Raw genomic sequence first — 56910 nt, 5'->3', positions numbered from 1 at the left:
CCGCCCCGCAGGGACAAACCACCCCACAGGATCAAGCCGTTCCGTCAGAGCCCACCGCCCCGCAGGAGCAGTCGGCCCGGCAGGAGCAGGCCGCCCACGAGGAGCCGCCCGCCTCGCGAGAGTCGGCCGCCCCGCAGGGACAAACCACCCCGCAGGATCAAGCCGCTCCGCCAGAGTCCACCGCCCCGCAGGAGCCGCCCGCCCCGCAGGAGTCGGCCGCCCCGCAGGAGCCGCCCGCCCCGCAGGAGCCGCCCGCCCCGCAGGAGTCGGCCGCCTCGCGGGAGTCGGCCGCCCCGCAGGGGCTGGCCGCCCCGCAGGAGCAAGCCGTCTTCGCCGGGGTCGCGCCGGGAGACCGGGAGCGGCTGCTGAGCGGTGCGCACCACGATCCGCACGGGGTGCTCGGCGCACACCCCGTGCCCGGTGGCGTGGCCTTCCGCGCGCTGCGCCCGTACGCCCTCGCCGTGTCCGTCGTCACCGGCGAGCTGCGGGCGGACCTGGCGGACGACGGCGACGGCTTCTTCTCGGGAGTGCTGCCACTGGTCGAGGTCCCGCGGGACTACCGGCTGGTGGTGACGTACGAGGGGGCGGTGCAGGAGACCGAGGACGCGTACCGCTTCCTGCCCGCGATCGGCGAGTTGGACCTGCACCTGCTGGGCGAGGGCCGGCACGAGCAGCTCTGGAAGGCACTCGGCGCGGAGCCGATGGTGCACCAGGGCGTGACCGGCACCCGGTTCACGGTGTGGGCGCCGAACGCGCGCGGTGTGCGCGTGGCCGGCACCTTCAACTACTGGGACCCCACCGCGTTCCCGATGCGCTCGCTCGGCTCGTCCGGCGTGTGGGAGCTGTTCGTGCCCGCGATCGGCGAGGGCGAGCTGTACAAGTTCGAGATCACCCGGGCCGACGGTTCGAAGACCCTGCGGGCCGACCCGATGGCCCGGCGCACCGAGGTGCCGCCCAAGACCTCCTCGGTCGTCACGGCCTCCCACCACGAGTGGCAGGACGAGGCGTGGATGGCCCAGCGCGCACAGCGGCCCGCGCACGAGGCACCCCTTTCCATCTACGAGATCCATCTCGCGTCCTGGCGACCGGGCCTGACGTATCGTCAGCTGGCCGAGCAGCTGCCCGCCTACGTCGCCGACCTGGGCTTCACCCACGTCGAGCTGATGCCGGTGGCCGAGCACCCCTTCGGCGGCTCCTGGGGCTACCAGGTCACCGGTTTCTACGCCCCGACGGCCCGGCTCGGCACTCCCGACGACTTCAAGTACCTGGTCGACGCCCTGCACCGGGCGGGCATCGGCGTGCTGATGGACTGGGTGCCCGCGCACTTCCCGCGCGACGACTGGGCGCTGGCCGAGTTCGACGGACGCCCGCTGTACGAGCACGCGGACCCCCTGCGGGCGGCCCACCCCGACTGGGGAACGCTGGAGTTCGACTACGGGCGCCGCGAGGTACGCAACTTCCTGGTCGCCAACGCCGTGTACTGGTGCGAGGAGTTCCACATCGACGGCCTGCGCGTGGACGCCGTCGCCTCCATGCTCTACCTCGACTACTCCCGCGAGCCCGGCCAGTGGACACCGAACGAGCACGGCGGCCGGGAGAACCTGGACGCGGTCGCCTTCCTCCAGGAGATGAACGCCACCGTGTACCGGCGCAACCCGGGCGTCGTCACCATCGCGGAGGAGTCGACGGCCTGGGACGGCGTGACCCGGGCCACCCACCTCACCGGGCCCGGTGGCCTCGGCGGCCTGGGCTTCGGGCTGAAGTGGAACATGGGCTGGATGCACGACTCGCTCGACTACGTGCAGCACGAGCCGGTCCATCGCAAGTACCACCACCACGAGATGACCTTCTCGATGGTGTACGCGTACAGCGAGAACTACGTGCTGCCCATCTCCCACGACGAAGTCGTCCACGGCAAGCGGTCACTGGTGTCGAAGATGCCCGGCGACTGGTGGCAGCAGCGGGCCACCGACCGCGCGTACCTCGGCTTCATGTGGGCCCACCCCGGTAAGCAGCTCCTGTTCATGGGGCAGGAGTTCGCGCAGGGTGCCGAGTGGTCGGAGGCCCACGGGCCCGACTGGTGGCTGCTCGACCCCGCCTACGGCGCGGAGGCCGACCACCGCGGTGTCCGCGACCTCGTCCGCGATCTCAACACCGTCTACCGGGCCGAGCCCGCCCTGTGGGAGCGGGACACCGATCCCTCCGGGTTCGCCTGGATCGCCGGGGACGCGGCCGAGGACAACGTGTTCGCGTTCCTGCGCCATGCCGCCGACGGCACGCCGCTGCTCGCCGTGTCCCACTTCGCGCCGGTGGTGCGGCACGACTTCCGGATCGGAGTCCCGGACGACGTGCCCGCCTGGCACGAGGTCCTCAACACCGACCTCGCCCGCTACGGCGGCAGCGACGTCACGAATCCCGGCCCGGTGAAGCCGGAGCCGCGGGCAGCGCACGGGCGCCCGGCCAGCATCCGGCTGAGCCTGCCGCCCCTGTCGACGGTCTGGCTCCGTCCGGCGTGACCCGGCGACGCCGGTGGGGCTGAGGGGATTCAGCCCCACCGGCGTTCGCGGGGCGGGTCCGGGGCCAGCGCTCGCGAGTCGCGACGGCTACGACGTCAGCCGGTCGCCAGGGGGGCCGGGAGGTCGCCCGTGTGCAGCACGCCGAGTGTCTGCGTGGCGCGGGTCAGGGCGACGTACAGGTCGCTCGTCCCGTACCGGCCGGGCTCGACCACCAGGACGGAGTCGAACTCGAGCCCCTTGGCCTGCCGGGGGTCGAGCAGCACGACGGTGCGGGTCAGATCCGGCTCCGCGCCCGCCGTCACCCCGTCGAGCCGCGCGGCCAGCGCCCGGTGCAGGTCGCGGGGCGCGATCACCGCGAGGCGCCCCTCGTCGGGGGTGAGTTCGGCGACGGCCTCGGCGACGGCGCCGGGCAGGTCGCCGGTGGCGCGCACCCAGGGCCGTACCCCCGTGGACCGCACCGAACTCGGCGGCTCGAAGTCCGGGTCCGCGGCCCGCAGCACGGCTGCCGCGAGGTCCATGATCTCGGACGGGGTGCGGTAGTTGACGGCGAGGCGGGTGTGCTCCCAGCGGTCCCCGACGTACGGGGAGAGGATGTCCGACCAGGAGCCGACGCCGCCCGCCTCGGAGGTCTGCGCGGGGTCGCCGACCAGCGTCATCGAGCGGGTCGGGCTGCGCCGCATCAGCAGCCGCCAGGCCATCGGCGACAGCTCCTGCGCCTCGTCGACGATGATGTGCCCGAACGCCCAGGTGCGGTCCGCGGCGGCCCGCTCGGCGGCGCTGCGGTGGTCGTCCTCCTCGTGCCGCTCGGCGAACCGCTCCGCGTCGATGATGTTGTGCGCGGACAGGACCTCGGAGTCCTCCTCGTCCTTGTCCTCGAACTCGTACGTCCGCGAGGCGTACGAGACGTCTAGCACCCCCTGGGCGTAGGCGACCTGGGCGTTGCGCTCCCGCTCGGCGAGGGCGCGCGCCACCCGGCCGTCCTCGCCGAGGAGTTCCGCCGCCTCGTCCAGGAGCGGGACGTCCGCGGTGGTCCACGCCCGGGTGACCGGCCGGCGGATCGCCGCCGCGTCCTCGTCCGTGACGTATCCCTCCGGGGCCGCCAGGAAGTCCGCCACCAGCCCCCGCGGGGTCAGCCGAGGCCACAGCTGGTCGACGGCGGACCAGACTTCGGGGTTCTCGGCGAGTTCGTCGCGGATCTGCGTGATGTCGCTCGCGTCGAGCAGGTTCGAACCGTCGAAGGGGTCGGTGCCGATGCGCTCGGCGAGCATGTCCGTGAGGGTGTTGAGGATGTGCCCCTCGAAGTGCTCGCGGGCCACGTTGTGCGGCAGCTTCGCCTCGCGGGTGCGCTCGCGGGCCACCTGCACGAGGCCCTCGTCGAGCATCAGTATGTCCCGGTCGTGCTCGATGGCGATGACCGGGTCGGGCAGCGCCTGCCGGTCGCGTACGACCGCGGCGAGGACGTCGGCCATCTCCGCGCGGCCCTTCACGGCGGCCGCCTCGGGGGTGTCGGCGGCGGTCGCCTTCACCCCGGGGAACAGCTCGCCGACGGTCGCGAGCAGTACGCCCGTCTCGCCGAGCGAGGGCAGCACCTCGCCGATGTAGCCGAGAAAGGCCGGGTTCGGGCCGACGATCAGGACGGCCCGCTTGGCGAGCAGTTCCCGGTGTTCGTAGAGGAGATAGGCGGCCCGGTGCAGCGCGACGGCCGTCTTCCCGGTGCCGGGGCCGCCCTCGACGACCATGACACCCCGGTGCGGGGCGCGGATGATGCGGTCCTGCTCGGCCTGGATGGTCTGCACGATGTCACTCATCCGGCCGGTGCGGGCCGAGTTGAGGGCGGCGAGCAGGACGGCGTCGCCCGCCGGGTCCTCGTGGCCGGTGCGTTCCCGGTCGCCGAGGTCGAGGAGTTCGTCGTGCAGCGCGGTGACCCGGCGGCCGTCGGTGGTGATGTGCCGGCGGCGGCGCAGGTCCATCGGGGTGTGGCCGGTGGCGAGGTAGAAGGGGCGGGCGACGGGGGCCCGCCAGTCGACCAGGATCGGGGTGAGGTCGGCGTCGTCGGCGCGGATGCCGATGCGTCCGATGTGGTGACTGACCCCGCTGGTGAGGTCGATGCGGCCGAAGCAGAGCGAGCCGTCCACGGCGTTCAGGGCGGCGAGCAGCCCGGAGCGCTCGGCGACGAGGACATCCCGTTCGAGCCGGGCCTGCATCGGTGTGCTGCCCTGGCCGAGCGCGTCGGTGACGGACTCCTCGGTGGCGCCGCGCAGGGTGTCCACGCGCGTGTACAGGCCGTCGATGAATTCCTGCTCGTGCCGCAATTCATCGTCTGGAAATTCGGTGTTTGACAATTCCGCTCCCGGCCGGATATACTGTGCTCGTTGCCCTGATTCGCGATCCGCATTACCGAAGTCGCGAATCATCGAATATACGCAAAGAAATCCCCCGAGCGCAATTGCTCGAGGGATTTTTTCCGTTCTCGGGACGTGCCTGGGACCGTTCCCGGGGCACCACTTCGGGCAGTCCCCTGCGCGCGCCCGGGTCAGAGCACGTCGGACAGTTCCTCGCGCAGCCGCCTCTTGGCCCGGGCGCCGACCATGGACCGCACCGGCTCACCGGCCCGGAAGACCATGAAGGTGGGCATCGAGAGCACCCCGTAGGCGAGAGCGGTCCGCGGGTTGGTGTCCACGTCGAGCTGGACGACCTTGAGGCGCCCGTCCTCCTCCGCGGCCAGGGCGCTCAGCACCGGCCCCATCTGCCGGCACGGCGGGCACCAGTCGGCGGTGAACTCCACCAGCACGGGCAGCTCCGCCCCGATCACCTCCGCCTCGAAGTCCGCGTCCGTCACTTCGGCCACTCCTGCCGCCTTGATCACTGCGTCCGTCCTCCCAGTTCGCACACGGGTTCCGGGCCGCCCGGAACCTCCGCGTCGGCGGCCAGCTCGTCGCGCGCCCGCTCGGCCTTCGCCAGCTGGACGCCCACGTGTTCGCGCACCGCCTGCAACTCACCGATCAGCGCGTCGAGTTCGCCGAGCTTGCGGCGGTACACCGCGAGCGAGGCCGGGCAGGAGTCACCCTCGGGATGTCCGGCCCGCAGACACTCCACGAAGGGCCGGGTCTCCTCCAGGTCGAACCCGAAGTCCTGCAAGGTCCTGATCTGCCGCAGCAGCCGCAGGTCGTCCTCGTCGTAGGTCCGGTATCCGTTCTCGCCCCGCCGCGCGGGCAGCAGCCCGCGTGTCTCGTAGTAGCGCAGGGTCCGCGTGGTCGTCCCGGCCCGCGCCGCCAGCTCGCCGATTCGCATGACCCCGACGGTACGGCTTGACGCCGACGTCAAGGCAAGCGGTTCAACAGGGCCGGAGCGGGAGCAGCGGTCTGCGTTCCACTGGGCGGTCTCCGGGTCGGAGCGGTCGGACCAGGCGCGCAGCCCTGGTCCGGGGCACACGAAAGGCCCGGGGCCCGGGGAGCCCCCCGGGCCCCGGACCTCCGGGCCCGCCCTCGGTGAGGTCAGCGCGTCCCGCTAGGCCCGCCGGACGGGCCGGCCACGGACGCGGACTCCACCTCGGAGGACGCGGCTTCGGCCTCGACCACGACTTCGGCGTCGGAGCTGGAGTCGGATTCGGAGTCGGCGGCCGTGCCCTTCGTGGAACCGGCCTTCGTGGAACCGGCCTTCGGGGTCCCGCTCTCCGGGGTCCCGGTTTCCGGGTCGGCCGTGCGTGCCCTGCGCGGCAGCAGGAACGCCACCAGGACCGTGCCGACGCCGAGGACCACCGCACCGACGAGGCTGGTGTGCGCGACCGCGTCCGAGAAGGACGAGCCGACCGCGTCCGCCATGTGGCGGGCGCCCTCGGCGAGCTGGTCGGCCTGGGCCTTCAACTGGGAGGCCTGCTCGGCGTTCTGCGCCTGGGCGGCCTGCTCGCCGGCCTGCCGGGCCTTCTCGCCGATGCCCTGGGCGACCGCGTAGCCCGCGCCCACCGAGTCCTGCGCCGTGGACAGGGCACCCGCGGGAAGTCCGCTGCCGGCGGTCGCGTCGGACAGCTGCGAGGAGTACGAACTCGCCAGCACGGAACCGAGGATGGCGATGCCCAGCGAGCCGCCGAGCTCCAGCGAGGTGTCGTTCACCGCGCCGCCGACGCCCAGTTCCGACTCGGGGAACGCGCCCATGATGGCGTCCGTGCAGGGCGACAGGGCGAGTCCGATGGCGAGGCCCAGGATGACCAGGGGCAGGACGAAGTCACCGTACGACGACGTGGCGTCGATCCGGGTGAGCAGCGCGAGCGCTGCCGTGCCGGCGACCATGCCCGCGGTGACCGTGATCTTCATGCCGACGCGCGGGGTGAGGTAGCCGGTGAGGGCCGAGCCGACGAAGACGGCCCCGGCGAGCGGCAGCATGCGCACCCCGGTGTCCAGGGCGTCGTAGCCGAGGACGAACTGGAGGTGCTGGGTGAGGAAGTAGAAGGCGCCGAAGACGGCCAGGAAGAAGAGCGCGACCGCGAGGTTGGAACCGGCGAATCCGCGGTGTGCGAAGCGGCGTACGTCGACGACCGGGTGCGGGTGGCGCAGCTCCCACAGGACGAAGGCGGCCAGTCCGAGACCGGCGACGACCGCGGCGGTGACGGCCTTGACGCCCCAGCCGAAGTGCGGCCCCTCGATGATCATGTAGACGAGGGCGCCGATCCACAGCACGGACAGCAGGCCGCCGACGTAGTCGATGCGGTCGTGGTGGGCGGCCGCGGACGGCGGCACGAGGACGAGGGCGCCGACGATGGCCAGGGCGGCGACGGGCACGTTGATCAGGAAGGTGGAGGACCAGCCGTGGCGCTCCAGGAGAGCGCCCGCGACCAGCGGCCCGGCCGCGATGGCCAGTCCGGCGGTGGCGGTCCACAGGGTGATCGCCTTGGCCCGCTCGGCACGCGGGAAGGTCGCGGCGAGGAGGGAGAGCGTGGCCGGCATGATCAGCGCGGCGCCCACGCCCATCACGGCGCGGGCCGCGATGACGCCCGTGGAGCTGTCGACGAGCGAGCCGGCGACCGCGCCGCCGCCGAAGACGACGAGCCCGAGGACCAGTGCGCCCCGGCGGCTGTACTTGTCGCCGATCGCGCCGAGCAGCAGCATCAGCGCGGCGTACGGGACGGTGTAGCCGTCGATGACCCACTGCAGGTCGGCGCTGGACAGGCCCAGGTCCTGGGTCATGTCCGGGGCCGCGACCGTGAGGGCGGTGTTCGCCATCACGATGATCAGCAGGCTCAGGCAGAGCACCAGCAGGGCCCACCAGCGCCGGGCGTAGGGCCGGTCCATCCTCTCGACCGGTTCGTTCATGACGAGACGCATGGGTTCGCTTCGCCCTTCCTCTGTCGGCTCGCACGGTGCCGGACGATCGGTCCGCACCGCAGGTGGTCTGTGCGACGGCCGTCTCACCCGGCCACTTGCACAGCGACGTGCAATTGCACGACACTGTGCAACGTACGTCATTGCACACAGCTGTGCAAATGGAGGAGATGGAAGCCCTGCGGACGCAGCGCGTGCCGCCAGGGTCTGCCCGGACGTTCCCGCCTGCCCCGCGAGCCCGCACGGCGGGCGACGACGGCAGTGGCCGGACGGGCACCGGGAAAGGACGTGCAGAATGTCAGCCATGACCACGGGTAACGCCAGCCGCGCCGATGCGAACCGCCGCAGGATCCTCGATGTCGCGCTCGCCGAGCTGCTGCGCGACCCCGACGCCTCCATGGACCAGATCGCGCGTGCCGCGGGGGTCGTCCGGCGCACGGTGTACGGGCACTTCCCGAGCCGCGAGGCACTGATCGGCACGCTGTTCGAGGGCGCGGCGCAGGCGGTGGAGGCGGCGCACGCCGCGGGCCGCGAGGGCGTCGAGGACCCCGCGGAGTCGCTGGTGCGCTCGACGCTGGCGGTCTGGGAGATCGCCGACCGCTACCGGCTGCTGGTCGCGCTCGCCCAGCGCAGCGTCACGGTCCAGGGCATACGTGACCGCCTCACGCCCGTCCGGGAGTCCTGCGCACAACTGCTCCGGCGCGGTCTCGAGGCGGGCGTGTTCACGTCCCCGCTGCCGCCGGACGCGCTGGCCTACGTGCACGAGCAGATGCTGTTCGCCCTGATGGAAGCGGTGAACGACGGCCTGCTGGCAGCGGAGGAGGCGGGCCGCTCCGCCGCGGTCACGATGCTGACCGCGGCGGGCGTACCCGCCTCGCGTGCCACCGCCCTGGTGGCGGATGTCGAGCGCCTGAGCGCCTGAGCGCCTGAACGGCGGCTGACCGACATCCGTGCACCGAGCGGCCGGGCCTACGGGGGGCGACCCGGCCGCTCGGCGTCCTGCCGGGCCCCGCGTGGGCGCCTCACGGCGCCCCGGGGCCCGGTTTCGCCGGGCCCCATCAGGGCGGGGCCCGGCGAAGCGTTATGCCTTGACCAGCTGCTTCTCGCCGCCCTGCTCCGGGAGGCCGGCCGCCGGGGTGTCCTCGTCGTGGTCCAGCAGCGTCTCCTCGTCGAAGGGCAGCTGTCCCGCGAGCACCTGGTCCACGCGGCCCCGGTCGATCTCCTTGGTCCAGGTGCCGATCAGCACGGTGGCGACCGCGTTGCCAGCGAAGTTCGTGAGGGCGCGGGCCTCGCTCATGAAGCGGTCGATGCCGACGATCAGGCCGACGCCGTCGACCAGTGCGGGCTTGTGCGACTGGAGACCGCCGGCCAGCGTGGCGAGGCCGGCCCCGCTGACGCCCGCCGCACCCTTCGAGGCGACCAGCAGGAAGAGCAGGAGCGGGATCTGCTCCCCGACCGACATCGGCTTGCCGAGCGCGTCGGCGATGTAGAGCGACGCCATCGTCATGTAGATCATGGTGCCGTCGAGGTTGAAGGAGTAGCCGGTCGGGACGGTGATGCCGACCACCGGCTTGCTCACGCCCAGGTGCTCCATCTTCGCGATGAGCCGCGGCAGCGCGGACTCGGAGGACGAGGTGGACAGGATCAGCAGGAACTCGCGGCCCAGGTACTTGAAGAGCGTGAGGATGTTGAGTCCCGCGACGATCCGCAGCAGCGCGCCGAGCACGATGAAGACGAAGAGGAAGCAGGTGACGTAGAAGCCCAGCATCAGCACGGCGAGGCTCTTGAGGGCGTCCAGTCCGGCGGAACCGGTGACCGCGGCGATCGCGCCGAAGGCGCCGAGGGGCGCGGCCCACATCACCATGGCGAGGATGCGGAAGACGAGCCGCTGGATGTGCTCGATGCCGCGGAGCACCGGCCGGCCGGCCGGGCCCATGGCCTGCAGCGCGAACCCGGCGAGCAGGGCGACGAGGAGGGTCTGCAGGACCTGGCCCTCGGTGAACGCGGAAACCATCGTGGTAGGGATGATGGAGAGGACGAACTCGACCGGCGGCAGCGCTTCCGCGGACACCTGTCCCTGGCCGGCCTCCTTCACCGACTGGGTCACCGCGAGACCCGTGCCCGGCTCCAGGATGTTGCCGACCACCAGGCCGATGGCGAGGGCGACCAGCGACATGACCAGGAAGTAGCCGAGCGCGATACCGCCGACGGCGCCGACCTTGGCGGCCTTGCGCACCGAGCCGATGCCCAGCACGATCGTGCAGAAGATGATCGGCGAGATCATCATCTTGATCAGGTTCACGAAGCCGGTGCCGATGGGCTTCAGCTCCACCGCGAAGTCGGGGGCGAGCAGGCCCACGGCGATGCCGAGGATCACCGCCGCGATCACGGCGATGTACAGATAGTGCGTGCGGTCCCGCTTGGCGGCGGGTGCGGCAGGTGCCGTTGCGGGTGTGCTGGTCACGGCTGCCCTCCTTGACGACGTCGTCGGCATCATCCGGCGTGCGGCTCACGTCCGGGCGGAACCGGGAGCGGGGGGCTCCCGGACGGGTGCCCGGGAGCGGGGGAGCTCCCGGGCAGGCGCCGGAAGTGGGGACTCCCGGACGGTGCCAGGAGCGCAGGGCTCCCGAGCGGGTGTCCGGGAGCGGGGGGCTCCCGGACAGGCGCCGGAAACGGGGGGCTCCCGGACAGGTGCCCGGGAGCGGGGACTCCCGAGCGGGTGCCGGAAGTGGGGGCTTCCGGACAGGTGCCCGGGAGCGGGGACTCCCGGACAGGCGCCGGGAATTCCGTCCCGGGCGGGCCGGGAAACCGCCCCGGCGCGGCCGGGGAAGTGGCTCCCGGATGCGGTGACTATCTCCCGGCCTGTGAGGGCGGTCACCCTTCCGTTCATTTAGTTCACGCTTACCGGGCGAGGCAGACTGACGGCATGCGCCTCCCCCGCGTCCCGACCCCCCGCAGCCTGGCCGGCCAGCTGTTCGCCATGCAGGCCGTGCTGATCGCGGTCCTGGTCGCCGGATACGCGCTCTTCACGTACATCAGCGACCGCAGCCAGGCCGAGGAGGCCGCGGGCCGCCAGGCCATGGCGGTCGCCCGCTCGGTTGCGGACACCCCGTCGGTCCGCTCGGCCATCCGCACCCCGGACCCGACCCGGACCCTCCAGCCGTACGCGACCCGGGTGCAGCGGCACACCGGCGTCGACTTCGTGACGATCATGGATCCGCGGGGCATCCGCTGGACCCACCCGGACCGGAAGCTGATAGGCAAGCACTTCCTCGGCCACACGGCCCGCGCCCTGGCGGGCGAGTCGTTCACGGAGACGTACACCGGCACCCTCGGCCCGTCCGTTCGCGCGGTCACGCCAGTCACCGACGGAGGCCGCGTCGTCGGCCTGGTCAGCGCCGGCATCAAGGTCGAGGCGATCACGGCCCGGGTCCAGGACCAGGTCACGGCGCTGCTCGGGACCGCGGCCGGGGCCCTCGCCCTCGGCGCCGTCGGCACGTACGTGATCAACGCCCGGCTGCGCCGCCACACCCACGGCATGAACGCCGCCGAGCTCAGCCGCATGCACGACTACCACCAGGCCGCCCTGCACGCCGTACGCGAGGGCCTGCTGATGCTGGACGGGCAGTACCGGGTGGCGCTGATCAACGACGGGGGCCGGGAACTGCTGGGGGTCGGCGGCGAGGTCGTCGGCCAGTCGGTCGCCCGCCTCGGCCTGCCGTCGCCGCTGACCGGCGCCCTGCTGTCCTCCGAGCCCCGGATGGACGAGGTGCACCTGACCGCCACCCGGGTGCTGGTGCTGAACACCTCGCCGGTGTCGGGCGGCGAGCGCCGGGGCACCGTGGTGACCCTGCGCGACGTCACCGAACTGCAGTCCCTGATGGGCGAGCTGGACTCCGAGCGCGGATTCACCCAGGCGCTGCGCTCCCAGGCGCACGAGGCGGCGAACCGGCTCCACACGGTGGTCTCCCTGATCGAGCTGGGGCGCGCCGGGGAGGCCGTCGGCTTCGCCACGGCGGAGCTGGAACTGGCGCAAGCGCTGACCGACCGGGTGGTGGCGGCGGTCAGCGAGCCGGTGCTGGCAGCGCTGCTCCTGGGCAAGGCGGCGCAGGCCAACGAGCGGGGCGTCGAGCTGGTGGTGTCCGAGGAGAGCGGCCTCGACGACGGACTGCTGCCGCCCTCGCTCCCGGCCCGGGACCTCGTGACGATCCTGGGGAACCTGATCGACAACGCCGTGGACGCGGCCCAGGGGACGGTGGGCGCCAGGGTGACCGTGACGGCCCGCACGGACGAGGACGGCCTGGTCCTGCGGGTCGCCGACACGGGGGAGGGAGTGGCTCCCGCGCACGCGGAGGCCGTCTTCCAGCGGGGCTGGTCGACGAAACCGGCGGGGCCCGGCGGGCGGGGGCTGGGGCTCGCCCTCGTACGCCAGGCGGTGAGCCGTCACGGGGGTGCGCTCAGCGTGACGGAGGCGGCCGGAGGCGGGGCGGAGTTCGAAGTGCGGATGCCGTTGCCCACGGTGGCCTCCACCCCGAACCCCGCGGACCCCTCCACACCGGACCCCCCGAACCCCGCGGACCCTTCCACACCGGACCCCACGAACCCGACCGGGAACGGGCCCGCCGTCCCACCCATGCCGGACCCCGCCAACCCGCCCACGCCGGACTCCGCGGCCCCGCCCGCCCCGGACCCCACGAACCCGGTCGCCCCGGATCCACCGAACCGGGCCGCCCCGGACCCCGCCGACCCGCCCACAGAGGGGCACGCCACCCCCGTCCGCCCCGGTGACCGCGTGCCCGGGGCCGCCGGCACCGCCCTGCCTGGAGGCGACGCATGACCGAGCCGATCCGTGTACTCGTCGTGGAGGACGACCCGGTCGCCGCCGACGCGCACGTCATGTACGTCGGCCGCGTGCCCGGTTTCACGGCGGTCGGCAAGGCCCACACCGGCGCGGAGGCACGGCGCGCGCTGGACCGTACGCCGGTGGACCTGCTGCTGCTCGACCTGCACCTGCCGGACGGGCACGGGCTGCAGCTCGCCCGCTCCCTGCGGGCCGCCGGCTATCACGCGGACGTGATAGCCGTGACGTCCGCGCGGGATCTGGCCGTGGTGCGGGAGGGGGTCTCCCTCGGGGTGGTCCAGTACGTGCTGAAGCCGTTCACCTTCGGGACCCTGCGGGACCGGCTCGTGCGGTACGCGGAGTTCCGCGCGGCGGCGGGCGAGGCCAGCGGGCAGGACGAGGTGGACCGGGCGCTGGCGGCCCTGCGCGCGCCGGGTCCCGCGGCGCTGCCGAAGGGACTCAGCGCACCCACGCTGGAGCGGGTGACGCTCACGCTGCGGGATTCCGGCGAGGGCCTGACCGCGGCGGGTGCCGCCGAGGCGGTGGGCATCTCCCGGATCACGGCACGCCGTTACCTTGAGCATCTGGTCGACGCGGGCTGGGCGGTGCGCCGTCCGCTCTACGGGCAGGTCGGACGACCGGAGCTGGTGTACCGGTGGGTGGAGGACCGGCCGAAGTAGCGACGTACGGACGCGTGACGACCGCGCCCGCCCCATGCACGGACGCGACGAGCCGCCCGCCTCCCCTCGCGCGGGCCTGATCGTCCCCCTCCCCGCGCCGTCGCCAACCATCGTGCTGTGCAAGGTCATTGACCTGACTAGACCATTCCTCTTACGTTCACGGGGCAGACAGACTCGGCCGACGAAGGCCCGTAGGAGGTCGTGCCCGTGCGCCCCACCGCCGCCCGCCCCCGCAGCACCGCCCCGCCGCTCCTCGCGGCCCTGCTCACGCTCCCCGCCGCCCTGGCCCTGACCGCCTGCGGCGGCGGGTCCGGCAGCGATCCGGACACGGTGAAGGTGTCCTTCAAGCAGTCCACGGACAACTCGGTCAAGGTGATGGACACCTATCTGGCGGACATCAAGAGGCAGTTCGAGAAGGCGAACCCGGGCAAGAAGGTCGAGCTCGTCCCGATCAAGGCGCCGGACTCCGAGTACTACACGAAGCTCCAGCAGATGCTGCGGTCGCCGAAGACCGCTCCCGACCTGGTCTACGAGGACACCTTCCTCATCAACTCCGACATCACCAGCGGGTACTTGAAGCCGCTCGACGGCTACCTCGCCAAGTGGGACGACTGGGACCGGTTCGTCGGCACGGCCAAGGCGGCGGCGAAGGCGCAGGACGGAAAGACGTACGGCGTCCCGGACGGCACGGACACCCGAGGGCTCTGGTTCGACAAGGGGATCTTCGCGAAGGCGGGACTGCCCGCCGACTGGCGGCCGAAGACGTGGGAGGACGTCCTCACCGCCGCGCGCACGATCAGGAAGAAGGTGCCGGGCGTCACCCCGCTCAACGTCTACACGGGCAAGCCCGCGGGCGAGGCCGCCACCATGCAGGGCTTCGAGATGCTGCTGTACGGGACGGGCGACGGGACGTCGGACCCCCTGTACGACGAGGCGTCCAAGAAGTGGATCACCGGGAGCCGGGGGTTCAGGGACGCCCTCACCTTCGTGGAGACGGTCTACCGGGAGAAGCTCGGCCCGGACGTCTCCGACGCCCTCGACCCGAACTTCGCCACCAGGGTCCGCGGCGAACTCCTCCCGAAGGGGAAGCTCGGCATCGACCTGGACGGCAGCTGGCTGCCGCAGGACTGGGGCAGGGGCGCCGGGCACGAGTGGCCCGAGTGGTCGCGCAAGCTCGGCCTCGCCCCGATGCCGACGCAGGCCGGCCAGGCTCCCGGCAGGGTGAGCATGTCGGGCGGCTGGACGTGGTCGATCCCGGCGAAGGCGGCCAACCCCGACCTGGCGTTCGAGTTCATCGAGACGATGCAGACCAAGGCGAACGCCCAGAAGTGGTACGTCGCCAACTCCGGGATCGCGGTGCGCGAGGACGTCGCCTCCGACCCCGCGTACGTGAAGGCGCAGCCCGGCATCGAGTTCTTCACGGACCTGGTCGCGAGCACGCACTACCGGCCCGCCTACCCGGCGTACCCGAAGGTCTCCACCGCGATCCAGGAGGCCATGGAGCGGGTGACGACGGGCGACAGCTCGGTCGAGGAGGCGGCGAGCGGCTACGACGAGGAACTGAAGTCCGCCACCGACGGACAAGTGACGTCGAAGTGAGCGTCGGCACCCGGGCGGACCGGCACCCGGGTCCGGGCGGGCGAGGCACGCCGGTGCCGGTCCCGCCGGCCGGCCCGGGGGCCGCGCTCCCGCGGCGGGGCGGCCCGGGCCGCTCCCTGGTGCGGGTGCTCCCCCTCGGCCCCGCCGTTGTCCTCCTGCTCCTGTTCCTCGCCGGACCGATCGGTTACTGCGGCTACATCGCCTTCACCGATCTCCAGCTCACCGGCCAGGCGCACTCGTCCTTCACCGGCTTCGACAACTTCCGTACCGCGTTCCGGGACGAGGCGTTCCTGAACGCGGTTTGGCTCACCCTCGTCTTCACGGTGCTCTCCTCGCTCGTCGGCCAGAACACCCTGGGCCTGGCCCTCGCCGCGCTGATGCGGCGCGCGTCGAAGCCGGTGCGCACGCTGGTCGGCGGCATCGTCATCACGGCGTGGGTGCTGCCGGAGGTGGTGGCGGGTTTCCTGCTCTACGCCTTCTTCCGCCGCGAGGGCACGCTGAACGCGCTCCTGGACTGGCTCCGCCTGCCGTCCCAGAACTGGCTGTTCACGCTGCCGATCCTCGCGGTGTCCTTCGCGAACGTGTGGCGGGGCACGGCGTTCTCCATGCTGGTGTACTCGGCGGCGCTGAACGAGATCCCGAAGGAGATCACGGAGGCCGCGGAGGTGGACGGCGCGGGCGGCTGGCGCCGCATGTGGCACATCACGCTCCCGCTGATCCGCCGCTCCATCGGCACGAACCTGATGCTGAACACGCTGCAGACGCTGTCGGTGTTCGGGCTGATCTGGGTCATGACGCGGGGCGGCCCCGGCGGCCGGAGCCAGACGCTCCCCCTGTTCATGTACGAACAGGCCTTCCAGAAGAGCATGATCGGCTACGGAACGGCGGTGGCCCTGCTGCTCCTGGTGGTCGGTTCCCTCTTCTCACTGGTGTACCTGCGCCTGCTGCGGACGGAGGTCTGAGATGGCGTCACCGGCCGGGGTCGTCAAGCGGGGCGCCGGGTCCCGTCGCGGGGGCCGGCGACTGGCGGCGGACGCCGGCCTGCTCGCCGTGGCGGCCGCGTTCGCGCTGCCGCTGGCCTGGGTGGTCCTGTCCTCGCTGGACGCGCACGCGGACCTGCGGGTGAAGGCGCCGGACGGGGTCACCCTCGCCAACTTCGACGCGGTCCTGACGCGGGACATCATCTTCACCCCCCTGCTCAACAGTCTGATCCTGTGCGGCGGCGGCACGCTGCTGACGGTGGTGTGCGCGGCACTGGCCGCCTATCCGCTGTCGCGGTTCCCCTCCCGCCTCAACCGCCCGCTCCTGCTGACCGTCCTGTTCGCGACGAGCCTGCCGATCACGGCGATCATGGTCCCGGTCTACGCGCTGTTCGTCCGGGTGAACCTCATCGACACGGCGCAGGGCACGATCTTCTTCTTCGCCGCCTCCCAACTCCCCTTCGCCATCTGGCTGATGAAGAACTTCATGGACGGCGTGCCGAAGGAGCTCGAGGAGGCGGCCTGGACGGACGGGGCGTCGTCCTTCCAGTCGCTGCTGAGGATCGTGCTCCCGCTGATGGGGCCGGGCGTCGCGGTGGTGACGGTCTTCTCGTTCGTGATGATGTGGGGGAACTTCTTCGTCCCCTTCATGCTGCTGCTCACCCCGGACCAGATGCCCGCCTCCGTGAGCATCAACGAGTTCTTCGGGAACCGCGGAATGGTGGTGTACGGGCAGCTGGCGGCGTTCTCCGTGATCTACTCGACGCCCGTGCTGCTGCTGTACGTGCTGGTCGCGCGACGGCTGGGCGCCGGGTTCGCGCTGGGCGGAGCCGTGAAGGGGTGAGCCTTTCCCGCCCCGGGCCACCGGCGCGCGGCCACCCGTGTCCGCCTCCACGACCACCCGAAGACACCCGGAGACACCCGGAGACACCCGGCGATCTCCGGCCACGGCGCCCCGGCGGCCGAAACCGTATGTTCCTACAATGCGTGTTTGTGGCCGAACAGACCGTAGTCATCGCAGCCACACGCCCATAGCTTGTGCCCGTGCACCAGCCGCCGGCCCCCCAGCCCACCCCGCCCTTCAACGCCCTCGCCGCCCGCCGTCTGCGCGCCGGGCTCGGCATGGGACCCGAACACGTCGCGTACGGACTGCGCGCCTCGTACGGGCTGCCCTATGTCACGCCCGATCTCGTCGTCGCCTGGGAGCGGGGCATCGCCGCGCCGAGCAGTCCCGAACTCACCGCGCTCGCCGCCGTGCTGTGGTGTTCACCGGGTGAACTCATCGGCAGACCGCGGACCTTGCGCGAGCACCGCGTCGCGCGCGGCCTCGCCCCCGAGGACGTCGCCCGCACCGTGGGCCTGGAACTCCTCGCGTACCAGCGGATGGAGGAGACCGACGAGTGGCGGGGCAACGAGCGGCAGTCCACCGCGCTCGCCGAGCTGCTCGACCTCTCGCTGCCCGACTTCGTCACGGTGACCGGACGCGACGGGAAGCTCGGGGAGCTGCTGCGCGGCGCGGTGACGACGCGCTGGCAGGCGTACGTGCGCCCGGTGGGCAAGACGGTGCCCCTGGACCGGCGGCTGCTGGAGGACGCCCTCCGGGAGCTGCACACGGAGTACCAGGGGCAGATGGCGGCCACGCTGAGCTGGGCCGGCGGCTCGGCGGCGGGCGACTCCAGCGACGCCGGCCGGGACTTCATGGACCGGATCGTCGACCACTTCTGGTCGACGGTCCAGCGCAGCACCTACTGAGGACGGGAAACACGCGACCGTGCTTCCCGGGCCTCCGCGAAGGTCTAGAAGACCGACTCCGCCTCGTCGATCCGGTCCTTGGGGACGGTCTTCAGCTCGACGACCGCCTCCGCGAGCGGCACCATCTCGACCTCCGTGCCGCGCAGCGCGGTCATGCGGCCGAAGTCGCCGCGGTGCGCGGCCTCGACCGCGTGCCAGCCGAAGCGGGTGGCCAGCACCCGGTCGTACGCGGTCGGCGTGCCGCCGCGCTGGATGTGGCCGAGGATGACCGGCTTGGCCTCCTTGCCGAGCCGGCGCTCCAGCTCGTACGCGAGAGCCGTGCCGATGCCCTGGAAGCGCTCGTGGCCGAACTGGTCGATCGCGCCGTGCCCGTAGTCCATGGTGCCCTCGGCGGGGTGGGCGCCCTCGGCGACGCAGATGACGGCGAACTTCTTGCCGCGCGCGAAGCGCTCCTCGACCATCGCGACGAGGTCGGACGGGTCGAAGGGCCGCTCGGGCAGGCAGATGCCGTGGGCACCGGCGGCCATGCCGGACTCCAGGGCGATCCAGCCGGCGTGCCGGCCCATGACCTCGACGACCATGACGCGCTGGTGCGACTCGGCGGTGGTCTTGAGGCGGTCCATCGCCTCGGTGGCGACGCCGACCGCGGTGTCGAAGCCGAAGGTGCGGTCCGTCGAGGAGATGTCGTTGTCGATCGTCTTCGGCACGCCGACGACCGGCAGGCCCGCGTCCGACAGCATCCGGGCAGCGGTCAGGGTGCCCTCGCCGCCGATCGGGATGAGCACGTCGATGCCGAACTCGCGGGCCATGTCCTGCGCGTTCTCGCAGGCCTCGCGGAGCCGGTCGCGCTGGAGCCGGGACGAGCCGAGGATGGTGCCGCCGCGGGCGAGGATGCCGCTGACCGCGTTGAGGTCGAGGGTGCGGTAGCGGCCGTCGAGCAGGCCGGCGTAGCCGTCCTCGAAGCCGATGACCTCGTCCCCGAAATTGGTGACCGCTCGGTGCACGACCGACCGGATCACTGCGTTCAGCCCCGGGCAGTCGCCGCCTGCGGTGAGAACTCCGATGCGCATCGTGCTGTGTCTCCTGCTCGCTGTTGGTACGTGTGAGCCAGACCGATTGTTTCACGCTCCACGGGCGGCCGCCGCTCCCGTCCGCCGGGCACGCACCGCCCCCGCGCCCCGCCGCGCGACCCCCGCGGAACCCTTGTCCCGCCTCACCAGGACGTTCGGCCTGGCGGGCGCCCTAGCCAGCCGCGGAGGTATTGTCAAGAGGGTTCTGCTCACCATAGCGGGTATTTTTTCCCGAGCCACGAGAAGCACCAAGCCGGCCCAGTGATGAAACGGAGAGCACGCGTGACGCGCAGCGTGTACGTGACCGGGATCGACCGCGGCGACGGCCGCCAGGTCGTCGAGCTGGGAGTCATGGAACTCCTGACCCGCCAGGTGGACCGGGTGGGGGTGTTCCGTCCGCTCGTCCACGACGGTCCGGACCGGCTCTTCGAGCTGCTGCGCGCCCGCTACCGGCTCACGCAGGACCCGGCGACGGTGTACGGCATGGACTACTACGAGGCGTCCGCGCTCCAGGCCGAGCAGGGCACCGACGAACTGGTGTCGACGCTGGTGGACCGCTTCCACCTGGTCGCGCGCGACTACGACGTGGTCCTCGTCCTCGGCACCGACTTCGCGGACACCCAGTTCCCCGACGAGCTGGCGGTCAACGCCCGGCTGGCCAACGAGTTCGGCGCCTCCGTGATACCGGTCGTGGGCGGCCGCGGGCAGCCGGCCGAGTCGGTGCTCGCCGAGACCCGCAACGCCTACCGGGCCTACGACGGGCTCGGCTGCGACGTCCTCGCGATGGTCACCAACCGGGTCGCCCCCGCCGACCGCGCGAAGATTCACGAGCGTCTCGGCGACCGGCTGCCCGTGCCCTGTTACGTGCTCCCGGACGAGCCCGCGCTGTCCGCCCCCACGGTCTCCCAGATCACCCAGGCCCTCGGCGGCAAGGTGCTGCTCGGCGACGAGTCGGGGCTGGCGCGCGACGCGCTCGACTTCGTCTTCGGCGGCGCGATGCTGCCGAACTTCCTGAACGCGCTGACGCCCGGCTGCCTGGTGGTGACCCCCGGCGACCGCGCCGACCTGGTGGTGGGCTCGCTCGCCGCACACAGCGCCGGCACGCCCCCGATCGCGGGTGTCCTGCTCACCCTGAACGAACGGCCCAGCGACGAGATCCTCACGCTGGCCGCGCGCCTCGCCCCCGGCACCCCGGTGGTCTCCGTACCCGGCAACAGCTTTCCCACCGCCACCGAACTCTTCGGCCTGGAGGGCAAGCTGAACGCCGCGACCCCGCGCAAGGCGGAGACGGCGCTCGGCCTCTTCGAGCGGCACGTGGACACGAGCGAGCTGCTGAAGCGGGTGTCGGCGCCGAGCAGCACCCGCCTCACCCCGATGATGTTCGAGCACAAGCTCCTGGAGCAGGCCCGCTCCGACCTGCGCCGCGTCGTACTGCCCGAGGGCACCGAGGCCCGCGTCCTGCACGCCGCCGAGGTGCTGCTGCGGCGGGGCGTGTGCGACCTGACGCTGCTCGGCCCGGTCGACCAGATCCGCAAGAAGGCCGCCGACCTCGGTATCGACCTCGGCGGCGTGCAGCTCGTCGACCCGCAGACCTCCGAGCTGCGGGACCGTTTCGCCGAGAAGTACGCCGGCCTGCGCGCCCACAAGGGCGTGACCGTGGAGCTGGCGTACGACGTCGTCGCGGACGTCAACTACTTCGGCACGCTGATGGTCGAGGAGGGGCTGGCCGACGGCATGGTGTCGGGGTCCGTGCACTCCACGGCGGCCACCATCCGCCCGGCCTTCGAGATCATCAAGACCAGGCCGGACGCGAAGATCGTCTCCTCCGTCTTCTTCATGTGCCTCGCCGACAAGGTCCTGGTCTACGGCGACTGCGCGGTGAACCCCGACCCGAACGCGCAGCAGCTCGCCGACATCGCCGTCCAGTCGGCCGCGACCGCCCGGCAGTTCGGCGTCGAGCCCCGGATCGCGATGCTGTCGTACTCGACCGGCACCTCCGGCTCGGGCGCGGACGTCGACAAGGTGCGCGAGGCCACCGAACTGGTCCGCACGCGCCGCCCCGATCTGAGCGTGGAGGGCCCGATCCAGTACGACGCGGCCGTGGAGCCGTCCGTCGCGGCCACCAAGCTGCCGGAGTCGGAGGTCGCCGGGCAGGCGTCCGTGCTGATCTTCCCGGACCTCAACACCGGCAACAACACCTACAAGGCCGTGCAGCGTTCGGCCGGCGCGATCGCCGTCGGCCCGGTGCTGCAGGGTCTGCGCAAGCCGGTCAACGACCTGTCCCGCGGCGCCCTCGTCCAGGACATCGTGAACACCGTCGCCATCACCGCGATCCAGTCCCAGACCCCGAGCGAGAAGGCCACCGCCCAGTGAGCGCCACCCGTGTCCTCGTCCTCAACTCCGGTTCCTCGTCGCTGAAGTACCAGCTGCTGGACATGCGCGACAGGACCCGGCTCGCCATGGGCCTGGTCGAGCGCATCGGCGAGCGCACCGGCCGGCTGAAGCACACCCCGCTCACCGGCGACGGCACCTCCCGGGAGACGACCGGTCCGATGGCCGACCACGAGGCCGCCCTGAAGGCCGTCGCGCAGGAGCTGGCGAGCGACGGACTCGGCCTGGACTCCCCCGAGCTGGCGGCGATCGGCCACCGCGTGGTGCACGGCGGCAAGCTCTTCACCCGCCCCACCCTGATCGACGACTCCGTGCTCGCGGAGATCCGGCGGCTGATCCCGGTCGCCCCGCTGCACAACCCGGCGAACCTGACCGGCATCCTCACCGCCCGGGCGCTGCGCCCGGACCTGCCGCAGGTCGCCGTCTTCGACACCGCGTTCCACACGACGATGCCGGAGGAGGCGGCGCGCTACGCGATCGACGTGCGGACCGCCGACGAGCACCGCATCCGCCGGTACGGCTTCCACGGCACCTCGCACGCCTTCGTGTCGCGCGCCACGGCGCGGCTCCTCGGCAAGGACCCGTCCGAGGTGAACGTCATCGTGCTGCACCTGGGCAACGGGGCGTCGGCGTCCGCGGTGCGGCAGGGCCGGTGCGTGGACACCTCCATGGGGCTGACGCCCTTGGAGGGGCTCGTCATGGGTACGCGCTCCGGTGACCTGGATCCGGCCGTCATCTTCCATTTGGTGCGTGTTGGCGGGATGTCCACGGACGAGATCGACACTCTGCTCAACAAGAAGAGCGGTCTGGTCGGCCTGTGCGGCGACAACGACATGCGGGAGATCCGCCGCCGGGTCGACGAGGGCGACGAGCAGGCGCGGCTCGCCTTCGACATCTACATCCACCGCCTGAAGAAGTACATCGGTGCCTACTACGCGGTGCTCGGCCGGGTGGACGCGGTCGCCTTCACGGCCGGCGTCGGAGAGAACGCGGCGCCGGTGCGCGAGGCCGCGGTCGCGGGCCTCGAGGGGCTGGGCCTGGCGGTCGACGGGGAGCTGAACGCCGTACGGTCCGACGAGCCGCGGCTCATCTCCCCCGGGGACGCGCGGGTCGCGGTGGCCGTCGTACCGACCGACGAGGAACTGGAGATCGCCACGCAGACGTACGCACTCGTGGACGGGTCCGCCGACCGGTCCGAGGGCCTCACCTGAGCGGCCTCCCGCCCCTTTGTATCTTCCGCCAGACGGAATATTCCGTAGCGAAACAAACCGATAGGATCGCCCTATGCGCCGTTCGAAAATCGTCTGTACCCTCGGCCCCGCGGTCGACTCCCACGAGCAGCTCGTCGCGCTGATCAAGGCCGGCATGAACGTTGCCCGTTTCAACTTCAGCCACGGCTCGCACTCCGAGCACCAGGGCCGCTACGAGCGGGTCCGGGCCGCCGCCGCCGAGACGGGCCGCGCCATCGGCGTGCTCGCCGACCTCCAGGGCCCGAAGATCCGCCTGGAGACCTTCGCCGAGGGCCCCGTCGAGCTGGTGCGCGGTGACGAGTTCACCATCACCACCGAGGACGTCCCCGGTGACAAGACGCTCTGCGGCACGACCTACAAGGGTCTGCCCGGCGACGTCTCCAAGGGCGACCAGATCCTGATCAACGACGGCAACGTCGAGCTGCGGGTGGTCGAGGTCGACGGCGCCCGGGTCAAGACGGTCGTCATCGAGGGCGGTGTCATCTCCGACCACAAGGGCATCAACCTGCCCGGCACGGCGGTGAACGTGCCCGCGCTGTCCGAGAAGGACATCGACGACCTGCGCTTCGCCCTGCGGATGGGCTGCGACCTGGTCGCGCTCTCCTTCGTGCGGGACGCCCACGACGTGAACGACGTCCACAAGATCATGGACGAGGAGGGCCGCCGGGTCCCCGTCATCGCCAAGGTGGAGAAGCCGCAGGCGGTGGAGAACATGGAGGCCGTCGTGGCCGCCTTCGACGGTGTCATGGTCGCCCGCGGCGACCTGGCCGTCGAGTACCCGCTGGAGAAGGTCCCGATGGTGCAGAAGCGCCTGGTGGAGCTGTGCCGGCGCAACGCCAAGCCGGTGATCGTCGCGACCCAGATGATGGAGTCGATGATCACCAACTCCCGCCCGACGCGCGCCGAGGCCTCCGACGTCGCCAACGCGATCCTGGACGGCGCGGACGCGGTCATGCTGTCGGCCGAGTCCAGCGTCGGCGCGTATCCCCTCGAGACCGTGAAGACGATGTCGAAGATCGTCATCGCGGCCGAGCAGGAGCTGCTCTCCAAGGGCCTCCAGCCGCTCGTCCCCGGCAAGAAGCCGCGCACGCAGGGCGGTTCGGTGGCGCGCGCCGCCGCCGAGATCGCCGACTTCCTCGGCGGCAAGGGCCTGGTGGCCTTCACCGAGTCCGGAGACACGGCCCGCCGGCTCTCCCGCTACCGCGCCGCGCAGCCCATCCTGGCGTTCACCACGGACGAGGGCACCCGCAACCAGCTGACGCTGAGCTGGGGCGTCGAGTCCCACGTCGTGCCGTTCGTGAACAGCACCGACGAGATGGTCGACCTCGTCGACTCCGAGCTGCGCAAGCTCAACGTCTTCGACGAGGGTGACGTCGTCGTGATGACCGCGGGTTCGCCCCCCGGCGTCCCGGGCACCACGAACATGGTCCGGGTGCACCACCTGGGCGGCACCGGCCGCGGCTGATCCGGTCCCCGTACGCCGCCGAGGGCGCCCCCGTCACGGGGGCGCCCTCGGCGTCTGTGCGAGGCCGCGGGGCGGGCTCGGGGGCCCGTGCGCACGGCGAAGACCGCGACCCGGCCCTCGCATCGGCGAGGAACCGGGTCGCGGCCTGTGTGCGGCTCCCGAGCGGGTCCTGGGCCGGCCTTCCGGGCCGGCGGGTGCGGCGGTCAGCCGGTGGTGTACTGGTGCAGCCCCGGCACGGTCAGGTCTCCGCCGAACTGACCGGCCTGCACGACCTTCACCTTGGTGAAGTAGATCAGCGGGATGTTCAGCGGCGGCGGGTTGTCCGGGTCGAAGGTGACCGGGATCAGACCGAGCAGGTTGCCGGAGATGCTCTCCGTGTACATGACGGTCTTGCCGTTGCGGATGGTGGACGTCGAGCCCTTGGCCGCCTGGACGTGGTACGTCCTGCCGGTCTGCTTGTCGTCGACCGTCTGGTGCAGGTCGCCGATGTCGGTGCCGTCGGAGATCACGTACTTGAGGACCTTCTTGACGGTGCCGTTGGCGGTGCGCACCTTCACGATGCCCTGGTAGTCGGCGCCCTTGAGCAGCAGCGAGCTGGCGTTCAGGTACCACGGGTCGTCGGGCAGGGACACGGTCTTCTCGACCCCGCCCTCCTCGTCGGTGGCCGTCGGGCAGCCCTCGGCGTCCGCGCTCTCGCTCGCGGAGGGGCTCGGGGAGGCGGTGGCCTCGCCGGTGGCCTCGTCGGTGGCCTCCGCCGCCTTCTCCGTGGTGTCCTCGGCCGTCTTCGTCGCCGTGTCGGTGGTGTCCTTCACGGTGTCCTCGGCCGTCCCGGTGGCCTTGTCGGCCGTGTCCTCGACGGGGTCGGACGCCTCCTTGCCGGGGGCGGCCGTGGCGGAGGCGGACGGCGTGGGGGTGGCGCTCGGCTTCTCGTCGGGCGTGAGGACGTCCTTGATGGCGTCGCCGATGCCCAGCGGGTCCAGCGGGTTCTTGCTGCTGCTCTCGGACGGTGCCGGAGTCGGCTTCGGCGTGTCGTCGCCGCCGCTCTGGGACGTCCTGCTCGGGGACGGCGTCGGCGTGGAGTCGGCCTTGTCGTCGGAACCTGAATCCGGCGAAGAGGTCTTGTCCGGGGCCGCCGTGGCCGAGGGAGCGGGCTCCGTCGCGTCGGCGCTCGCCGAGGCGGAAGCGGATGCGGACGGCGACGGGCTGGCCGACGGCTTCTCGGACCCGTCCAGCGCCTCGACGCACTTCTGGTACTCGTCCGCCGTCAGGCTCTTGGAAGACGGGTGGTCCTCGGCCTGCGCGAGCGTCGGCGTCAGTCCCATTCCCATCAGGACGGCCGTCGGCATGGCCGCCAGGGCTATCGCCTTGCCGGCCGGCATGTGGAGCCTGGTGAGCAACGGCTTCCTGGGCGCCGCGTGGCGCGGCCCGGTTCTCACAGGGGACTCGTCCACGGCCGTCCCGTGGGTCAGCTCGTCAGCCGGCACTGTGCCTCCCGTTCGCCCCGTTGACCGGGTTCGTTCCTGACAGATCGTTCGGCTCGTTCGGCTGGACGGGCTTGCTCAGTCCGGGCACGGGCCCGGTGGCCACGCTGTCGGGGGCCTCGCTCGTGCGGGCCGCTTCGGCCGGCTTCCCGACCCGCGCTCCGGGCGCCCAGGAGACCGCCATCGCCCCGCCGATCAGGGCGAGCAGGAAACCGATCAGGAACCCGCCGAGGTTCGACACCGGGATGGACACCAGGGCCAGGAGGATCGCCGCGACACCCGCGAAGGTGCGCACGTGCTTCTGGAACCAGAGGCTGAGCCCCAGCACCACGAGCAGCACGCCGATGATCAGGGACCCCGCGCCCGCTGTGGTGGCCATGGCCAGGGTCAGATGGCCGATCTGCAGATTCGCGTACGGGAAGTAGGCGATGGGCAGCCCGCTGAGCAGGACGAACAGGCCGGCCCAGAACGGCCGCTCACCCCGCCAGGCACGGAATCGCAGCCTCTGCTGGGTGGACTGGCCGGGCGCGGCAGGAGTCTCGGCGCTCATGGAAAACAGCTCCCTGGAACGGCTTTGCTGTGAGAAGTACGCGTACTGCGGAAGGGACGGGGCGGACGGGGCAGCCGGCGGCTCCCCCGTCCGCCCCAGGGAGTGCCTAGTAGCACTCCTTGACGCCCTTGGACAGCGACATCTTCAGGCCGCTGAGCTTGAACGTTCCGGCGGTGGTCGCCCACGCCGTCTGCTTCACGCCGGTCAGCGTGGCCGAGTCGGCCTGCTGCGCGAAACCGTAGGGGTTCGCCTGGTCGCCCTTGGCGATGCCCGGACCCTTGTTGGCGTCCTTGGCGGCAACACCGATGTCGATGTTGCGGAACGTCGCGTCGGCCTGCAGGTCCTCGACGTCGATGTACAGGTTCTCGGCCTGGACCGCGGTGTCGCCACCGCCGGCCTTCAGCATGAGGCTCACGGAACCGAAGATGGGCACGTCCGGGGTGACAACGGACTGGCACATGTTCGTGATCGACGCGGACTTGAACGCCGAGACGGCGACGGGGTGAGCCGTCTTCTTGCCGTCCAGCGTGTAACCCGAGTCAATGGCTCCGTACTGCGAGAAGCCCGTACCGTCGAGCCGGTCCGCCGTCACCTTGAACGACTGACCGGAGACGCTGAACGACGCGGCGAGAGCGCCCTGCGCGAGGGCGACACCTATCGCCGCCGTCGCGGCCACACTGGGCACCATCACGACGGCGAACCGCTTCCATCTGGTTCCGCCACGCACCTGGGACTCCATATTTCCTCCTTCTCGGACGTACATCTCCTGGCCCTGACTGCCCCATGACGGCGGCTCAGCCGGGCAGGGATGGGAGAAGTGCTACGTCCTCGGGAAGGAGAGCGCCCGATCTCGGCAGCGCGAACCGCGCCCGAATCACCGGCGATCACCCCCGAGCGACAACCACTGGTCGCGCCTGACGCACATCACGCACAACCTGCTGGACAGGCTCCGCCGAAGCAGAGACCCCCCTGTCCAAGAACCGGCACCACTGCTGCCGGCCCTACTCGGTGGGGACCCAGAGAACCCGGTTGCCCGATTGGCTGTCGGGGGTACGGAAATGGACCGAGCGTCGCCGATCGTGGTGCATTCTCGCCGTCGGCACAAGGGGGTTCGTTACTCGCTAGTAACGGGCGGATAACCGAACAACGACCCGCCGGTCTCGGACGGCGACGCAGGGTGGCCCGGAGCGCGTGGGCAAAGTACTTGATTCACGGACGGAATCCGACAGATCAACGCCCGTGACTTACTCCAAGTAACAGCGGCCGCGATTACCAAGTTTTGGTAAAACGCGGCCGCACGGTCACTTCGGGAGCGAACTTTTCACCCGGGCATCACACGTCCGAGCGTTTAGGGACTGGTCAGAAGAGGGCCCGCGCCAGTGCCCTGCGCGCCGTGGCCACCCGGGGGTCGTCGGCACCGACGACCTCGAACAGTTCGAGCAGCCGGAGCCGCGCCGCGTCCCGGTCGTCGCCGGCCGTACGCCGTACGGCCTCGATCAACCGCCCGAACGCGTCCTCCACATGACCGCCCACCAGATCCAGGTCCGCGGCGGCGATCTGCGCCGGCACGTCACCCGGCTTCTCGGCCGCGTCCCTGCGCACCTGCTGCGGGTCCGCGTCCTGCACCCGCTGGAGCAGCTCGGCCTGCGCGAGCCCCAGCTTGGCCTCGCTGTTGGCCGGATCGTCGCTCAGCACGTTCTTGTACGCCTGCACGGCTCCGGCCAGATCACCCGCGTCAAGCGCCCGTACGGCGGCTTCGAGCAGCGCGTCGTAGGGGCCGGCCGGGACCTGCGGCGCCGCCGGGGCGGCGGCCGGCCCGGCCTCCGCGTCGACGGTCAGGCCGGTGAGCCCGAAGCGCTCCTCCGCCACCTGGACGAGCTGGTCCAGCGTGCCGCGGATCTGTGTCTCGCTCGCGGCCCCCTGGAAGAGCGGGAGCGCCTGGCCGGCGACCACCGCGAAGACGGCCGGGATCCCCTGGATCCCGAACTGCTGCATCAGCATCTGGTTGGCGTCGACGTCGATCTTGGCCAGCACGAAGCGGCCGGCGTACTCGAGAGCCAGCCGCTCCAGGACCGGGCTCAGCTGCTTGCACGGCTCGCACCACTCGGCCCAGAAGTCGATGACGACCGGTACCTCGGTGGAGCGCTGCAGGACATCGCGCTCGAAACCCGCCTCGTCTACGTCGATGACGAGGCTGGCGGGGGATACGGCCCCGCCGCCGCCCTGCCTGGCCGCTTCGGCGCGCGCCTGCTCCGCCTTCGCCTTGGCCTCCTGGGCCGCCTTCACCGCGGCGAGGTCGACGACTCCGCTCATGGACATGTTCCGTGGCTGCATGAGTACATCCTCCCCCTTCCGCGCGCACGAGTGAAAAGCGTGCCCGAAGCCAGACCCGCGGCATGGTCAAAGCCCGGCCTGTTTGCGTACTGTTCGGCGCCGGGTCCCCACCTGGCGCCTGTGGTTGTCGCTCGCGCGGCACGGCCGCGCACAGCTTTCGCTACGGGTCGTAGCGTAACTCCCCGGAGGCACCGCTGTCCGCCCCGCCCCGGTGATCTCCCTCACGACTTCACACAACAGCCGGATATCGTCCCCTGCATGCCCGGATATGGTCGCTGACATGCACCGTCGCACTCCGGCCTCCCGCACGGGGCGCCCCCGCAGCGCCACCGCGGACGCCGCGATCCTGGACGCGACCCGCGCGGTCCTGGTCGAACTGGGCTGGTCCAAACTCACGTTGGGGGACGTCGCGACCCGTGCCGGGGTGGCCAAGACGACGCTCTACCGCCGCTGGGCGGGCAAGAACGAACTCGTCGTCGACGCCGTGGCCGTCCTCTTCGACGAACTGGAACTTCCCGACCGCGGCAGCCTCGCCGCCGACATCGAGGGCGTCGTCCTTCAGTTCGCGGCGATCCTCGGCCGCCCCGAGACGAAGACGGCCCTGATGGCCGTCGTCGCGGAGTCCACCCGCGACGAACCGCTGCGCGAGCGCATCCGCACGTCGATCGTCGACCGCCAGAAGCGCCTCGTCGTGGAGGGCCGCTCCCGTGCCCAGGAACGCGGCGAACTGCCCCCCGAGGAGGACCCGGAGTCGGCCGCCCGCACGGCGGACCTGATCTTCGACGTGGTCGCGGGAGCGGTGGTGCACCGCACCCTGGTCAGCGCGGAGCCCGCGGACGAGGAGTGGGTCCGCAGCTTCACCCGCGTACTCCTCCTCGGCCTGACGGGCGCGGCGGCCCCGGACTGAACCGGAGGTACGCCGGCCCTTCGGACGCCCGAGGACGAGCACGTCGGCGGGGCCGGGTCCCGGGGGCGGCACCCCCGGGACCCGGCCCCGCCGCACACGGGAGGGCGGCTCAGAACCCCGCCGGTTCCGTGTACACCCCCCACTCCTCACGGAGCACCCCGCAGATCTCCCCGAGCGTCGCCTCGGCCCGGACCGCGTCCAGCATGGGCCCGATCATGTTCGACCCGCTCCGCGCCGCCGCGAGCATCGCGTCCAGCGCCCCCCGGACGGCCGCGTCGTCGCGTGCGTCCTTGCGGGCGGCCAGCGCCCGCACCTGCTCCCGTTCGACCTCGTGGCTGACCCGCAGGATCTCCAGGTCGCCGGTCACGGAACCGTGGTGCACGTTGACGCCCACCACCCGCTTGTCCCCCTTCTCCAGGGACTGCTGGTACTGGAAGGCGGACTCGGCGATCTCGCCGGTAAACCATCCGTCCTCGATGCCCCGCAGGATGCCCGAGGTGATCGGGCCGATCGGGTGCCGCCCGTCGGGGTGCGCCCGCAGGCCCCGCTCCCTGATCTGCTCGAAGATCTTCTCGGCCTCGGCCTCGATCCGGTCGGTGAGCTGCTCGACGTACCAGGAACCGCCCAGCGGGTCGGCGACGTTGGCGACGCCGGTCTCCTCCATCAGCACCTGCTGCGTGCGCAGCGCGATCTCCGCCGCCTGCTCCGAGGGCAGGGCGAGGGTCTCGTCCAGCGCGTTGGTGTGCAGCGAGTTGGTGCCGCCGAGGACCGCGGCCAGCGCCTCCACGGCGGTGCGCACCACGTTGTTGTACGGCTGCTGCGCGGTCAGCGAGACACCGGCCGTCTGCGTGTGGAAGCGCAGCCACTGCGCCTTCTCGGACGCGGCGCCGTACACGTCCCGCATCCAGCGGGCCCAGATGCGCCGCGCCGCGCGGAACTTGGCGATCTCCTCGAAGAAGTCGACGTGCGCGTCGAAGAAGAAGGACAGGCCGGGCGCGAACACGTCCACGTCCAGCCCGCGGCTCAGCCCGAGCTCGACGTAACCGAATCCGTCCGCGAGCGTGTACGCCAGCTCCTGCGCGGCCGTGGAACCGGCCTCCCGGATGTGGTAACCGGAGACGGACAGCGGCTTGTACGCGGGGATCCTCGCCGCGCAGTGCTCCATCAGGTCGCCGATGAGCCGCAGGTGCGGTTCGGGCTGGAAGAGCCACTCCTTCTGCGCGATGTACTCCTTGAAGATGTCCGTCTGGAGGGTGCCGTTCAGCACGGACGGATCCACGCCCTGGCGCTCGGCGGCGACCAGGTACATGCAGAAGACCGGGACGGCCGGCCCGCTGATCGTCATCGACGTCGTGACGTCACCGAGCGGGATGTCCTGGAACAGGACCTCCATGTCGGCCGCCGAGTCGATGGCCACGCCGCAGTGCCCGACCTCGCCCAGCGAGCGCGTGTCGTCGGAGTCGCGCCCCATCAGTGTCGGCATGTCGAAGGCGACGGACAGTCCACCGCCGCCGTTGGCCAGGATCTTCTTGTACCGCTCGTTCGTCTGCTCGGCGTTCCCGAACCCGGCGAACTGCCGGATGGTCCACGTCCGCCCCCGGTAGCCGGTCGCGTGGAGCCCGCGGGTGAACGGGTACTCCCCGGGCCAGCCGATCCGGTCGAAGCCCGCGTAGATGTCGCCGGGCCGCGGCCCGTACACCGGCTCCACGGGATCGCCGGAGAGCGTGGTGAAATCGGCCTCGCGCTTGCGCGAAGCGTCGTACCGGGCCTGCCAGCGTCGGCGGCCCTCCTCGATGGCGTCAGCGTCCATACCTTCGAATTTACTAGGACGTCCTAGTAAATGTCGATGGCTCACCGCCGTACACGCCCGTACGGCGGTGGCGCGCTGTCCGGCCGGGCCCCGGTCCCGGAACCGCGGTCAGGCCTTGGCGACGGCGGGCGAGTCGTCCGCGACCAGGGGCTCGAGCTCCCGGCTGACCTTGCGCTCCACGAAGAACGCGGCCGTCGGGATCGTGCCCGCGACGAGCACCCACAGCTGCTTGCCGACCGGCCACTTCGCCTTGGAGCCCAGGTCGAAGGCGAAGACGAGATAGAGGACGTAGAGCCAGCCGTGCGCGATACCGACCACCTTGGTGAAGTCCTCGGCGCCGTCGATGTGCAGCAGGTACTTGGCGATCACGCCGAGGGTCAGCAGGACCAGCAGCACACCGGTGACGTAGGCCATGACGCGGTAGCGGGTCAGCACGCTCTTTTTCATGCCTACGAGCGTAACCGCCGGTTTCGTACGGTCTTCGCGCGCCCCCGCGGCCGGACGGCGGCCCCTACTCCTCGTCGAAGTCCTGCGCCGCGAGGCGCAGCGGGCGGAGCATCGCGAAGATCTCCGCGCACTCCTCGGCGTCGTACACCCCGAGGCCGAAGTCCATCGCCATCAGGTCGCGGGTGGCGGCGTCGACCACCTCACGGCCCTTGTCCGTGATGGACGCGAGGGTGCCGCGCCCGTCGTTCGGGTTGGGGCGCTTGGCCACCAGGCCCGACCTGACCAGCCGGTCCACGGTGTTCGTGACGGACGTCGGGTGCACCATCAGCCGCTCGCCGATCTTCGACATGGGCAGCTCGCCCTCCTTGGAGAAGGTGAGCAGCACCAGCGCCTCGTACCGCGCGAAGGTCAGCCCGTACGGCTTGACGACCGCGTCGACCTCGGCGAGCAGGATCTGGTGTGCCCGCATGATCGAGGTGATCGCCGCCATGGACGGCACGGCACCCCAGCGCCGCTTCCACAGTTCGTCGGCGCGGGCGATGGGATCGAAGGCGAGAGCGAGGGGCTTCGGCACGGCAAAGACCCTACCGGCCGGTCATATCGTGGTCAGCCCCGTCTCGCCTTTCGGTCCCCGGCCCCACGTCACCCGCGTCCTCGCCGCCCCCGAGAGCCTCTCTGCCCTCCGTGCGCCGGGCCTCGGCGGCCAGCAGGGCGCAGCGCAGGATGCCCAGCGCCCCGGCGCCGTCGACCGTGGCGGCCGTCCCGGCGAACTTGGCGGCGACGCCCGCCAGCGCCATCCCGACGCCCTGGACGGTCATCACCAGCGGCAGGACCAGGGGCCGGGCGAGGCCGGGGTGCAGGGCATAGCCGAGGCAGGGCAGCGGGGAGAGGCAGACGAGCGCAGGGGCGGCACCCGGCACAGCAGGAGCAGCACCCGTACCCGCCGGTCGGCGAGGACCTGCCGGGCGCCGCGCAGGGAGTCCTTGCACCGGGTGCCCGGCGCACGAGGGCAACCGGGCCCGCCCGGGGCCCCGAGTCGCGCGGACTACGCGGACAGGTGGCGTTCGATCGTCTCGACCTTGGACGTCAGCCCGTCCGTCACCGACGGGCGGATGTCGGCCTTCAGGACGAGGGACACCCGGGGCGCCCGGCGCTCGACCGCGGCCACCGCGCGCCTGACGACGTCCATGACCTCGTCCCACTCCCCCTCGACGGAGGTGAACATGGCGTCGGTGCGGTGCGGCAGGCCCGACTCGCGGACCACGCGGACCGCGTCGGCGACGTACTCGCCCACGTCCTCGCCGACGCCCAGCGGCGTCACGGAGAAGGCGACGATCATGACGCCTTCACGACTCCCTCGCGGCGCGCACGGGACGCGATGACCGCGTCCTCGGCCTCGCGCCGCAGCTTGCGCTCGGCGAAGAACCCGCCGGTGGGCAGGACGGAGAGCACGAAGTAGAGCGCGGCGGTCCCCAGCGGCCACTTGGTCCGGTTCCAGGCGTCGGCCCAGAAGATCACGTACAGGATGAAGAGGACACCGTGGACCGCGCCCATGACGGGCACCGCGTTGAAGTCCGTCGTGCGCTTGAGCACCGAGCAGACGAGCAGCAGCAGGAAGGACACGGCCTCGGGGGCCGAGACCAGGCGGAGACGGCGGAGGGCGGTGGCGGTCTTCAGGTCCACGGGTCACCTTCGGGGGAGATTCGCGTCGGCGGGCAGGAGCGCTTTGTGAACGCACGCACAAGCGTCGGTTCATTGTGGCATCCGGGCCCGGATGCCCCGGTCCTGGGGTGACGGCCGCCCCGGTCCGTGGGTGACGGCCGCCCCTTAGGGGTGCGATCAGGGACGTTCTCCACCCGTGGGCCCTGTCGGCGGCCCCGCCGGGCGGCTACCTTCGCACCGTGGCGATGTTCCGACTCCAAGGCAGCAAGGTGCTGGCCGTAGACATGACCGGCGACGCCGTTAAGGCGAAGAACGGCTCGATGGTCGCGTACGACGGGCAGATGGCCTTCAAGAAGCTGAGTGGCGGCGGCGAGGGGATCCGGGGAATGGTGACCCGCCGCCTCACCGGCGAACAGATGATCATGATGGAGGTGAAGGGTCAGGGGACCTGCTGGTTCGCCGACCGGGCTTCCGAGATCAACCTCGTGAACCTCCAGGGGGACAAGCTGTACGTCGAGTCGAGCAACCTGCTCGCGACGGACGCCGGACTGCGGACGGGCACGTCCTTCACCGGTGTCCGCGGCGCCTCGCAGGGCAACGGCCTGTTCACGACGACGGTCGAGGGCCACGGCCAGGCGGCGATCATGTCCGACGGCCCGGCGGTGGTGCTGCGGGTCAGCTCCCAGTACCCGCTCACCGTCGACCCGGGCGCGTACATCGCGCACCAGGGCGATGTGCGGCAGTCCTTCCAGTCCGGTGTGACGTTCCGCACGTTCATGGGCGAGGGCGGCGGCGAGGCCTTCCAGATCCGCTTCGAGGGCGACGGCCTGGTCTACGTACAGCCCAGTGAGCGCAACACGATCGCGGGGGATGTCTGAGATGCCCTTCCGTGAGATCAACTCGAAGATGATCGAGGCGACCGTCCTCCCCGGCCGGCGGCTGTTCAGTCAGCGCGGCGCGATGCTCGCGTACAAGGGGGAGGTCTCCTTCACCCCGAACATGCAGGGCGGCCAGGGCGGTGTGATGTCGATGATCGGCCGCCGCCTGGCGAACGAGGCCACCCCCCTGATGACCGTCGAGGGCTCCGGCACGGTGCTCTTCGGGCACGGCGGCCATCACATCGAGGTCATCACCCTCACGGGTGACACCCTGTTCGTGGAGGCGGACCGGTTGCTCGCCTTCGACGGGACGCTGGAGCAGGGCACGATGTTCATGGGCTCGCAGGGCGGGGTCATGGGCATGGTGCGCGGCCAGGTGACGGGCCAGGGCCTGTTCACCACGACCCTGAAGGGCCACGGCTCGGTCGCGGTCATGGCGCACGGGGGCGTGATCCAGGTCCCGATCACCCCGCAGCGCCCGGTCCACGTCGACCCCCAGGCGTACGTGGCGCACCACGGCGACGTGCGCAACAAGCTGTCCACGGCGCTCGGCTGGCGCGACATGGTGGGCCGCGGCTCGGGCGAGGCGTTCCAGCTGGAGCTGAGCGGCAGTGGTGCGGTGTACGTCCAGGCCTCGGAGGAGAAGCTGTGAGCGCGTACGGAGCCTCGGGCCCGGTGGTCTTCGATCCGGCGACCCTGCCGGTCGACGACAACGTGAACAAGTACACCTTCTGCGTGGAGCTCAAGGGGAGCCAGTGGTTCCTGCAGAAGGGCAAGATGATCGCGTACTACGGATCGATGGAATTCAACGGCATCGGGCACGGCCGGCTGGACCGTCTGGTGCGTACGTCGTTCCATTCGCCACTGCACGCGAGCGACTGGGTGGTGGCCGAGGGTTCGGGCAAGATGCTGCTCGCCGACCGGGCCTTCGACGTGAATTCGTACGACTTGGACGAGGGCAACCTGACCATTCGCTCGGGCAACCTCCTCGCTTTTCAGCCAACTCTCGCGCTGAAGCAGTCCATCGTCCCGGGCTTCCTGACGCTGATCGGAACGGGCAAGTTCGTGGCCGCCTCGAACGGCCCCGTGGTGTTCATGGAACCGCCGATCCGGGTGGACCCGCAGGCCCTCGTCGGATGGGCCGACTGCCCCTCCCCCTGCCACCACTACGACCACGGTTACCTGACAGGTGTCATGGGCGGTCTACGTGCGATGACGGGCATCGGCGGGGCTTCCGGGGAAGAGCACCAGTTCGAGTTCGTCGGGGCGGGTACGGTCCTGCTCCAGTCGTCCGAGGCCCTGATGGCGGAGCAGGCCACCGGAGCGGTTCCGCAGCAGGCCGGGGTACCGGGCGGCGGCGGGGTGCCGGGCCAGCACGGAGGGCAAGCCGGCGCACCGCGTCTTCCCGGACAGCTGGGGGACCTCCAGCGTCGCTTCGGGCTGTGAGCGGTAGTCTGCGGAGTGTGACGTCGAACGCGTGCGCGTAGTCACACCGCCCTCACTAGTTCGCCTTTCAACCTTTTAGGTAGACTTCATTTATGGAGACCGAGACGGCCACGCGCTGGCTGACCGATGCGGAGCAGTGCGCCTGGCGCACCCACCTGGAGGTCAACATGCTGTTGACATACCAGCTCGAAAAGGACCTCCAGCCGTTCGGACTGACGATGAACGACTACGAGATCCTGGTGAATCTCTCCGAGTCGGAGGACGTACGGATGCGGATGAGCGACCTCGCGTCCGCCACCCTCCAGTCCAAGAGTCGCCTCTCTCACCAGATCACCCGCATGGAGAACGCGAACCTGGTTCGTCGTGAGAACTGCGAATCCGACCGAAGAGGACTGTACGCGGTCCTCACCGACCACGGCCTGGAGACGATGCGGAAGGTCGCCCCGCACCATGTGGCGTCCGTGCGCAGGCACTTCATCGACCTGCTCTCCCCGGAGGCCCTGCACAGCCTCCACAAGTCGCTGACCCCGATCGCGGAGCAGCTGCGGGGCCAGCGGGGCCGTCCCTGACCGTCACCCGGTCCCGGCGCCCCGTGCCGACCGGCCCACGGGCAGCCTGAGTTCGAAGAGCGCCCCACCTCCGGGCGCCGCGCGGACGGTGAGCGTGCCGCCGTGCCGCAGCGCGACGTCGCGGGCGATGGCGAGGCCGAGACCGGCCCCGCCGTCGTCCCGGCTGCGGGCGTCGTCGAGCCGGACGAACCGCTCGAAGATCCGCTCCCGCTCCTCCTCCGGCACGCCCGCCCCGTCGTCCTCGACCCCGAGCACGGCCCAGCCGCCCTCCCGGCGCAGGGTGACGGCGACCCGGTCGCGCGCATGGCGTCGCGCGTTGTCCAGCAGGTTGGCCAGCACCCGCGCCAGCTGCCCCCGGGAGCCGGTCACCTCGACCGCCTCGGCGTCCGCGGTGACGCCGGTCCGCTCGGCGGTCTCCTCCCGGACCAGCGCCCCGAGGTCGAACCGGGCCCGCCCCGGCCCCTCCCCCGCGTCGAGCCGCGCCAGCAGCAGCAGATCGGCCGCCAGCCGCTGCAGCCGTACGGTGTCCTCGACGGCTCCTTCGACATCCAGCAGTCCGGGGTGGGCCGCGCCCACCTCCAGCTGGGTGCGCAGCGAGGCGATCGGGCTGCGCAGCTCGTGCGAGGCGTCGGCGACGAACCGGCGCTGCCGCTCCACGGAGGTCTCCAGGGCGGCCAGTGTCTCGTTGGTCGTCCGGGCGAGCCGGGCCACCTCGTCGTGTGTGGCGGGCACGGGCACCCGCCGTGCCAGGTCCTCGGAGGCCGTGATGGCGGCCATCTCCCTGCGGATGCCCTCCACGGGCCGCAGCGCCCGGCGGGTGACCAGCCAGGTCACCCCGGCCACCACGCCCAGCAGCAGCGGGAAGCCGATGAGCATCACGGTCAGCGCGGTGCCCACGGCGCTCTGCTCGGTGGACAGCGGCCGGCCGGCGTACACGGTGAGATCGCCCTTGTCCCGGACGCTCACCTCCACGGCCGCGAAGCGGTAGTCCGCCGTGTCCCCGTCGATCGTGGCGGACCCGTCGCTGTGGCTCACCTCGTCGCCGATCTCGCCGGGTTCGAGCGGGTCGTCGCCGTGGCGGCCGCCCCCGTGGTCGTCGTCCTCGCCGGCCGCCGGGGGCTCGGGCCGCACCGCGCCGACTCCCGTGCCGCTGATCCGCTCCAGGTGCTCGCTCGCCGCGACGAGCCGTCCGGACTCGTCCACCACCTGTACCGGCTGGTCGTCGTCCAGCGACAACTCGTCGTAGGGGGTGCCGGCGGACAGGTCGGCGGCCACCTCCCGCGCGGCCCGCTCCGCCTGGGTGCCGGCCTGCACGATCAGGTTGGACCGCAGCGACAGCAGTACGGCGGTCCCGGCGGCGACCAGCGCGATCGCCACGACGAGGGTCGCGCCGAGGGTGGCCTTGGCCCGTACCGAGCCGAACAGGCGCCTCATCGCGCGTCCAGCCGGTACCCGGCGCCGCGCACGGTTCGGATGAGGTCGGGCCCCAGCTTGCGGCGCAGCGTGCTCACGTACACCTCGACGATGTTCGGGTCACCGTCGTACGCGAAGTCCCAGACGTGCTCCATGATGCCGGCCTTGGACACGACCTCCCCGGCCCGTACGACGAGCTGTTCCAGGACCGCGAACTCCTTGGTGGTGAGGGCGACTTCGTCCTCGCCGAGGAAGACGCGCCGGGCCGCCGTGTCGACCTTCAGGTCGCCGACGACCCGCACGGGCGAGGCCCCGGCCGTGCCGCGCCGGCGCAGCAGCGCCTTCACGCGCGCCACCAGCACCACGTACGAGAACGGTTTGGTCAGGTAGTCGTCGGCGCCGGTGTCGAGCCCCTCCGCCTCGTCGTACTCGCCGTCCTTGGCGGTGAGCATCAGGATCGGCACGTCGTGGCCGGCGGCGCGGAGGGCGGCGCAGACCCGGTACCCGTTCATGCCGGGCAGCATGATGTCGAGGATCACCAGGTCGTACGTCCCCTCACCCGCCCGGTGGAGTCCCGTCGGCCCGTCGTGGACGACGTCCACGGCGAAGCCCTCCGCGGTCAGTCCCCCGGCGAGCGACAGAGCCAGCCGCTTCTCGTCCTCCACGATCAACAGGCGCATACGACCAGCGTCCCAAACCGAAGCTGAAGAGCCCTTCAGGCGCCTTCAGGACGGCTTCAGCGGCCGTCGGGCAGGTTGGTTCCCGTCGCAACACGGCATCGCCGTTGAAACCGGGAGGACATCTCATGAAGCGCAACATCGTCATCGCCGCCGTCACCGCCGCGGCCCTGATCGGAGGCGGCTCCGCGACGGCTCTCGCGGTCGCGGGTGACGACGACGGGCCGGCGCGGCAGCCGAGCGCGCGGGGTGCGGACGACGCCCGGGACGACTCCCGCGACGACGACGCCGCGGAGGAGAAGTCCGAGGCCGCGCGGGCCGAGAAGGCCGAGGTGAGCGCGGCCGGGGCCGTCGACGCCGCGCTGGGTCACACGCCGGGTACCGCGGTCTCCGTGGACCTCGACGACGACGCCGGGAAGGCGGTCTGGGAGGTCGACGTCCTGACCCGGGGCGGCAATTGGCGCAGCGTCGGGATCGACCCCGTCACCGGCGGGGTTCTCGGCTCGCACGCCGGCGACGAGGACGACACCGCCGAGATCCGGGCCGCCCTGAAGGGCACCTCCACCTCCGCGGCCGAGGCGGCCCGCGCCGCCGCCGCGAAGGGGACGGTGACCTCCCTCGACCTCGAGGACGAGGACGGCGGGAGCGGTTTCTGGGACGCGGAGACCCGGTCCCCGGACGGCGTCGAGCACGACTGGCGCGTGGACCCGCGCACGGCGCGGGTGAGCCCGGCCGCCACGTCGGACGACGACTGACCCCGGGGCACCGCCCGGGCAACTCACGTTGTCCACCAGGCATCAGGCATCAGGCAACCGGCATCAGGCGCCTGGCGCCTGGCGCCTGGCGCCGTGGCCGAGATCGATGAGGGACGGCGGACCCCGCGCCTACGGGGTGCGCCCGCGCCTGCCCTCGCGCGCGGCTGCCCGCGCCGCGTTCGGCACGACCCGCATCCGCCCTCCCGCAGGAGGTCCCGACCCGCCGCCACGGGGGGGGTGGAGGCGCGCCCGGTCTCAGCCGGACGTCAGCCCCGCCACCAACTCGTCCGCCGCCCGGTAGGGATCCAGCTCCCCCGCCACGATCCGCTCCGCCAGCGCGCTCAGCCGCCGGTCCCCGTGCAGGTCACCGATCCGCTCCCGCAGCGCCGTGACCGCGATCGTCTCGACCTCGCGAGCGGCCCGCGACAGCCGCCGCTCGCCCAGCACCCCCCGCTCCTCCATCCACGCGCGGTGCTTCTCCAGGGCCTCGACGACCTCGTCGATCCCCTCCCCCCGCGCCGCCACCGTCTTGACGATCGGCGGCCGCCAGTCCCCCGGCCCGCGGGACTCCCCGAGTCCGAGCATGTGGTTCAGCTCGCGGGCCGTGGCGTCGGCGCCGTCCCGGTCGGCCTTGTTCACGACGTAGACGTCACCGATCTCCAGGATCCCGGCCTTCGCCGCCTGGATCCCGTCGCCCATCCCGGGGGCGAGCAGCACCACCGAGGTGTCGGCCTGCGAGGCGATCTCCACCTCGGACTGCCCGACACCGACGGTCTCGACGAGGATGACGTCGCAGCCCGCCGCGTCCAGGACGCGGATCGCCTGGGGGGCCGCCCAGGCGAGGCCGCCCAGGTGCCCGCGGGTGGCCATCGAGCGGATGTAGACCCCGGGATCCGACGCGTGCTCGGACATCCGTACCCGGTCCCCGAGCAGCGCGCCCCCGGAGAACGGCGACGACGGGTCGACGGCGAGCACCCCGACCCGCCGACCGAGCCGCCGGTAGGCGGTCACCAGCGCCGACGTGGAGGTCGACTTGCCGACACCCGGCGACCCGGTCAGCCCCACCACGTACGCGTTCCCGGCGAGCGGGGCCAGCGCCGCCATGACCTCACGGAGCTGCTCGGACGCCCCCTCCACCAGGGAGATCAGCCGGGCCACGGCCCGCGGCCGTCCTTCCCTGGCCTGGGCCACCAGTGAGGAGACGTCCTGCATCACAGCTCCGTTCAGTCGAGTCGGTCGGTAGTGGAGGAACCGCGGAGGAACCCCGCGGAGCCGTCAGGCCCTGGGCACCCGCACGATCAGCGCGTCACCCTGCCCGCCGCCGCCGCACAGCGCGGCCGCGCCCACGCCACCGCCGCGCCGCCTGAGCTCCAGCGCGAGGTGCAGGACGAGCCGGGCGCCGGACATTCCGATCGGGTGACCCAGCGCGATGGCACCGCCGTTGACGTTCACCTTCTCCGAGGAGACGCCGAGGTCCTTCATCGACTGCACGGCCACCGCGGCGAACGCCTCGTTGATCTCGATCAGATCAAGATCCGCGACGTCCAGGCCCTCCTTCTTCAGCGCGTGCCGGATGGCGTTGGACGGCTGCGACTGCAACGAGTTGTCCGGCCCGGCCACGTTGCCGTGCGCGCCGATCTCGGCGATCCACTCCAGGCCCAGCTCCTGCGCCTTGGCCTTGCTCATCACGACCACGGCCGCCGCGCCGTCCGAGATCTGCGAGGAGGTACCGGCCGTGATCGTGCCGTCCTTGGTGAATGCGGGGCGCAGCTTGCCGAGCGAGTCGGCGGTGGTCTCGCCGCGGATGCCCTCGTCCTGGCTGAAGACGACGGGCTCGCCCTTGCGCTGCGGGATCTCGACCGGCGTGATCTCCGCCTCGAAGATGCCGTTCTTCTGGGCGGCGGCGGCCCGCTGGTGGGACAGCGCCGCGATCTCGTCCTGCTCGGGACGGTCGATGCCGAGACGGGTGTTGTGCTTCTCCGTCGACTCGCCCATGGCGATGTTCTCGAAGGCGTCCGTCAGCCCGTCGTACGCCATGGCGTCGAGCATCTGGATCGCACCGTACTTGTAGCCCTCGCGGGACTTCGGGAGCAGGTGCGGGGCGTTCGTCATGGACTCCTGGCCGCCGGCGACCACCACGTCGAATTCGCCGGCGCGAATGAGCTGGTCGGCGAGCGCGATGGCGTCGAGGCCCGACAGACACACCTTGTTGATGGTGAGCGCGGGCACGCTCATCGGGATGCCGGCCTTGACCGCGGCCTGCCGTGCCGGGATCTGCCCCGCCCCGGCCTGCAGGACCTGGCCCATGATGACGTACTGCACCTGGTCGCCGCCGATACCCGCACGGTCGAGGGCGGCCTTGATCGCGAATCCTCCGAGGTCGGCTCCGGAGAAGGACTTCAGCGAGCCGAGCAACCGTCCCATCGGGGTGCGGGCACCCGCGACGATCACGGAGGTCGTGCTGTTCGTTCCAGACATGAGGTGCGATCCCCTTCCAGCTTGCACAGCTGAGGAGTGAACGAGTGGGAGGTCTGGGGGGACTCCCCACAGATGAGGGTGTACTTGAATGTACTGAGCGGTACGCCACCCGTCATCCGGCGGCGAGTGTGATCGCGCGCACGTTGCGTAACCACCCGAGGAGCGCTGCACTGACTCCATGCTGACGCGAATCGACCACATCGGGATCGCCTGTTTCGACCTGGACAGGACCGTCGAGTTCTACCGTGCGACGTACGGCTTCGAGGTCTTCCACTCCGAGGTCAACGAGGAGCAGGGCGTGCGAGAGGCCATGCTCAAGATCAACGAGACGTCCGACGGCGGCGCCTCCTACCTCCAGCTGCTGGAACCCACCCGCGAGGACTCCGCGGTCGGCAAGTGGCTGGCCAAGAACGGCGAGGGGGTGCACCACATCGCCTTCGGCACGGCGGACGTCGACGCCGACGCGGCGGACATCAGGGAGAAGGGCGTACGCGTCCTCTACGACGAGCCCCGGCGCGGCTCGATGGACTCCCGGATCACCTTCCTGCACCCCAAGGATTGTCATGGCGTGCTGACAGAACTGGTCACTTCGGCGGCTGTTGAGTCACCTGAGCACTGACCTCCGTATATCTGGGCCGGTAGGGTTGGGGGCGGCCGCCGCCACATCGGGGCGGCCCGGGGCCTGCCGTTGGGTCGGCCCCGGGGTTCTGTCTGCGACAGGACCGAGGGCCGGGGTCCAGGTTTCGGGGGGCGAGCGTCGGGGCAGCAGCCCGTGCTCCGCCGTTGATCTGACACCATTCCCCGGGGGCCCCGTTCGGCGGACGGACGGTGCTCGTTCGGAAAGACTTGCGACCAGGGGACGGATGGGACCGCGCAGTGCGGGGCTACGAACGCCAGGAGCGAGAGCCGGCGGCTGACGTCGACCACCTCTCTCGGTTCGAGGCCGAGATGGAACGGCTGAAGACCGAGCGGGAGAAGGCCGTCCAGCACGCCGAGGACCTCGGCTATCAGGTCGAGGTGCTGCGCGCCAAGCTGCACGAGGCGCGCCGCACTCTGGCGTCCCGTCCTGCCTACGACGGAGCCGACCTCGGCTATCAGGCCGAACAGCTGCTCCGCAACGCCCAGATCCAGGCCGACCAGCTGCGCGCGGACGCCGAGCGGGAGCTGAGCCAGGCCCGCGCGCAGACGCAGCGCATCCTCCAGGAGCACGCCGAACAGGCCGCCCGGCTCCAGGCGGAGTTGCACCAGGAGGCCGTCACCCGCCGCCAGCAGCTCGACCAGGAGCTGGCGGAGCGCCGGCAGACCGTCGAGTCCCATGTCAACGAGAACGTGGCCTGGGCCGAGCAGCTGCGGGCCCGCACCGAGCAGCAGGCCCGCCGGCTCCTGGAGGAGTCGCGTGCCGAGGCCGACCAGGCGCTGGCCGCGGCCCGCGCGGAGGCCGAGCGGATCGCCGCCGAGGCCCGCCAGCGGCTCACCACCGACGCCGAGACGGCCCGCGCGGAGGCCGAGCAGCTGCTGCGCCGGGCCCGCACGGACGCCGAGCGCCTGCTGAACGCCGCGTCCACGCAGGCCCAGGAGGCCACCCAGCACGCCGAGCAGCTCCGCAGTTCCACCGCGACGGAGTCCGACGCCGCGCGGCGCCAGGCCACCGAGCTGAGCCGGACCGCCGAGCAGCGCATGGCGGAGGCCGAGAAGGCGCTGCGCGAGGCGCGCGCCGAGGCCGACAAGCTGGTCGCCGAGGCGAAGGAGGCCGCCGCCAAGGCCCTGTCCAGCGCGGAGTCGGCGAACGAGCAGCGCACGCGGACGGCGAAGGAGCAGGTCGCCCGGCTGGTCAGTGAGGCCACCAAGGAGGCCGAGACCACCAAGGCGGACGCCGAGCAGCTCGTCGCGGACGCCCGGGCGGCGGCCGAGAAGATCGTCGCGGAGGCCGAGGAGAACGCCCGCACCCTCACCGCCGAGGAGACCGCCTCGCAGCTCGCCCAGGCGGCGCGCACGGCCGAGGAGGTCCTCGACAAGGCGTCGGAGGACGCCAAGAAGACCACCAGGGCGGCGACCGAGGAGGCCGAGCGGATCCGCTCCGAGGCGGAGGCCGAGGCGGACCGGCTGCGGGCCCAGGCGCACGACATCGCCGAGGAGCTCAAGGGCGCGGCGAAGGACGACACCAAGGAGTACCGGGCCAAGACGGTCGAGCTGCAGGAGGAGGCGCGCCGGCTGCGCGGCGAGGCCGAGCAGCTGCGGGCCGACGCGGTCTCCGAGGGCGAGCGGATCCGCGGCGAGGCCCGGCGTGAGGCCGTCCAGCAGATCGAGGAGGCGGCCAAGACCGCCGAGGAGCTGCTGGCGAAGGCGAAGGCGGACGCGGACGAGCTGCGGACGACCGCCACCGCGGACAGCGAGCGGGTGCGCACCGAGGCCATCGAGCGCGCGACGACGCTGCGCCGGCAGGCCGAGGAGACGCTGGAGCGCACGCGCGCCGAGGCGGAGCGGCATCGCGCGGAGGCCGTCGAGCACTCCGAGGGCATCAAGGCGGACGCCGAGCGGGCGGCGCTGGAGCTGCGCGAGGAGACCGAGCGGGCGCTCACGGCCCGGCGGGCCGAGGCCGCGGAGGAACTGAACCGGCTGCGCACGGAGGCCGAGGAGCGTCTCACCGCCGCCGAGCAGGCGCTGACCGACGCCCGTGCGGAGGCCGAGCGGATCCGCCGCGAAGCCGCCGACGAGGCGGAGCGGCTGCGCACGGAGGCCGCCGAGCGGATCCGTACGCTGCAGGGACAGGCCGAGGCGGAGGCGGAGCGACTGCGCACGGAGGCGGCGGCGGACGCGTCCGCGTCGCGGGCCGAGGGCGAGAACATCGCCGTACGGCTGCGTTCGGAGGCGGCGGCGGAGGCCGAGCGGCTGAAGTCGGAGGCCCAGGACACCGCCGACCGGGTGCGGGCGGAGGCGCAGGCCGCGGCGGAGCGGCTGGCGGCCGAGGGCGCGGAGACGCTGGCCGCCGCGCAGGAGGAGGCCGCCCGGCGCCGTCGCGAGGCCGAGGAGCTGCTCGGTGCGGCGCGTCAGGAGGCCGACCAGGAGCGCGAGCGGGCCCGCGAGCAGAGCGAGGAGCTGCTGGCGTCGGCGCGTACCCGGGTGGACGAGGCGCAGGCGGAGGCCGTACGGCTGGTCGAGGAGGCCGACCGGCGTGCGACGGAGATGGTCGCGAGCGCCGAGCAGACCGCTCAGCAGGTGCGCGACGCCGTGGCCGGGCTGCACGAGCAGGCGCAGGAGGAGATCACCGGGCTGCGTTCGGCCGCCGAGCACGCGGCGGACCGTACGCGGACCGAGGCACAGGCGGAGGCGGACCGGGTCCGCGCCGACGCGTACGCCGAGCGGGAACGCGCCGCCGAGGACGCGGCGCGGGTGCGGCGGGAGGCGTCCGAGGAGTCGGAGGCCGCCAAGTCCCTCGCGGAGCGTACGGTCGCGGACGCGATCGCCGAGTCCGAGCGGATGCGTTCGGATGCCGCGGAGCACGCCCAGCGGGCCCGTACGGAGGCGTCCGACACCATCGCGAACGCCGATCAGGACGCGTCGCGCACCCGCGCGGAGGCCAGGGAGGACGCGAACCGGATCCGTTCCGACGCGGCCACCCAGGCGGACACCCTCATCAACGAGGCGCGGTCCGAGGCGGAGCGGCTGGCGAACGAGACGGCCGCGGAGGCCGAGCGGGTCCGTGCGGAGTCCGTCTCGAAGGCCGAGAAGCTCATCTCGGACGCGACGGGCGACGCGGAACGGCTGCGCGCCGAGGCGGCGGAGACGGTCGGTTCCGCGCAGCAGCACGCGGAGCGGATCCGTACGGAGGCGGAGCGGGCCGGGGCCGAGGCGGCCGCGGAGGCCGAGCGGGTCACGACGGCCGCGCGCGAGAAGGCCGAGCAGATGCTGGACGAGGCCCGCCAGGAGGCCAACAAGCGGCGGTCCGAGGCGGCCGAGCAGGTCGACACGCTCATCTCGGAGACGGCAGCCGAGGCGGACAAGCTGCTCTCGGAGGCGCAGCAGGCGGCGCAGAAGACCACGGCGGACGCCGAGGGGCAGGCCGACACGATGGTGGGCGCGGCCCGCAACGAGGCCGAGCGTCTGGTGTCCGGGGCGACCGTGGAGGGCAACACGCTGGTGGAGCGGGCCCGTGCGGACGCCGACGAGCTGCTGGTCGGCGCGCGCCGGGACGCCACGGCGATAAGGGAGCGGGCGGAGGAGCTGCGGGACCGGATCACCTCGGAGATCGAGGAGCTGCACGACCGGGCCCGCCGGGAGTCCGCGGAGGCGATGAAGACGGCGGGCGAGCGCTGCGACGCGCTGGTGAAGGCCGCCGAGGAGCAGCTCGCGGAGGCCGAGGCGAAGGCGAAGAACCTGGTCGCGGAGGCCAACTCCGAGGCGAGCAAGGTGCGGATCGCCGCCGTCAAGAAGGCCGAGGGACTCCTCAAGGAGGCCGAGCAGAAGAAGTCCTCGCTCGTCGCCGAGGCCACGAAGATCAAGGCCGATGCCGAGCAGGAGGCGCGGCGCATGGTCGAGGAGGGCAGGCGCGATCTCGATGTGCTGGTGCGCCGGCGGGAGGACATCAATGTCGAGATCTCCCGTGTCCAGGACGTCCTGGAGGCGTTGGAGTCTTTCGAGGCTCCGGCTGCCGGCAAGGACGGTGGGGTCAAGGCGGGGGCTGCCGTCGGCGGGCCCCGTTCGGGTGGCAAGACGTCAGAGAGCTAGCGGACAGGGCTTGTTCCGTGCTTGGCCAGGACCTTCGGCACAGCCGCTGGCAAGCCCTGCGACGGGCAGCCACCCAAAAGGAGTGTCATTCTCCAGATCAAACACGTATCCGCTCGATGACACACCGCTTTGGCCCCTAGGATTCCCTCTATCACCTCACCGGTCTCATTCGACAGGAACCCCATGAGCGACACTTCCCCCTACGGCTTCGAGCTTGTGCGGCGTGGATACGACCGCGCTCAGGTGGACGAACGCATCTCGAAGCTCGTCTCCGACCGTGACAGCGCTCTGGCCCGTATCACTGCTCTCGAGAAGCGCATCGAGGAACTTCACCTCGAGACGCAGAATGCCCAGGCCCAGGTCAGCGACGCGGAGCCCTCGTACGCGGGTCTCGGCGCGCGCGTCGAGAAGATCCTCCGCCTCGCCGAGGAGGAGGCGAAGGACCTGCGCGAGGAGGCCCGCCGCGCGTCCGAGCAGCACCGTGAGCTCGCCGAGTCGGCGGCCCAGCAGGTGCGCAACGATGCAGAATCGTTCGCCGTGGACCGCAAGGCCAAGGCGGAGGACGAGGGCGTCCGGATCGTCGAGAAGGCCAAGAGCGAGGCCTCCCAGCTGCGTTCCGACGCGCAGAAGGACGCGCAGTCGAAGCGCGAGGAGGCGGACGCCCTCTTCGAGGAGACCCGCGCGAAGGCCGCGCAGGCGGCCGCGGACTTCGAGACCAACCTGGCGAAGCGCCGCGAGCAGTCGGAGCGCGACCTCGCGTCCCGTCAGGCCAAGGCCGAGAAGCGTCTCGCGGAGATCGAGCACCGCGCGGAGCAGCTGCGCCTGGAGGCCGAGAAGCTGCGTACGGACGCCGAGCGCCGGGCCCGTCAGACGGTGGAGACCGCGCAGCGCCAGGCCGAGGACATCGTGGCCGACGCGAACGCCAAGGCGGACCGGATCCGTTCGGAGTCCGAGCGCGAGCTGGCGGCGCTCACCAACCGCCGCGACTCCATCAACGCGCAGCTCACGAACGTCCGCGAGATGCTCGCGACGCTCACGGGTGCCGCGGTGGCCGCGACCGGCACTCCCGCAGAGGACGAGCCGGTCTCGCGTGGGGTTCCCGCGCAGCAGTCCCGCTAGCCGGTAGCGAGGAACAGCGACAGCACGGGCCCGCGCCTCCCCGGAGGAGCGGGCCTTCGTCGTGCGGCCCTTTTTCCTGCGGTGGCAGGCCCCCGGGGGCCGTTCTAACGTGGCCGCATGATCGAGCTCGAGGGGCTGACCAAGCGGTACGGCGAGAAGGTGGCGGTCGACGGTCTCACGTTCGCCGTCCGGCCCGGCATCGTCACCGGTTTCCTCGGCCCCAACGGCGCGGGGAAGTCGACCACGATGCGGATGATGCTCGGGCTCGACCGTCCCACCTCGGGCGACGTACGGATCGACGGCAGGCACTACGACCGGCTGAAGGATCCGCTGACGTACATCGGCGCCCTGCTGGACGCCAAGGCCATGCACGGCGGCCGGACCGCGTTCAACCACCTGCTGTGCCTGGCCCAGAGCAACGGCATTCCGAGGGCGCGGGTGCACGAGGTCCTCGACACGGTGGGGCTCACCTCGGTCGCCCGGAAGAAGGCGAAGGGGTTCTCGCTCGGCATGGGCCAGCGGCTGGGGATCGCGGGCGCGCTGCTGGGCGATCCGCGGATCCTGATGTTCGACGAGCCGGTGAACGGCCTGGACCCCGAGGGCATCCACTGGATCCGCACGCTGATGAAGTCCCTTGCCGCGCAGGGCCGTACGGTCTTCGTCTCGTCCCACCTGATGAGCGAGATGGCGCTCACCGCCGACCACCTCGTCGTCATCGGCCAGGGCCGGCTGCTGGCGGACACGTCGATGGCGGACTTCATCGCGCAGAACTCGCGGTCGTACGTCCGTCTGCGCTCGCCCCAGCACGAGCGGCTGCTGGACGTGCTGCACCGGGCGGGCATCGCGGCCCTTCAGGTGGGCGACGGCACGCTGGAAGTGGACGGCGTGCGCTCGGAGGAGATCGGTGAGCTGGCCGCGCGGCACCAGCTCGTGCTGCACGAGCTGAGCCCCCAACGGGCTTCGCTGGAGGAGGCGTTCATGCAGCTGACCGCGGAGTCGGTGGAGTACCACGCGCACACCGGGCCGCCGCCCGCCGGGACCGGGGCGGCAGCGCCGGCTCCGGCTGCCGGGCAGCGGCGGTGGGGCAACGACCGGCAGGGGGACCGGTCATGACGGCGACGCGGGTCGTCAGGTCCGAGTGGACGAAGATCCGCTCCGTGGCGTCCACGGTCTGGACGCTCGGCCTCGCCGCGGTGGTCACGGTGGCGCTCGGCATCCTGATCTCGCTGCTGTCGAAGAACGAGTTCGACAACATGAGCGAGCGGGACCGGCTGTCCTTCGACCCGACGTTCATCAGCTTCGCCGGGATGAGCCTCGGTCAGCTGGCGATGATCGTGTTCGGCGTACTGGTCGTCTCGAACGAGTACAGCACCGGCATGATCCGCACCTCCCTCGCCGCGGTGCCGCAGCGCGGCACGTTCCTCTTCAGCAAGATCGCCGTGGCGACCGCGCTCGCGCTGCTGGTCGGGCTGCTCACCAGCTTCGTCGCCTTCTTCCTCGGCCAGGCGGCGCTCGGCCCGCACCGGGCGGCGATCGGCGACCCGGGCGTGCTGCGCGCGGTGATCGGCGGCGGGCTCTACATGACGCTCATCGCCGTGTTCTCGATGGGGGTCGCGACGATGCTCCGCAGCCCGATGCTCTCCCTCGGCATCCTGATGCCGTTCTTCTTCCTGATCTCCGCGATCCTCGGCAACGTCTCCGCGACCAAGAAGGTCGGCCGCTTCCTCCCCGACCAGGCGGGCAGCAGGATCATGCGGGTGGTGAACCCGCTGGACGACGACACCCCGTACGGCCCGTGGGGCGGCCTCGGCATCATGGTGCTGTGGGTGGTCGCGGCGCTGGTCGGCGGGTATCTGCTGCTCCGCAGGCGGGACGCCTAGGTGTTCCGGAGCAGGTGGCGCCCGTGAACTCGCGGTGCGACCGGGAGTGGACGGCCTGCTTCCGGATCCCTCCCCACCAGGCAGGACGCGTACCTGACAAAGAAGACCACGCCCCGCTGACCGATCACGCTCGTGACCTGCGTGGTTTTACTTTCTCTTGAGTGGAACCGTCAGCGCCCGGATATCCTCCTAAGCCTTACGGGGGCGTGTGCCCCGTCGTCCTGAACCTTTCGATGGGTGCGGAGCATGATCGAGGCAGTCGGCCTGACGAAGCGCTACGGCGCCAAGACGGCCGTGTACAACCTTTCCTTCCAGGTGCGGCCGGGTGCCGTCACCGGCTTCCTCGGGCCCAACGGCTCGGGCAAGTCGACGACGATGCGCATGATCCTCGGCCTGGACAACCCCACCTCGGGGCAGGTGACGATCGGCGGCTACCCGTACCGCAAACTGCCGAACGCCCCCCGCCAGGTCGGCGCCCTCCTCGACGCCAAGGCCGTGCACGGCGGCCGGCACGCCCGCAACCACCTGCTCTGCCTCGCGCAGCTGTCCGGCATCCCGGCCCGCCGCGTCGACGAGGTCCTCGGCGTGGTCGGCCTCCAGGACGTGGCCAGGAAGCGGTCCAAGGGGTTCTCCCTCGGCATGGGCCAGCGGCTCGGAATCGCCGCCGCGCTCCTCGGCGACCCCCAGGTGCTGCTCTTCGACGAGCCGGTCAACGGCCTCGACCCCGAGGGCATCCTCTGGGTGCGCAACCTGATGAAGTCCCTCGCCTCGGAGGGCCGTACGGTCTTCGTCTCGTCCCACCTGATGAGCGAGATGGCACTCACCGCCGACCACCTCATCGTGATCGGGCGCGGCCAGCTCCTCGCCGACTCCAGCATCCGCGACTTCATCTCGCACAACTCGGCCGACTTCGCCCGGGTCCGCACCCCGGACACCGAGCCCCAGCTGCGCGAGAAGCTGACCGCCGCGCTCACCGAGGCCGGCGGCCAGGTGCTGCCCGAACAGGACGGCGCGCTGCGCGTCATGGGGCTGCCGCTGCCCCGCATCAGCGACCTCGCGCACTCCGCCGACGTACGCCTGTGGGAGCTGTCGCCGCACCAGGCCTCACTGGAGGAGGCGTACATGCGGATGACGCAGGGCGCCGTCGACTACCGCTCGACCATCGATCAGAAGGCGGGGCTCCAGCAGGAGCTGCCGCCGGGTGCCGTGCCCCCCGGCGCCGTGCCGCAGATGCCGGTGCCGGGCCAGGGCCAGCCGGGCTGGTACGCCCCGCCGCCGCCCCAGCACGGCGGACAGCCGTTCGCGATGCCGCAGGGAGCGCCTCCCGCGGGCCCGTACGGCGCCCCCGCGGCCCCCGGCGCGGGCCCGGCCGGTCAGCCGAACCCGTACGCCCAGGCCGCGCCCCAGGCCCCCGGGCAGCCTTCCGCACAGCCCTCCGCGGCGCCCGCCGCGCCCTCTGCCGCTCCCGACCTGAACAAGCGCGACAGCGAGGACCCCCGATGAGCACGCCCCAGCCCCCGATGCCGCAGCAGACTGCGCCCGCCCCCAACTGGCAGGCGGGGCCGGGCGGTTCGTACACCTCGCCGATCCCGGTCACCCGCACCCACCTCGGACACGCGCTCACCTCCGAGTGGACGAAGATCAAGTCGGTGCGCTCCACGATGTGGACGCTCGGCGTGTTCCTGCTCCTGGTCGTCGGCATCGGCTTCCTGGTCGCCGCCCAGACGGAGGACACGGACTACACCGACGTCCCGTACACGATCCCGGCCTTCTTCGGCCTGATCCTCGGCCAGATCTGCCTGATCACGCTGGGCGTCCTGGTCGTCTCCTCCGAGTACGGCACGGGCATGATCCGTACGACCTTCACGGCCTCGCCGCAGCGCCACCGGGTGCTCACCGCCAAGCTGCTGATCTTCTTCGCGGTCGCGTTCGCCGTCTCGGCCTTCGCCATCGGGCTGGTCGGCCTGATCACGTCGGGTCTGCACGGCGGTTCGTCGGACAACGAGTGGGGCGGCACGGTCCTCAAGGGCGCGCTGTACGTCTCGCTGCTCGGGGTGCTGGCGCTCGCCGTCGGTTCGATGCTGCGGCACTCGGCCGGTGCGATCACCACGATGCTGGGTGTCGTGCTGGTGCCCGCGATCATGCCCGCGTTCCTGATGATGTCCGAGAGCATGCGCTCCATCGGCGAGAAGATGATGGACTACAACGCGCCCAACGCCCTCGCCAAGATCTTCGAGCTGGACAGCGAGACCGGCGGCGGCAACGCCCAGCTCGGCCTGCTCGTCGGGGTGACCCTCGCGGCGATCGCCGGCGCCTTCGTCCTGCTGGAACGACGCGACGTCTGAGCCGTCCGGCGCCCGCCCGGCCCGGCGCAGGGGTACGGAGCCTCAGAACCGCGGCGCGTTACGGGACCGCTGCACCCGCGAGGTGCGGCGGTCCCTCGCGTTCCAGCAGGCCTTGTGCCAGTGGCGCCGCTCGTCCACCCCGGAGTGCTCGGGCCAGGCCACCACGTGCGGGACGCCGGAGGGAATCATCTGGTCGCAGCCCGGGCAGCGGTAGAACTTGCCCTGGGCGCCGGCACCCGCCACGTGGCGTACGCTCCATTCCTCACCCCGCCAGCTCTCCGTGGACTGCCAGCCGCCGTAGCGGCCGGACCGCTCGTCCTCGTTCGCGGACCCGCTCGAACCGGACGAGCCGGCGCCCTTCGGACGGTTGCGACGCGGGGACACGGGACACCTCACGGAGCTGGACAGGGAGCAGGAGCCGCGTCCAGCCTACGCGGCTGCCGCCCGGGGCAGGCGTACTTCACCTCCCCCTGCGCCCCCGCTGACCGGCCCATTCTCCGGACAATCCGCAAATCCCCCCGGCAAGCCGTGTCTTCGGCACGTGTCAGGGGGTTATGCCGGTGGGGAAGCTCCGCGTCGGTGCCAAGGAGGCAGGAGTGCGATGCGCGTAGGAAGTTTTGTACTGGCGGCCCAGTTCCCGGGTCAGGGTCCGGGAGAGGCGCTGCACCGCGCGGTGCGATCGGCCGAGGTCGCCGAGGAGGCGGGACTCGACTCGGTATGGCTGGCCGAGCACCACTTCGTGCCGTACGGGACGTGCCCCTCGGCCGTCACCCTCGCCGCGCTGCTGCTCGGCCGGACCCGGCGGATCCGGGTCGGCACGGCGGTGAGCGTGCTGCCCACCGTGCATCCGGTGGCCCTCGGCGAGCAGGCCGCGCTGCTGCACGTGACGTCCGGCGGCCGCTTCTCGCTGGGGGTGGGCCGCGGCGGTCCCTGGGTGGACCTGGAGGTCTTCGGCCCGGGCCTCGACGCGTACGAGAAGGGGTTCCCGGAATCACTCGATCTGCTGGTGCGCTGGCTGCGTGAACCGTCCGTCGCCGGCACCGGGGAGCGCTTCAGCTTCCGCGAGGTCCCCGTCGTACCGAGGCCCTCGGAGAACCTGAGCGGCGCGGCGGGCCCCGAGGTCGTCGTCGCCTGCACCTCCCCGGCGAGTGTCCGGCTCGCCGCGGAGCGCGGACTGCCGATGCTTCTGGGGATGCACGTCGGTGACGAGGAGAAGGCCGAAATGGTCGCGTTGTGGCGGCGGCAGGCACGCGCCGCGGGGCGTCCGGCCGACGAGATCGTCGCCGCCGGCCATGTCTCGGCGGGCGTCTGCCAGATCGCCGACCGCCGCGGGGACGCGGCGGAGACCCTGCTGAAGTCGATGCCGGGCTGGCTGAAGCAGGGGCTCGAAGCCCATGTGACGGTCGACGGGCGCGCCCGCAGCATGCGTGACCCGTGGGAGTACACCGAACTGCTCTGCGGGCTGCACCCGGTGGGGACGCCGAGGCTGTGCGCCGACCGGCTCGCGGCGACGTCGGAGCGCACCGGCATCTCGCGCTTCGCCCTGCTGGTCGAGGGCTCGGGAGACCTGGCGACGACCGAGGAGAACGTACGACGGCTGGGCGCCGAGGTGCTTCCCCACCTCGGCTGAGCGGACCACCCGGTCGTGCGGGGAGCTTGCCGCCCCGGTACAGATGCACCTCCCGCGTACGGAGCGGCAAGCAGTGCGGCCGGCCGCGTCAGCAGTCCCGGAACTCCGGTGACTGGTTCAGCAGCTGGCTGCGGACCGACGTGAAGCGTGCCAGCGTGTCGTCCACCGTGGCGTCCAACGGGAACACCGCGACCCGGTGGCAGTTCTGGAAGGCCAGCCGCACTCCGAAGTGCCGCTGGAGCGCGCCGCGTATCGCGTCACTCGCGAGCGCACGCAGCAGCTGGCCACGTGCCTGCTCGTCCGGCGGCGGCGTCTGGTTGTCGGCGAAGTTGCCTCCGTCCACCTTGAGCTGGGCCACCAGGGAGCTGATCATCTCCCACGCGTAGGGCAGGGAGGTCCGGACGCAGTCGACGAAGTCAGCTTCGTCGACCTCGCCTCGCTCGGCCTTTTCGAGTAGGGCCGGTGAGACGTCGAGCGACATGGGTTCTCCTCTCGCACCCCCGGGAAGCGGGGGTTGACGGACAGGGCGGAAGACCGCGACATCAGACACGCTGCGTACACGCATCGCGACCTCCCGTTTATACGGTAGGCAACGGAGGATGGCGGCACCAGGAGAATGCCCACACAGCGAACAACCCGTAGGCACACAATCGGCCAGTACTGAACACGGGAGTTCCAGGGCAAACAGGCGTGTTCGAAACGTCTCGCGGTGCGCCCGGGGGCAGCGGGACGCGGGCGAATCGCGTGCGACGGTGCCGGTCGAGTAGCGTTGCCGACCATGCGTCTCGTCATCGCCCGGTGTTCCGTCGACTATGCGGGCCGGCTCACCGCCCATCTCCCGTCCGCCCCCCGCCTCATCCTCGTGAAGGCGGACGGCAGCGTCTCCATCCACGCGGACGACCGGGCCTACAAGCCCCTCAACTGGATGTCGCCGCCCTGCACGCTGAAGGAGGGTTCCGGCGACGAGGAAGGCGTGTGGACCGTCATCAACAAGGCGGGCGAGAAGCTCATCATCACGATGGAGGAAGTCCTCCACGACTCCTCGCACGAACTGGGCGTGGATCCCGGCCTGATCAAGGACGGCGTGGAAGCGCACCTCCAGGAGCTGCTGGCGGACCGCATCGAGACGCTCGGCGAGGGGTACACGCTCATCCGCCGTGAGTACATGACGGCCATCGGCCCCGTCGACATCCTCTGCCGCGACGCCGAGGGCCGGACGGTCGCCATCGAGATCAAGCGGCGCGGTGAGATCGACGGCGTGGAGCAACTCACGCGCTATCTGGAGCTGTTGAACCGCGACCCGCATCTCGCGCCGGTGCGCGGCATCTTCGCCGCACAGGAGATCAAGCCGCAGGCCCGCGTCCTCGCCACGGACCGCGGCATCGGCTGCACGGTGCTGGACTACAACGCGCTGCGCGGCATCGAGGACGACAAGCTGCGGCTGTTCTGAGCCCGGGCGCGACGCGGGGGGCCGGATCCGTTTCCCGGATCCGGCCCCCCGCGTCGTATCGTCCGGCTCACATCACCGGGGCACCGCTCGTCCCCGCGGGCGGGTCGGCCGGGCCGCTCGCGGAACTGGTCGTCGCCGGGCCACTGGCGGAGTTCGAGGTGGCCGGCGCGGAGGGCGTTCCGCTCGGCGACGGGGATGTCGAGGGCGACGGCGACTGGCTCGTCGACGGCTTGCTCGTCGAAGGCTTCGGCGACGTCGACGGTTTCGGCGACGACGGCTTGGACGTGGGCGACTTCGACGCCGACTTCGAGGGACTCGGCCCCTTCGTCCCGCTCGGGCGGTCCGACGGCGTCCCGTCCGCGGTGGGCGTCGGGTCGTCCGACGTCCCGTAGGTGCCGTCCGGCCCCGGATCCGTCGGCTTGCTGGACACCCCCGCATCCCCGGCGCCCGTGTCGCCCTCGTCGGCGCCGAGGCTGTCGTCGTCGGAGTCCTGTCCGGCCGAGGGGCTGACGCCGACCCTGTCGGACGGGTCCCCGTTGTTGTCGGAGGTCATGCCGAGCGTGACCACCGTGCCCAGCACCGCGGCCAGGAGCGCCCCCGAGCCCGCGGCGACCAGGTTGCGGCGCGTACCGCTCACCAGGCCCTTGATGCCGCCGGGCCGCCGTACGGGGACGGCGGGTACCGCGGTCGTCCGCCGGGCGACGAGCGTCGCGGGCTCGGGCGGCACGGGCAGGGCGAACGCGGCCGGTACGCCGCCGGGAGGCGTCAGCGGCTCCGCACTGCGCGCGTCGGGCGTCTCCACGCCGGCCGCGACGCGCCCGACGGGCGGTACGGCCCCGGAGCGGTCGGCGACCAGCGCGAGGGCGCGGCGGCCGGCGACGGTGCCGCGCTTGTCGGCGAGGGCGCCGCGCAGCCCGATGGAGGCCTCCAGTTCGGCGCGGGCCCGGTCCAGCTGGCCGGCGCAGAGGGCGAGGATGCCCAGCTCGTGGTGGAAGTAGGCCTGGTCCGGGACCTCGCCGGCGAGCCGGGAGGCCTCGGCGCCGGCGCGCAGCGCCCGTTCCCAGGCGCTCCAGTGCAGACCGGCGGCGAAGGCGGGCGCGGCGGTGCGGGCCAGCTGGACGCAGGCGCTCTCCTCGTCGTCGAGCGGGGCCGTGGTGAGCGGCACCAGGAGGGTCAGCGCCGCGAGGACGGCGTCCGCCTCCGCGCAGACCCGCTCGGGGGTGACGGAGGGGTGTCCGGTCCACCAGGTGTAGTGCCGGGCGGCGGTGAGCGCGTGGTCCTCGATGTCGTCGGCGTACCCGGAGGCCTCCAGCTGGGCCTGTACGCCGGCCGCGAGCCGGTAGCGGGAGCCGACCGGGGTGACCAGCGCGCAGTTGGCGAGTTCGGCGAGGGCCGCGTCGGCGTGGGTGTCGCCCACGAGGGCCGGCAGATGCGCCTGGTGGGGCACCTCGCCGCCGAGCGCGACCGCGAACCGCAGGGTGGCGCGGGCCGACTCGCTGAGCCGGGAGGCGAGCAGCGCGGCGGGGGCGGCGCCCTCGGCGAGCGAGGGCAGGGGGACGGCGGGGGTGTCGTCGGCGTCGTCCGGCGCGTCGGGGTGTGCGCCCTCGCCGTATCCGAAGCCGTCGGCCGGCTCGGGGTGGGCGTGCAGCCGGTCGCGCTGCCGCAGCAGGGCGCCGGCCTGCACGAAGCGCAGCGGGAGGCCTTCGGACTCGAACCAGAGGTCGCCCGCCCAGTTCGACTCGTCCTCGGTCAGTTCCCGGCCTACGGCGCGCTCCAGGAGCTCGATGCCGCCACTGCGGTCGAGACCGCCGAGGAACACCTCTTCGAGGAGGGAGTCGCCGGACGGCGCGGGGACGTCGGGTGTGGTGCCGATCACGAAGGCGCACTCGGGGGTGGCGTCGAGCAGTTCGTCGAGGGCGCTGCCGCCGAACTCCAGGTCGTCGAGGACGACGACCGCGCCGATCTCACGGACGAGCCCGAGCAGCTCCTCCCGTTCGGGGCGGTGCCGGGGCGCGTCGTAGACGGCGGCGAACAGGTCGTGCAGCAGGTCACCGGCCGTGCGCCGGTAGCCGCTGAGGCGTACGACGCCGTCGGGCGCGAGGTCCGCGCAGTCGTCGGCGACGGCGTCCAGGAGGGTGGTGCGGCCCGATCCGGCGGGGCCGGTGAGGCGTACGGAGCGGCCGCGGGCCAGCAGCCGGACGAGGCGCTCGCGCTCGTCCTGGCGCTCCAGGAGGGGGAGCCGGGCCTGTGCGGGTCCCGGCGGCACGGGCGGGTGGGCCGAGCGGGCCTGTTCGGCTCGGTCGGCGGCGGTGGTCTTGGCCGGCCGGCCGGGCCGCTGCCCCGGCGGGCAGTTCTCTATCTCGCTGCCGTCGACGGGGTTGACGGTGAGCAGGAAGTCGCCCGAGAAGAGCTGGACGGTGCGGGCGATTGCCGGCGTGGGCTGGCCGAAGTCGGAGGCGAGTGCTTCGCGCGGCGGACGCTGCCGAGGCGTCCGGC

49 protein-coding genes (2 of these 49 running past the window's edge) are annotated in these 56910 nt (G+C 71.8%); 26 read left to right on the top strand and 23 right to left on the bottom strand.

Annotated features, from left to right (window positions below; all coding sequences use genetic code 11):
- Window positions 1–2516, top strand: partial view of a 1,4-alpha-glucan branching enzyme gene (gene glgB, locus ACFYP4_RS20370; RefSeq protein WP_388786775.1) — the 3' portion only. 640 nt of this gene lie to the left of the window's left edge; the window shows 2516 of its 3156 coding nt (coding positions 641–3156); the start codon falls outside the window, past its left edge; the stop codon is at window positions 2514–2516.
- Between the two features lie 95 nt (window positions 2517–2611).
- On the opposite strand, the gene ACFYP4_RS20365 is transcribed toward glgB, so the two are convergent.
- The 4 genes from ACFYP4_RS20365 to ACFYP4_RS20350 form a co-directional block, all read right to left on the bottom strand.
- Entirely contained in the window at window positions 2612–4876 is a 2265-nt protein-coding gene (locus tag ACFYP4_RS20365) for a UvrD-helicase domain-containing protein (RefSeq protein WP_358852264.1), read from the bottom strand.
- 173 nt (window positions 4877–5049) lie between these two features.
- The gene (locus tag ACFYP4_RS20360; protein WP_358852255.1) at window positions 5050–5382 is read right to left on the bottom strand and encodes a thioredoxin domain-containing protein; all 333 of its coding nucleotides are present in this window, start codon (window positions 5380–5382) and stop codon (window positions 5050–5052) included.
- Window positions 5379–5807, bottom strand: a complete 429-nt coding sequence (locus ACFYP4_RS20355; RefSeq protein WP_358852254.1) for a MerR family transcriptional regulator — start codon at window positions 5805–5807, stop codon at window positions 5379–5381. Before ACFYP4_RS20355 ends, ACFYP4_RS20360 begins: the two co-directional genes overlap by 4 nt.
- Window positions 5808–6010: 203 nt before the next feature.
- A complete protein-coding gene (locus ACFYP4_RS20350; protein ID WP_358852253.1) occupies window positions 6011–7834 on the bottom strand; it encodes an MFS transporter in 1824 nt (607 codons plus the stop codon).
- Window positions 7835–8126: 292 nt separating this feature from the next.
- Between ACFYP4_RS20350 and ACFYP4_RS20345 the strand changes: the two genes are divergently transcribed.
- Window positions 8127–8753, top strand: a complete 627-nt coding sequence (locus tag ACFYP4_RS20345) for a TetR/AcrR family transcriptional regulator (protein WP_358852252.1) — start codon at window positions 8127–8129, stop codon at window positions 8751–8753.
- Window positions 8754–8912: 159 nt separating this feature from the next.
- On the opposite strand, the gene ACFYP4_RS20340 is transcribed toward ACFYP4_RS20345, so the two are convergent.
- On the bottom strand, window positions 8913–10325 hold the full coding sequence (locus ACFYP4_RS20340) for a cation:dicarboxylate symporter family transporter (protein ID WP_358852263.1): 1413 nt from the start codon (window positions 10323–10325) through the stop codon (window positions 8913–8915).
- Between the two features lie 432 nt (window positions 10326–10757).
- On the opposite strand from ACFYP4_RS20340, the gene ACFYP4_RS20335 reads away from it, so the two are divergent.
- The 6 genes from ACFYP4_RS20335 to ACFYP4_RS20310 all read left to right on the top strand — a co-directional run bounded on the left by ACFYP4_RS20335 (window position 10758) and on the right by ACFYP4_RS20310 (window position 17682).
- Complete coding sequence (locus ACFYP4_RS20335; protein WP_358852251.1) at window positions 10758–12668, top strand: ATP-binding protein; 1911 nt, start codon at window positions 10758–10760, stop codon at window positions 12666–12668.
- Complete coding sequence (locus ACFYP4_RS20330; protein WP_358852250.1) at window positions 12665–13351, top strand: response regulator; 687 nt, start codon at window positions 12665–12667, stop codon at window positions 13349–13351. Before ACFYP4_RS20335 ends, ACFYP4_RS20330 begins: the two co-directional genes overlap by 4 nt.
- A 207-nt stretch (window positions 13352–13558) precedes the next feature.
- Window positions 13559–14950 carry an ABC transporter substrate-binding protein gene (locus tag ACFYP4_RS20325; protein ID WP_388786769.1) on the top strand — a complete coding sequence of 464 codons (1392 nt, stop codon included), beginning with the start codon at window positions 13559–13561 and terminating at the stop codon, window positions 14948–14950.
- A 53-nt stretch (window positions 14951–15003) separates the two neighbouring features.
- Window positions 15004–15912 carry a sugar ABC transporter permease gene (locus ACFYP4_RS20320; RefSeq protein WP_358852248.1) on the top strand — a complete coding sequence of 303 codons (909 nt, stop codon included), beginning with the start codon at window positions 15004–15006 and terminating at the stop codon, window positions 15910–15912.
- Window position 15913: 1 nt separating this feature from the next.
- Window positions 15914–16774, top strand: coding sequence for a carbohydrate ABC transporter permease (locus tag ACFYP4_RS20315; RefSeq protein ID WP_358852247.1), 861 nt, complete (start codon window positions 15914–15916; stop codon window positions 16772–16774).
- Window positions 16775–16968: 194 nt separating this feature from the next.
- Entirely contained in the window at window positions 16969–17682 is a 714-nt protein-coding gene (locus ACFYP4_RS20310; protein WP_388786764.1) for a helix-turn-helix domain-containing protein, read from the top strand.
- Window positions 17683–17726: 44 nt separating this feature from the next.
- Here ACFYP4_RS20310 and ACFYP4_RS20305 read toward each other — a convergent pair whose 3' ends face one another.
- Window positions 17727–18752, bottom strand: a complete 1026-nt coding sequence (locus ACFYP4_RS20305; RefSeq protein ID WP_358852246.1) for an ATP-dependent 6-phosphofructokinase — start codon at window positions 18750–18752, stop codon at window positions 17727–17729.
- Between the two features lie 282 nt (window positions 18753–19034).
- Here ACFYP4_RS20305 and pta point away from each other — a divergent pair, with 282 nt between their 5' ends.
- The 3 genes from pta (at window position 19035) to pyk (ending at window position 23858) form a co-directional block, all read left to right on the top strand.
- Window positions 19035–21125, top strand: coding sequence for a phosphate acetyltransferase (gene pta / locus ACFYP4_RS20300; protein ID WP_358852245.1), 2091 nt, complete (start codon window positions 19035–19037; stop codon window positions 21123–21125).
- The gene (locus ACFYP4_RS20295; protein ID WP_388786760.1) at window positions 21122–22354 is read left to right on the top strand and encodes an acetate kinase; all 1233 of its coding nucleotides are present in this window, start codon (window positions 21122–21124) and stop codon (window positions 22352–22354) included. The genes pta and ACFYP4_RS20295 overlap by 4 nt, the downstream gene beginning before the upstream one ends.
- A gap of 73 nt (window positions 22355–22427) precedes the next feature.
- A complete protein-coding gene (gene pyk, locus ACFYP4_RS20290) occupies window positions 22428–23858 on the top strand; it encodes a pyruvate kinase (RefSeq protein ID WP_388786757.1) in 1431 nt (476 codons plus the stop codon).
- Window positions 23859–24061: 203 nt separating this feature from the next.
- Here pyk and ACFYP4_RS20285 read toward each other — a convergent pair whose 3' ends face one another.
- From ACFYP4_RS20285 to ACFYP4_RS20270, 4 genes are all read right to left on the bottom strand, one after another.
- Window positions 24062–25342 (bottom strand): hypothetical protein, encoded by a 1281-nt coding sequence (locus ACFYP4_RS20285; RefSeq protein ID WP_388786754.1) that lies wholly within the window; start codon window positions 25340–25342, stop codon window positions 24062–24064.
- Window positions 25332–25889: a DUF6114 domain-containing protein gene (locus tag ACFYP4_RS20280; protein ID WP_358852241.1), complete on the bottom strand. Its 558-nt coding sequence runs from the start codon at window positions 25887–25889 to the stop codon at window positions 25332–25334. Before ACFYP4_RS20280 ends, ACFYP4_RS20285 begins: the two co-directional genes overlap by 11 nt.
- 106 nt (window positions 25890–25995) lie before the next feature.
- On the bottom strand, window positions 25996–26628 hold the full coding sequence (locus tag ACFYP4_RS20275) for a DUF6230 family protein (protein ID WP_358852240.1): 633 nt from the start codon (window positions 26626–26628) through the stop codon (window positions 25996–25998).
- Between the two features lie 620 nt (window positions 26629–27248).
- Entirely contained in the window at window positions 27249–28223 is a 975-nt protein-coding gene (locus ACFYP4_RS20270; RefSeq protein ID WP_358852239.1) for a tetratricopeptide repeat protein, read from the bottom strand.
- 280 nt (window positions 28224–28503) lie between these two features.
- Here ACFYP4_RS20270 and ACFYP4_RS20265 point away from each other — a divergent pair, with 280 nt between their 5' ends.
- Window positions 28504–29130, top strand: coding sequence for a TetR/AcrR family transcriptional regulator (locus tag ACFYP4_RS20265; protein ID WP_358852238.1), 627 nt, complete (start codon window positions 28504–28506; stop codon window positions 29128–29130).
- 109 nt (window positions 29131–29239) lie between these two features.
- Here the strand turns inward: ACFYP4_RS20265 and ACFYP4_RS20260 are convergent, their stop codons facing one another.
- The 6 genes from ACFYP4_RS20260 to ACFYP4_RS20235 all read right to left on the bottom strand — a co-directional run bounded on the left by ACFYP4_RS20260 (window position 29240) and on the right by ACFYP4_RS20235 (window position 33070).
- Window positions 29240–30940, bottom strand: coding sequence for a methylmalonyl-CoA mutase (locus tag ACFYP4_RS20260; protein ID WP_388786750.1), 1701 nt, complete (start codon window positions 30938–30940; stop codon window positions 29240–29242).
- A 108-nt stretch (window positions 30941–31048) separates the two neighbouring features.
- A complete protein-coding gene (locus tag ACFYP4_RS20255) occupies window positions 31049–31387 on the bottom strand; it encodes a DUF3817 domain-containing protein (RefSeq protein ID WP_358854233.1) in 339 nt (112 codons plus the stop codon).
- A 64-nt stretch (window positions 31388–31451) separates the two neighbouring features.
- Window positions 31452–31961, bottom strand: coding sequence for a MarR family transcriptional regulator (locus ACFYP4_RS20250; protein ID WP_358854232.1), 510 nt, complete (start codon window positions 31959–31961; stop codon window positions 31452–31454).
- A 10-nt stretch (window positions 31962–31971) separates the two neighbouring features.
- On the bottom strand, window positions 31972–32307 hold the full coding sequence (locus tag ACFYP4_RS20245; protein WP_388786746.1) for a hypothetical protein: 336 nt from the start codon (window positions 32305–32307) through the stop codon (window positions 31972–31974).
- 125 nt (window positions 32308–32432) lie between these two features.
- The gene (locus ACFYP4_RS20240; protein ID WP_358854230.1) at window positions 32433–32726 is read right to left on the bottom strand and encodes an MTH1187 family thiamine-binding protein; all 294 of its coding nucleotides are present in this window, start codon (window positions 32724–32726) and stop codon (window positions 32433–32435) included.
- The gene (locus tag ACFYP4_RS20235; protein WP_358854229.1) at window positions 32723–33070 is read right to left on the bottom strand and encodes a DUF3817 domain-containing protein; all 348 of its coding nucleotides are present in this window, start codon (window positions 33068–33070) and stop codon (window positions 32723–32725) included. The genes ACFYP4_RS20240 and ACFYP4_RS20235 overlap by 4 nt, the downstream gene beginning before the upstream one ends.
- Window positions 33071–33294: 224 nt before the next feature.
- On the opposite strand from ACFYP4_RS20235, the gene ACFYP4_RS20230 reads away from it, so the two are divergent.
- The 4 genes from ACFYP4_RS20230 to ACFYP4_RS20215 all read left to right on the top strand — a co-directional run bounded on the left by ACFYP4_RS20230 (window position 33295) and on the right by ACFYP4_RS20215 (window position 35942).
- Window positions 33295–33927, top strand: coding sequence for an AIM24 family protein (locus ACFYP4_RS20230; protein ID WP_358854236.1), 633 nt, complete (start codon window positions 33295–33297; stop codon window positions 33925–33927).
- Between the two features lies 1 nt (window position 33928).
- A complete protein-coding gene (locus tag ACFYP4_RS20225; RefSeq protein ID WP_358854235.1) occupies window positions 33929–34579 on the top strand; it encodes an AIM24 family protein in 651 nt (216 codons plus the stop codon).
- Window positions 34576–35373, top strand: a complete 798-nt coding sequence (locus tag ACFYP4_RS20220; RefSeq protein WP_358854228.1) for an AIM24 family protein — start codon at window positions 34576–34578, stop codon at window positions 35371–35373. The genes ACFYP4_RS20225 and ACFYP4_RS20220 overlap by 4 nt, the downstream gene beginning before the upstream one ends.
- A 92-nt stretch (window positions 35374–35465) precedes the next feature.
- Entirely contained in the window at window positions 35466–35942 is a 477-nt protein-coding gene (locus ACFYP4_RS20215; RefSeq protein ID WP_358854227.1) for a MarR family transcriptional regulator, read from the top strand.
- 3 nt (window positions 35943–35945) lie between these two features.
- Here the strand turns inward: ACFYP4_RS20215 and ACFYP4_RS20210 are convergent, their stop codons facing one another.
- Both ACFYP4_RS20210 and ACFYP4_RS20205 read right to left on the bottom strand, forming a co-directional pair.
- Window positions 35946–37376: a HAMP domain-containing sensor histidine kinase gene (locus ACFYP4_RS20210; RefSeq protein ID WP_358854226.1), complete on the bottom strand. Its 1431-nt coding sequence runs from the start codon at window positions 37374–37376 to the stop codon at window positions 35946–35948.
- On the bottom strand, window positions 37373–38035 hold the full coding sequence (locus ACFYP4_RS20205; protein WP_358854225.1) for a response regulator transcription factor: 663 nt from the start codon (window positions 38033–38035) through the stop codon (window positions 37373–37375). The genes ACFYP4_RS20210 and ACFYP4_RS20205 overlap by 4 nt, the downstream gene beginning before the upstream one ends.
- 125 nt (window positions 38036–38160) lie before the next feature.
- Here ACFYP4_RS20205 and ACFYP4_RS20200 point away from each other — a divergent pair, with 125 nt between their 5' ends.
- Window positions 38161–38787 carry a PepSY domain-containing protein gene (locus tag ACFYP4_RS20200; RefSeq protein ID WP_388786739.1) on the top strand — a complete coding sequence of 209 codons (627 nt, stop codon included), beginning with the start codon at window positions 38161–38163 and terminating at the stop codon, window positions 38785–38787.
- 255 nt (window positions 38788–39042) lie between these two features.
- Here the strand turns inward: ACFYP4_RS20200 and meaB are convergent, their stop codons facing one another.
- Together meaB and ACFYP4_RS20190 are read right to left on the bottom strand one after the other, a co-directional pair.
- Window positions 39043–39999 (bottom strand): methylmalonyl Co-A mutase-associated GTPase MeaB, encoded by a 957-nt coding sequence (meaB, locus tag ACFYP4_RS20195; RefSeq protein ID WP_388786736.1) that lies wholly within the window; start codon window positions 39997–39999, stop codon window positions 39043–39045.
- Between the two features lie 63 nt (window positions 40000–40062).
- Window positions 40063–41265 carry an acetyl-CoA C-acetyltransferase gene (locus tag ACFYP4_RS20190; RefSeq protein ID WP_358854222.1) on the bottom strand — a complete coding sequence of 401 codons (1203 nt, stop codon included), beginning with the start codon at window positions 41263–41265 and terminating at the stop codon, window positions 40063–40065.
- 178 nt (window positions 41266–41443) lie between these two features.
- On the opposite strand from ACFYP4_RS20190, the gene mce reads away from it, so the two are divergent.
- From mce to ACFYP4_RS20155, 7 genes are all read left to right on the top strand, one after another.
- Window positions 41444–41884, top strand: a complete 441-nt coding sequence (gene mce, locus ACFYP4_RS20185; protein ID WP_358854221.1) for a methylmalonyl-CoA epimerase — start codon at window positions 41444–41446, stop codon at window positions 41882–41884.
- Between the two features lie 257 nt (window positions 41885–42141).
- On the top strand, window positions 42142–45990 hold the full coding sequence (gene scy, locus ACFYP4_RS20180; protein WP_388786731.1) for a polarized growth protein Scy: 3849 nt from the start codon (window positions 42142–42144) through the stop codon (window positions 45988–45990).
- Between the two features lie 183 nt (window positions 45991–46173).
- A complete protein-coding gene (locus ACFYP4_RS20175; protein WP_358854219.1) occupies window positions 46174–47109 on the top strand; it encodes a cellulose-binding protein in 936 nt (311 codons plus the stop codon).
- Between the two features lie 117 nt (window positions 47110–47226).
- On the top strand, window positions 47227–48222 hold the full coding sequence (locus ACFYP4_RS20170) for an ATP-binding cassette domain-containing protein (protein WP_358854218.1): 996 nt from the start codon (window positions 47227–47229) through the stop codon (window positions 48220–48222).
- A complete protein-coding gene (locus ACFYP4_RS20165; protein WP_358854217.1) occupies window positions 48219–48989 on the top strand; it encodes an ABC transporter permease in 771 nt (256 codons plus the stop codon). Before ACFYP4_RS20170 ends, ACFYP4_RS20165 begins: the two co-directional genes overlap by 4 nt.
- 246 nt (window positions 48990–49235) lie before the next feature.
- Window positions 49236–50492, top strand: a complete 1257-nt coding sequence (locus tag ACFYP4_RS20160) for an ABC transporter ATP-binding protein (RefSeq protein ID WP_388786728.1) — start codon at window positions 49236–49238, stop codon at window positions 50490–50492.
- Window positions 50489–51334 (top strand): ABC transporter permease, encoded by an 846-nt coding sequence (locus tag ACFYP4_RS20155; protein WP_358854215.1) that lies wholly within the window; start codon window positions 50489–50491, stop codon window positions 51332–51334. The genes ACFYP4_RS20160 and ACFYP4_RS20155 overlap by 4 nt, the downstream gene beginning before the upstream one ends.
- A gap of 42 nt (window positions 51335–51376) precedes the next feature.
- On the opposite strand, the gene ACFYP4_RS20150 is transcribed toward ACFYP4_RS20155, so the two are convergent.
- A complete protein-coding gene (locus tag ACFYP4_RS20150; protein WP_388786725.1) occupies window positions 51377–51718 on the bottom strand; it encodes an ATP/GTP-binding protein in 342 nt (113 codons plus the stop codon).
- A 217-nt stretch (window positions 51719–51935) separates the two neighbouring features.
- Here ACFYP4_RS20150 and ACFYP4_RS20145 point away from each other — a divergent pair, with 217 nt between their 5' ends.
- Window positions 51936–52964 carry an LLM class flavin-dependent oxidoreductase gene (locus ACFYP4_RS20145; RefSeq protein WP_358854213.1) on the top strand — a complete coding sequence of 343 codons (1029 nt, stop codon included), beginning with the start codon at window positions 51936–51938 and terminating at the stop codon, window positions 52962–52964.
- Between the two features lie 88 nt (window positions 52965–53052).
- Here the strand turns inward: ACFYP4_RS20145 and ACFYP4_RS20140 are convergent, their stop codons facing one another.
- Window positions 53053–53445 carry an SCO5389 family protein gene (locus ACFYP4_RS20140; RefSeq protein ID WP_358854212.1) on the bottom strand — a complete coding sequence of 131 codons (393 nt, stop codon included), beginning with the start codon at window positions 53443–53445 and terminating at the stop codon, window positions 53053–53055.
- A 297-nt stretch (window positions 53446–53742) separates the two neighbouring features.
- Between ACFYP4_RS20140 and nucS the strand changes: the two genes are divergently transcribed.
- A complete protein-coding gene (nucS, locus tag ACFYP4_RS20135; RefSeq protein ID WP_358854211.1) occupies window positions 53743–54414 on the top strand; it encodes an endonuclease NucS in 672 nt (223 codons plus the stop codon).
- 67 nt (window positions 54415–54481) lie between these two features.
- Here the strand turns inward: nucS and ACFYP4_RS20130 are convergent, their stop codons facing one another.
- Window positions 54482–56910 carry the 3' portion of an ATP-binding protein gene (locus ACFYP4_RS20130; protein ID WP_358854210.1) on the bottom strand. 49 nt of this gene lie beyond the right edge of the window, so the window shows 2429 of its 2478 coding nt (coding positions 50–2478); the start codon falls outside the window, past its right edge; it ends in the stop codon at window positions 54482–54484.

The organism is Streptomyces sp. NPDC005551 (assembly GCF_042871785.1).
Lineage (GTDB): Bacteria > Actinomycetota > Actinomycetes > Streptomycetales > Streptomycetaceae > Streptomyces.
This window is presented reverse-complemented; position numbering and strand designations above follow the sequence as displayed.

Excerpts from the sequence above, each read along its gene's own strand:
- ACFYP4_RS20355 (WP_358852254.1), bottom strand. The coding sequence starts at position 5,807 with ATGCGAATCGGCGAGCTGGCGGCGCGGGCCGGGACGACCACGCGGACC.
- ACFYP4_RS20350 (WP_358852253.1), bottom strand. The coding sequence starts at position 7,834 with ATGCGTCTCGTCATGAACGAACCGGTCGAGAGGATGGACCGGCCCTAC.
- ACFYP4_RS20345 (WP_358852252.1), top strand. The coding sequence starts at position 8,127 with ATGTCAGCCATGACCACGGGTAACGCCAGCCGCGCCGATGCGAACCGC.
- ACFYP4_RS20340 (WP_358852263.1), bottom strand. The coding sequence starts at position 10,325 with ATGCCGACGACGTCGTCAAGGAGGGCAGCCGTGACCAGCACACCCGCA.
- ACFYP4_RS20335 (WP_358852251.1), top strand. The coding sequence starts at position 10,758 with ATGCGCCTCCCCCGCGTCCCGACCCCCCGCAGCCTGGCCGGCCAGCTG.
- ACFYP4_RS20330 (WP_358852250.1), top strand. The coding sequence starts at position 12,665 with ATGACCGAGCCGATCCGTGTACTCGTCGTGGAGGACGACCCGGTCGCC.
- ACFYP4_RS20315 (WP_358852247.1), top strand. The coding sequence starts at position 15,914 with ATGGCGTCACCGGCCGGGGTCGTCAAGCGGGGCGCCGGGTCCCGTCGC.
- ACFYP4_RS20305 (WP_358852246.1), bottom strand. The coding sequence starts at position 18,752 with ATGCGCATCGGAGTTCTCACCGCAGGCGGCGACTGCCCGGGGCTGAAC.
- pyk (WP_388786757.1), top strand. The coding sequence starts at position 22,428 with ATGCGCCGTTCGAAAATCGTCTGTACCCTCGGCCCCGCGGTCGACTCC.
- ACFYP4_RS20280 (WP_358852241.1), bottom strand. The coding sequence starts at position 25,889 with ATGAGCGCCGAGACTCCTGCCGCGCCCGGCCAGTCCACCCAGCAGAGG.
- ACFYP4_RS20275 (WP_358852240.1), bottom strand. The coding sequence starts at position 26,628 with ATGGAGTCCCAGGTGCGTGGCGGAACCAGATGGAAGCGGTTCGCCGTC.
- ACFYP4_RS20270 (WP_358852239.1), bottom strand. The coding sequence starts at position 28,223 with ATGCAGCCACGGAACATGTCCATGAGCGGAGTCGTCGACCTCGCCGCG.
- ACFYP4_RS20265 (WP_358852238.1), top strand. The coding sequence starts at position 28,504 with ATGCACCGTCGCACTCCGGCCTCCCGCACGGGGCGCCCCCGCAGCGCC.
- ACFYP4_RS20260 (WP_388786750.1), bottom strand. The coding sequence starts at position 30,940 with ATGGACGCTGACGCCATCGAGGAGGGCCGCCGACGCTGGCAGGCCCGG.
- ACFYP4_RS20255 (WP_358854233.1), bottom strand. The coding sequence starts at position 31,387 with ATGAAAAAGAGCGTGCTGACCCGCTACCGCGTCATGGCCTACGTCACC.
- ACFYP4_RS20240 (WP_358854230.1), bottom strand. The coding sequence starts at position 32,726 with ATGATCGTCGCCTTCTCCGTGACGCCGCTGGGCGTCGGCGAGGACGTG.
- ACFYP4_RS20230 (WP_358854236.1), top strand. The coding sequence starts at position 33,295 with ATGTTCCGACTCCAAGGCAGCAAGGTGCTGGCCGTAGACATGACCGGC.
- ACFYP4_RS20225 (WP_358854235.1), top strand. The coding sequence starts at position 33,929 with ATGCCCTTCCGTGAGATCAACTCGAAGATGATCGAGGCGACCGTCCTC.
- ACFYP4_RS20215 (WP_358854227.1), top strand. The coding sequence starts at position 35,466 with ATGGAGACCGAGACGGCCACGCGCTGGCTGACCGATGCGGAGCAGTGC.
- ACFYP4_RS20210 (WP_358854226.1), bottom strand. The coding sequence starts at position 37,376 with ATGAGGCGCCTGTTCGGCTCGGTACGGGCCAAGGCCACCCTCGGCGCG.
- ACFYP4_RS20205 (WP_358854225.1), bottom strand. The coding sequence starts at position 38,035 with ATGCGCCTGTTGATCGTGGAGGACGAGAAGCGGCTGGCTCTGTCGCTC.
- ACFYP4_RS20200 (WP_388786739.1), top strand. The coding sequence starts at position 38,161 with ATGAAGCGCAACATCGTCATCGCCGCCGTCACCGCCGCGGCCCTGATC.
- meaB (WP_388786736.1), bottom strand. The coding sequence starts at position 39,999 with ATGCAGGACGTCTCCTCACTGGTGGCCCAGGCCAGGGAAGGACGGCCG.
- ACFYP4_RS20190 (WP_358854222.1), bottom strand. The coding sequence starts at position 41,265 with ATGTCTGGAACGAACAGCACGACCTCCGTGATCGTCGCGGGTGCCCGC.
- mce (WP_358854221.1), top strand. The coding sequence starts at position 41,444 with ATGCTGACGCGAATCGACCACATCGGGATCGCCTGTTTCGACCTGGAC.
- ACFYP4_RS20175 (WP_358854219.1), top strand. The coding sequence starts at position 46,174 with ATGAGCGACACTTCCCCCTACGGCTTCGAGCTTGTGCGGCGTGGATAC.
- ACFYP4_RS20170 (WP_358854218.1), top strand. The coding sequence starts at position 47,227 with ATGATCGAGCTCGAGGGGCTGACCAAGCGGTACGGCGAGAAGGTGGCG.
- ACFYP4_RS20165 (WP_358854217.1), top strand. The coding sequence starts at position 48,219 with ATGACGGCGACGCGGGTCGTCAGGTCCGAGTGGACGAAGATCCGCTCC.
- ACFYP4_RS20160 (WP_388786728.1), top strand. The coding sequence starts at position 49,236 with ATGATCGAGGCAGTCGGCCTGACGAAGCGCTACGGCGCCAAGACGGCC.
- ACFYP4_RS20155 (WP_358854215.1), top strand. The coding sequence starts at position 50,489 with ATGAGCACGCCCCAGCCCCCGATGCCGCAGCAGACTGCGCCCGCCCCC.
- ACFYP4_RS20145 (WP_358854213.1), top strand. The coding sequence starts at position 51,936 with ATGCGCGTAGGAAGTTTTGTACTGGCGGCCCAGTTCCCGGGTCAGGGT.
- ACFYP4_RS20140 (WP_358854212.1), bottom strand. The coding sequence starts at position 53,445 with ATGTCGCTCGACGTCTCACCGGCCCTACTCGAAAAGGCCGAGCGAGGC.
- nucS (WP_358854211.1), top strand. The coding sequence starts at position 53,743 with ATGCGTCTCGTCATCGCCCGGTGTTCCGTCGACTATGCGGGCCGGCTC.